General features: G+C 37.5%; 56 protein-coding genes and 4 tRNA genes (2 of these 60 running past the window's edge). 46 read left to right on the forward strand and 14 right to left on the reverse strand.

Annotation, left to right across the window (positions count from 1 at the left end):
* From ACM46_RS03550 to ACM46_RS03570, 5 genes are all read left to right on the forward strand, one after another.
* A protein-coding gene (locus tag ACM46_RS03550) for a bifunctional UDP-N-acetylmuramoyl-tripeptide:D-alanyl-D-alanine ligase/alanine racemase (RefSeq protein ID WP_048505214.1) crosses the window boundary here: on the forward strand, positions 1-660 show its end. It extends 1,788 nt beyond the left edge of the window; only the last 660 of its 2,448 coding nucleotides appear in the window; the start codon falls outside the window, past its left edge; it ends in the stop codon at positions 658-660.
* Positions 661-662: 2 nt separating this feature from the next.
* A complete protein-coding gene (locus tag ACM46_RS03555; protein ID WP_048505215.1) occupies positions 663-2,819 on the forward strand; it encodes a patatin-like phospholipase family protein in 2,157 nt (718 codons plus the stop codon).
* 4 nt (positions 2,820-2,823) lie between these two features.
* Entirely contained in the window at positions 2,824-3,243 is a 420-nt protein-coding gene (ybeY, locus tag ACM46_RS03560) for an rRNA maturation RNase YbeY (RefSeq protein WP_048505216.1), read from the forward strand.
* 149 nt (positions 3,244-3,392) lie between these two features.
* Positions 3,393-5,255: a tRNA uridine-5-carboxymethylaminomethyl(34) synthesis enzyme MnmG gene (mnmG, locus tag ACM46_RS03565; RefSeq protein WP_048505217.1), complete on the forward strand. Its 1,863-nt coding sequence runs from the start codon at positions 3,393-3,395 to the stop codon at positions 5,253-5,255.
* Between the two features lie 115 nt (positions 5,256-5,370).
* Positions 5,371-6,192 (forward strand): class I SAM-dependent methyltransferase, encoded by an 822-nt coding sequence (locus tag ACM46_RS03570; protein WP_048505218.1) that lies wholly within the window; start codon positions 5,371-5,373, stop codon positions 6,190-6,192.
* Between the two features lie 562 nt (positions 6,193-6,754).
* Here ACM46_RS03570 and ACM46_RS03575 read toward each other — a convergent pair.
* A complete protein-coding gene (locus ACM46_RS03575) occupies positions 6,755-7,945 on the reverse strand; it encodes a phosphoglycerate kinase (protein WP_048505219.1) in 1,191 nt (396 codons plus the stop codon).
* A gap of 554 nt (positions 7,946-8,499) precedes the next feature.
* Between ACM46_RS03575 and rpiB the strand changes: the two genes are divergently transcribed.
* The 9 genes from rpiB (at position 8,500) to tsaB (ending at position 16,098) form a co-directional block, all read left to right on the forward strand.
* The gene (rpiB, locus tag ACM46_RS03585) at positions 8,500-8,934 is read left to right on the forward strand and encodes a ribose 5-phosphate isomerase B (RefSeq protein ID WP_048505221.1); all 435 of its coding nucleotides are present in this window, start codon (positions 8,500-8,502) and stop codon (positions 8,932-8,934) included.
* A gap of 459 nt (positions 8,935-9,393) precedes the next feature.
* On the forward strand, positions 9,394-11,547 hold the full coding sequence (gene rnr, locus ACM46_RS03590; protein ID WP_048505222.1) for a ribonuclease R: 2,154 nt from the start codon (positions 9,394-9,396) through the stop codon (positions 11,545-11,547).
* A 65-nt stretch (positions 11,548-11,612) separates the two neighbouring features.
* Positions 11,613-12,299 (forward strand): LysE family translocator, encoded by a 687-nt coding sequence (locus ACM46_RS03595; protein WP_048505223.1) that lies wholly within the window; start codon positions 11,613-11,615, stop codon positions 12,297-12,299.
* Entirely contained in the window at positions 12,296-13,225 is a 930-nt protein-coding gene (locus ACM46_RS03600; RefSeq protein ID WP_048505224.1) for a S66 peptidase family protein, read from the forward strand. Before ACM46_RS03595 ends, ACM46_RS03600 begins: the two co-directional genes overlap by 4 nt.
* A gap of 14 nt (positions 13,226-13,239) precedes the next feature.
* Positions 13,240-13,665 (forward strand): hypothetical protein, encoded by a 426-nt coding sequence (locus tag ACM46_RS03605; RefSeq protein WP_048505225.1) that lies wholly within the window; start codon positions 13,240-13,242, stop codon positions 13,663-13,665.
* A complete protein-coding gene (locus ACM46_RS03610) occupies positions 13,665-14,036 on the forward strand; it encodes a YraN family protein (RefSeq protein ID WP_048505226.1) in 372 nt (123 codons plus the stop codon). The genes ACM46_RS03605 and ACM46_RS03610 overlap by 1 nt, the downstream gene beginning before the upstream one ends.
* A 135-nt stretch (positions 14,037-14,171) precedes the next feature.
* Entirely contained in the window at positions 14,172-14,921 is a 750-nt protein-coding gene (locus ACM46_RS03615) for an SDR family NAD(P)-dependent oxidoreductase (protein WP_048505227.1), read from the forward strand.
* A 1-nt stretch (position 14,922) separates the two neighbouring features.
* Positions 14,923-15,363 carry a nuclear transport factor 2 family protein gene (locus tag ACM46_RS03620; protein WP_048505228.1) on the forward strand — a complete coding sequence of 147 codons (441 nt, stop codon included), beginning with the start codon at positions 14,923-14,925 and terminating at the stop codon, positions 15,361-15,363.
* A 54-nt stretch (positions 15,364-15,417) separates the two neighbouring features.
* Positions 15,418-16,098 (forward strand): tRNA (adenosine(37)-N6)-threonylcarbamoyltransferase complex dimerization subunit type 1 TsaB, encoded by a 681-nt coding sequence (tsaB, locus tag ACM46_RS03625; RefSeq protein ID WP_048505229.1) that lies wholly within the window; start codon positions 15,418-15,420, stop codon positions 16,096-16,098.
* 14 nt (positions 16,099-16,112) lie between these two features.
* Here the strand turns inward: tsaB and porW are convergent, their stop codons facing one another.
* The 4 genes from porW to ACM46_RS03645 all read right to left on the reverse strand — a co-directional run bounded on the left by porW (position 16,113) and on the right by ACM46_RS03645 (position 20,587).
* Complete coding sequence (gene porW, locus ACM46_RS03630) at positions 16,113-18,680, reverse strand: type IX secretion system periplasmic lipoprotein PorW/SprE (RefSeq protein ID WP_083997328.1); 2,568 nt, start codon at positions 18,678-18,680, stop codon at positions 16,113-16,115.
* A gap of 85 nt (positions 18,681-18,765) precedes the next feature.
* Complete coding sequence (locus ACM46_RS03635) at positions 18,766-19,320, reverse strand: Maf family protein (protein ID WP_048505230.1); 555 nt, start codon at positions 19,318-19,320, stop codon at positions 18,766-18,768.
* A 9-nt stretch (positions 19,321-19,329) separates the two neighbouring features.
* Positions 19,330-19,848: a KdsC family phosphatase gene (locus ACM46_RS03640; protein ID WP_048505231.1), complete on the reverse strand. Its 519-nt coding sequence runs from the start codon at positions 19,846-19,848 to the stop codon at positions 19,330-19,332.
* Positions 19,838-20,587 carry a Rossmann-like and DUF2520 domain-containing protein gene (locus ACM46_RS03645; protein WP_048505232.1) on the reverse strand — a complete coding sequence of 250 codons (750 nt, stop codon included), beginning with the start codon at positions 20,585-20,587 and terminating at the stop codon, positions 19,838-19,840. The genes ACM46_RS03640 and ACM46_RS03645 overlap by 11 nt, the downstream gene beginning before the upstream one ends.
* A 514-nt stretch (positions 20,588-21,101) precedes the next feature.
* Between ACM46_RS03645 and ACM46_RS03650 the strand changes: the two genes are divergently transcribed.
* From ACM46_RS03650 to lepA, 5 genes are all read left to right on the forward strand, one after another.
* A complete protein-coding gene (locus ACM46_RS03650; RefSeq protein WP_048505233.1) occupies positions 21,102-21,653 on the forward strand; it encodes an RNA polymerase sigma factor in 552 nt (183 codons plus the stop codon).
* 17 nt (positions 21,654-21,670) lie between these two features.
* Complete coding sequence (locus ACM46_RS03655) at positions 21,671-22,204, forward strand: hypothetical protein (RefSeq protein WP_048505234.1); 534 nt, start codon at positions 21,671-21,673, stop codon at positions 22,202-22,204.
* A 7-nt stretch (positions 22,205-22,211) separates the two neighbouring features.
* Entirely contained in the window at positions 22,212-22,733 is a 522-nt protein-coding gene (locus ACM46_RS03660) for a hypothetical protein (RefSeq protein WP_048505235.1), read from the forward strand.
* 101 nt (positions 22,734-22,834) lie between these two features.
* On the forward strand, positions 22,835-23,857 hold the full coding sequence (locus ACM46_RS03665) for a hypothetical protein (protein ID WP_048505236.1): 1,023 nt from the start codon (positions 22,835-22,837) through the stop codon (positions 23,855-23,857).
* Positions 23,858-23,927: 70 nt separating this feature from the next.
* The gene (gene lepA / locus ACM46_RS03670) at positions 23,928-25,724 is read left to right on the forward strand and encodes a translation elongation factor 4 (RefSeq protein ID WP_048505237.1); all 1,797 of its coding nucleotides are present in this window, start codon (positions 23,928-23,930) and stop codon (positions 25,722-25,724) included.
* A gap of 40 nt (positions 25,725-25,764) precedes the next feature.
* Here lepA and ACM46_RS03675 read toward each other — a convergent pair whose 3' ends face one another.
* The 3 genes from ACM46_RS03675 to ACM46_RS03685 all read right to left on the reverse strand — a co-directional run bounded on the left by ACM46_RS03675 (position 25,765) and on the right by ACM46_RS03685 (position 28,678).
* Positions 25,765-25,974, reverse strand: coding sequence for a hypothetical protein (locus ACM46_RS03675; protein ID WP_048505238.1), 210 nt, complete (start codon positions 25,972-25,974; stop codon positions 25,765-25,767).
* A gap of 76 nt (positions 25,975-26,050) precedes the next feature.
* Positions 26,051-27,910 carry a transthyretin-like family protein gene (locus ACM46_RS03680; RefSeq protein WP_048505239.1) on the reverse strand — a complete coding sequence of 620 codons (1,860 nt, stop codon included), beginning with the start codon at positions 27,908-27,910 and terminating at the stop codon, positions 26,051-26,053.
* A gap of 135 nt (positions 27,911-28,045) precedes the next feature.
* Positions 28,046-28,678 (reverse strand): DUF1579 domain-containing protein, encoded by a 633-nt coding sequence (locus ACM46_RS03685; RefSeq protein ID WP_048505240.1) that lies wholly within the window; start codon positions 28,676-28,678, stop codon positions 28,046-28,048.
* A gap of 121 nt (positions 28,679-28,799) precedes the next feature.
* On the opposite strand from ACM46_RS03685, the gene ACM46_RS03690 reads away from it, so the two are divergent.
* From ACM46_RS03690 to ACM46_RS03760, 16 genes are all read left to right on the forward strand, one after another.
* Positions 28,800-29,477: an NUDIX hydrolase gene (locus tag ACM46_RS03690; protein WP_048505241.1), complete on the forward strand. Its 678-nt coding sequence runs from the start codon at positions 28,800-28,802 to the stop codon at positions 29,475-29,477.
* Positions 29,478-29,923: 446 nt separating this feature from the next.
* Entirely contained in the window at positions 29,924-30,466 is a 543-nt protein-coding gene (locus tag ACM46_RS03695) for an NADAR family protein (protein WP_048505242.1), read from the forward strand.
* A gap of 148 nt (positions 30,467-30,614) precedes the next feature.
* Complete coding sequence (locus tag ACM46_RS03700; protein WP_241485960.1) at positions 30,615-31,043, forward strand: 2OG-Fe(II) oxygenase; 429 nt, start codon at positions 30,615-30,617, stop codon at positions 31,041-31,043.
* Between the two features lie 73 nt (positions 31,044-31,116).
* On the forward strand, positions 31,117-31,452 hold the full coding sequence (locus ACM46_RS03705; RefSeq protein ID WP_048505244.1) for a hypothetical protein: 336 nt from the start codon (positions 31,117-31,119) through the stop codon (positions 31,450-31,452).
* Positions 31,453-31,454: 2 nt separating this feature from the next.
* Entirely contained in the window at positions 31,455-31,850 is a 396-nt protein-coding gene (locus ACM46_RS23605; protein WP_241485961.1) for a hypothetical protein, read from the forward strand.
* Positions 31,851-31,976: 126 nt separating this feature from the next.
* Entirely contained in the window at positions 31,977-32,309 is a 333-nt protein-coding gene (locus ACM46_RS23610) for a hypothetical protein (protein ID WP_241485962.1), read from the forward strand.
* Between the two features lie 3 nt (positions 32,310-32,312).
* Positions 32,313-33,383: an adenylosuccinate synthetase gene (locus ACM46_RS03715; protein WP_048505245.1), complete on the forward strand. Its 1,071-nt coding sequence runs from the start codon at positions 32,313-32,315 to the stop codon at positions 33,381-33,383.
* Positions 33,384-33,435: 52 nt separating this feature from the next.
* Positions 33,436-34,578 carry a TIGR02452 family protein gene (locus ACM46_RS03720; protein WP_241485963.1) on the forward strand — a complete coding sequence of 381 codons (1,143 nt, stop codon included), beginning with the start codon at positions 33,436-33,438 and terminating at the stop codon, positions 34,576-34,578.
* Positions 34,579-34,597: 19 nt separating this feature from the next.
* Entirely contained in the window at positions 34,598-35,590 is a 993-nt protein-coding gene (locus tag ACM46_RS03725) for a DUF2971 domain-containing protein (protein ID WP_173426464.1), read from the forward strand.
* 44 nt (positions 35,591-35,634) lie between these two features.
* Complete coding sequence (locus tag ACM46_RS03730) at positions 35,635-36,321, forward strand: SIR2 family NAD-dependent protein deacylase (protein WP_048505247.1); 687 nt, start codon at positions 35,635-35,637, stop codon at positions 36,319-36,321.
* On the forward strand, positions 36,321-37,286 hold the full coding sequence (locus tag ACM46_RS03735; protein WP_048505248.1) for an ADP-ribosylglycohydrolase family protein: 966 nt from the start codon (positions 36,321-36,323) through the stop codon (positions 37,284-37,286). The genes ACM46_RS03730 and ACM46_RS03735 overlap by 1 nt, the downstream gene beginning before the upstream one ends.
* A gap of 8 nt (positions 37,287-37,294) precedes the next feature.
* Positions 37,295-37,837, forward strand: coding sequence for an RNA 2'-phosphotransferase (locus ACM46_RS03740; RefSeq protein WP_048505595.1), 543 nt, complete (start codon positions 37,295-37,297; stop codon positions 37,835-37,837).
* Position 37,838: 1 nt separating this feature from the next.
* Positions 37,839-38,585, forward strand: a complete 747-nt coding sequence (locus ACM46_RS03745; RefSeq protein ID WP_048505249.1) for a metallophosphoesterase family protein — start codon at positions 37,839-37,841, stop codon at positions 38,583-38,585.
* 184 nt (positions 38,586-38,769) lie between these two features.
* A complete protein-coding gene (locus tag ACM46_RS03750) occupies positions 38,770-40,494 on the forward strand; it encodes a M14 family metallopeptidase (protein ID WP_048505250.1) in 1,725 nt (574 codons plus the stop codon).
* Positions 40,495-40,635: 141 nt separating this feature from the next.
* Positions 40,636-40,917 (forward strand): hypothetical protein, encoded by a 282-nt coding sequence (locus tag ACM46_RS03755; protein WP_048505251.1) that lies wholly within the window; start codon positions 40,636-40,638, stop codon positions 40,915-40,917.
* A 19-nt stretch (positions 40,918-40,936) separates the two neighbouring features.
* The gene (locus ACM46_RS03760) at positions 40,937-41,317 is read left to right on the forward strand and encodes a hypothetical protein (protein WP_048505252.1); all 381 of its coding nucleotides are present in this window, start codon (positions 40,937-40,939) and stop codon (positions 41,315-41,317) included.
* A 33-nt stretch (positions 41,318-41,350) separates the two neighbouring features.
* Here the strand turns inward: ACM46_RS03760 and ACM46_RS03765 are convergent, their stop codons facing one another.
* Entirely contained in the window at positions 41,351-42,232 is an 882-nt protein-coding gene (locus ACM46_RS03765; protein ID WP_048505253.1) for a cupin-like domain-containing protein, read from the reverse strand.
* Between the two features lie 496 nt (positions 42,233-42,728).
* Here ACM46_RS03765 and ACM46_RS03770 point away from each other — a divergent pair, with 496 nt between their 5' ends.
* Complete coding sequence (locus ACM46_RS03770) at positions 42,729-45,407, forward strand: Plug and carboxypeptidase regulatory-like domain-containing protein (protein WP_048505254.1); 2,679 nt, start codon at positions 42,729-42,731, stop codon at positions 45,405-45,407.
* A gap of 72 nt (positions 45,408-45,479) precedes the next feature.
* On the opposite strand, the gene ACM46_RS03775 is transcribed toward ACM46_RS03770, so the two are convergent.
* Positions 45,480-45,977: a DinB family protein gene (locus ACM46_RS03775; RefSeq protein ID WP_048505255.1), complete on the reverse strand. Its 498-nt coding sequence runs from the start codon at positions 45,975-45,977 to the stop codon at positions 45,480-45,482.
* 248 nt (positions 45,978-46,225) lie between these two features.
* Between ACM46_RS03775 and ACM46_RS03780 the strand changes: the two genes are divergently transcribed.
* From ACM46_RS03780 to ACM46_RS03805, 6 genes are all read left to right on the forward strand, one after another.
* Positions 46,226-47,137 (forward strand): GLPGLI family protein, encoded by a 912-nt coding sequence (locus ACM46_RS03780; protein WP_083997329.1) that lies wholly within the window; start codon positions 46,226-46,228, stop codon positions 47,135-47,137.
* Between the two features lie 134 nt (positions 47,138-47,271).
* Complete coding sequence (locus ACM46_RS03785; RefSeq protein ID WP_083997330.1) at positions 47,272-47,526, forward strand: FeoA family protein; 255 nt, start codon at positions 47,272-47,274, stop codon at positions 47,524-47,526.
* Positions 47,526-49,559 (forward strand): ferrous iron transport protein B, encoded by a 2,034-nt coding sequence (gene feoB / locus ACM46_RS03790; protein WP_048505256.1) that lies wholly within the window; start codon positions 47,526-47,528, stop codon positions 49,557-49,559. Before ACM46_RS03785 ends, feoB begins: the two co-directional genes overlap by 1 nt.
* Before the next feature lie 220 nt (positions 49,560-49,779).
* Positions 49,780-50,808 carry a DUF4421 family protein gene (locus ACM46_RS03795; protein ID WP_048505257.1) on the forward strand — a complete coding sequence of 343 codons (1,029 nt, stop codon included), beginning with the start codon at positions 49,780-49,782 and terminating at the stop codon, positions 50,806-50,808.
* A gap of 59 nt (positions 50,809-50,867) precedes the next feature.
* Complete coding sequence (gene glmM / locus ACM46_RS03800; RefSeq protein ID WP_048505258.1) at positions 50,868-52,250, forward strand: phosphoglucosamine mutase; 1,383 nt, start codon at positions 50,868-50,870, stop codon at positions 52,248-52,250.
* A 307-nt stretch (positions 52,251-52,557) separates the two neighbouring features.
* Entirely contained in the window at positions 52,558-53,940 is a 1,383-nt protein-coding gene (locus tag ACM46_RS03805) for a tetratricopeptide repeat protein (protein ID WP_048505259.1), read from the forward strand.
* A 441-nt stretch (positions 53,941-54,381) separates the two neighbouring features.
* Here ACM46_RS03805 and ACM46_RS03810 read toward each other — a convergent pair whose 3' ends face one another.
* Genes ACM46_RS03810 through ACM46_RS03820 form a run of 3 tightly spaced genes read right to left on the reverse strand, consistent with a single transcriptional unit; the run spans position 54,382 to position 56,349 of the window.
* Entirely contained in the window at positions 54,382-55,272 is an 891-nt protein-coding gene (locus ACM46_RS03810) for a DMT family transporter (RefSeq protein WP_048505260.1), read from the reverse strand.
* Positions 55,259-55,912: a leucyl/phenylalanyl-tRNA--protein transferase gene (aat, locus tag ACM46_RS03815; RefSeq protein WP_048505261.1), complete on the reverse strand. Its 654-nt coding sequence runs from the start codon at positions 55,910-55,912 to the stop codon at positions 55,259-55,261. The genes ACM46_RS03810 and aat overlap by 14 nt, the downstream gene beginning before the upstream one ends.
* Positions 55,913-55,971: 59 nt before the next feature.
* Positions 55,972-56,349, reverse strand: coding sequence for a DUF3127 domain-containing protein (locus ACM46_RS03820; RefSeq protein WP_048505598.1), 378 nt, complete (start codon positions 56,347-56,349; stop codon positions 55,972-55,974).
* A 170-nt stretch (positions 56,350-56,519) separates the two neighbouring features.
* Here ACM46_RS03820 and ACM46_RS03825 point away from each other — a divergent pair.
* The 4 genes from ACM46_RS03825 (at position 56,520) to ACM46_RS03840 (ending at position 57,031) form a co-directional block, all read left to right on the forward strand.
* Positions 56,520-56,601: transfer RNA gene (locus ACM46_RS03825), tRNA-Leu, on the forward strand.
* Positions 56,602-56,605: 4 nt separating this feature from the next.
* Positions 56,606-56,681, forward strand: a tRNA-Gly gene (locus ACM46_RS03830).
* Between the two features lie 5 nt (positions 56,682-56,686).
* Positions 56,687-56,770: transfer RNA gene (locus ACM46_RS03835), tRNA-Leu, on the forward strand.
* A gap of 179 nt (positions 56,771-56,949) precedes the next feature.
* Positions 56,950-57,031, forward strand: a tRNA-Leu gene (locus ACM46_RS03840).
* Between the two features lie 109 nt (positions 57,032-57,140).
* Here the strand turns inward: ACM46_RS03840 and ACM46_RS03845 are convergent.
* Positions 57,141-57,671, reverse strand: the 3' portion of a protein-coding gene (locus ACM46_RS03845; RefSeq protein ID WP_048505262.1) for a hypothetical protein. It continues 1,050 nt past the right edge of the window; the window shows 531 of its 1,581 coding nt (coding positions 1,051-1,581); its start codon lies beyond the right edge, outside the window; the stop codon is at positions 57,141-57,143.

Here is a 57,671-nt window from a genome sequence, read left to right on the forward strand (position 1 = left end):
TTAAGCTCAAAAAATGTAAAAGTTCAGAGCTTGTTCAGTCATTTGTCTTCTTCTGATGTACCTGAAGAAAGAGAATTTACTTTGAAACAGCTGGAAACTTTTGAAAAGAATTCCGGTTATCTGATTGAAAAACTGGGCTACGCTCCTATCCGACATATTCTCAATTCTTCCGGAATAACGAGTTATACGGAACATCAGTACGATATGGTAAGAATCGGGATCGGAATGCTAGGAGAATCACCAAGCAGTGAAATACAAAAACAACTGCAGTCTGTTGTAAGTTTTAAAACTGTAATCTCACAGATTTCAACCGTTGAAAATGGAGAATCTGTAGGTTACAGCAGAAGATACAAGCCGGATCATGCTGCCAAAATCGCTACAATTCCTGTGGGCTATGCCGACGGAATTCCGAGACTGATCGGAAACCAGGTAGGAAATGTGGGGGTAAATAAAATACTGGCCCCGATTGTAGGGAATGTCTGTATGGATATGATGATGATCAATGTAGACCAGATCCCGAATGTTAAAGAAGGTGATACCGTTACCGTCTTTAATGCAAAACCAAGTTTAAAAGAATTCGCAGATTACTGCAAAACGATTACCTATGAAGTGTTAACCTCCATTTCGCCCCGGGTGAAACGGATTTATATAAAAGACTAGCTATGAGAAAACTCCTGATTCTTCTCTTCGTATTCCAACTCCTTATGATCCATTCTCAAGTGAAAAAGGATCTGGTGATCCCCAAAAATCCCAAAATAGGTCTTTCCCTTGCAGGTGGCGGAGCTAAAGGATTTTCACACGTCGGAGTACTGAAAGTATTAGATTCATTGGGAGTAAAGGTAGATTATATATCGGGAACCAGTATGGGAGCCATTGTAGGCGGACTGTATGCTTCAGGCTATTCCGGAAAAGAAATAGAGAAAATTGTAATGGATACAGATTTCTATTCTCTGATTATGGATCCCAAATCCAGACAGGAATCGTCTTTCTTCAACAAATCTGTTGATAAATATCTTTTGTCCATTCCTTTAAAAAACGGAAAAATATCCCTTCCCTCTTCTATAAGTTCTGGCCAGAGAAATGTTTATCTGCTTAAAGAACTTTTTAAAAATGTTTCCAATATTGATGATTTCTCGAAATTACCCATTCCTTTTATGTGTGTAGCCACCAATCTGGAAAGCGGAAATATGGAGATTTTCGAAAAGGGAGATCTGGTACAGTCTATTATGGCCAGCTCGGCTTTCCCATCTCTTATGGATCCTGTAAAAATTGGAGACAGCATTTACATAGACGGGGCAATGACGGTCAATTATCCTTCAAAACCATTAAAGGACAAAGGAATCGATATCGTCATTGGAGTGGACCTTAACCAGGATTTATCAAAAAGAGAGGATTTAAACAACATTATTTCAATTCTTAATCAGGTTATAGACTTTGGAATCAAAAGAGATACCCGGAAACAATACAAATACACGGACATCAATATCAAGCCGAACCTTAAAGGAATGACTGCCACCAGCTATGACGACAAGAAGAAAATTCTGGACAGCGGATATGTGGAAGGCATGAAATATACTGCAATATTGGATAAGCTTCCGAAACGGTCCTTTGACCGCCTCAGAGAGCGTGTAAATCCTATATATTCCAATGTGTATAAGATCGATAGTATTTCATTGGAAGGAGGCAGAATTTACGGTAAAAACTACGTTCTGGGGAAAATGGGGCTTCGTCTCCCCTCTATGCAGACTTATGGAAGCATCAACAAAAAAATAGACAAACTGGTTGCTACCAATAATTACCGGTTCATCAATTATGATATCATTCCGGAAAATAATGCCAGCTATCTTAAACTGTATGTCACAGAAGACGAAGCCCGCCATTTCTTAAAAGTAGGGCTCCATTATGACGAAGTTTTCAAAACAGGGCTTCTGCTGAATTACTCAGGAAAGCGTCTCCTATTTAAAAACTCAAATCTTTCACTCGATGTAGTGGTAGGAGATAAACCAAGATACTATCTGAATTATTTTATAGACAACGGTTATATTCCAGGATTTGGTATCTACTCTTCAGGGATGAGCTTTGATCTTAAAAATGTAGATAATAATATCGTTGACAAATGGGAATGGTTCAGAAACGAGGCCTATATACAGTCCGTTTGGAGAGATAAATTTGCAATTGGAGGTGGAATAAGCCACGATTACTTTGGAGCCGAAATAAACGGTGTACACGAGAGATACATGCGTTTTCTGAACCCTTATGTATTCCTGAAGAGCGATACGCAGGATGACAAAGATTTCCCTTCCAGAGGGATTTATATCAATGCCGAAGGTAAGGTCATTGATCTTTTGAAATCTGAGGTTGAAAAAAGGATCATTCAGGTGAAAGCAGATATAAGACTTAATGTTCCGCTTTCGAAACAGTTCACCTACCGACTTAATCTTTACGGCGGTATTACCATCGGGGATGAGCTTCCTGAATTTTACCAGTACAGGCTGGGTGGAATTTTTGAACAGAATTTGATTAATTTCAAAAGCTTCGGTGGATTCTATTTTGCGCAGTTAAATACAAACAATGTGGTACTGGTTTCTAATGATATCCAGTTTAAATTCAACAAAAACTATTTTATCAGCGGAAATTTTAGTTTTGCTAATCTTTCTGATGATATAAAATTTGAGGATGCAGTTAAAGTAAATTTTAGTTCTTTAGGACTTACTGCAGGCTACAAATCTCCTTTCGGGCAGATTAAAGTAAATTTTAGCCACTCACTTAAAAACAATCAAAAAGGCATATTCAGTGTTATTTTAGGACACTGGTTTTAATACGATGATACAATTCTTTTACGAAAACTTACAGGAATCTGTCAATACAGATTATCAAAAATGGCTGGAAGATATTATTCTTTCGGAAGAAAAAAAACTGGGTGAAATCAACTATATATTCTGTGATGACGAATATCTTTTAAAAATCAATCAGGACTATCTTCAGCATGATTATTATACCGACATCATCACTTTCGATTATGTAAAAGGCAAAACAATAAGCGGGGAGATTTTTGTATCTTTGCAGCGAATTTCAGACAACGCTTCTACTCTATCCAAAGATTATGAAGAAGAATTAAAAAGGGTCTTGGCCCATGGCATTCTTCACCTCTCAGGATACAAGGATAAGACGGAAGAAGAAGAGAAAGAGATGCGAAGAATGGAAGATCTTTATCTGGCTAAGTTCAGGAATTTAAATTCTTAACAAATTGAAGAATCACTTAAAGGATAATCCGTAAAGTGTTCAAACATAGTCACAATAAAAGCTCACCTAGAGTGCATTCTCTAAAAATGTTTCACGTGAAACATTCATAGAAAACAGTAATATTAAAGGCTTTAAAAAGCAATATAAAAATGATTTCAGATACATATGACGTAATCGTAGTAGGTGCCGGACATGCAGGTTGTGAAGCTGCAGCTGCGGCCGCGAATTTAGGTTCGAAGACCCTGCTTGTTACAATGAATATGCAGACCATCGGACAGATGAGCTGCAACCCTGCAATGGGAGGAATCGCAAAAGGACAGATCGTAAGAGAGATTGATGCTATGGGAGGATACTCCGGAATTGTAGCAGATAAATCTGCCATCCAGTTCAAAATGCTGAACCTTTCCAAGGGCCCAGCGATGTGGTCTCCAAGAACGCAAAATGACAGAATGCTTTTTGCGGAAGAATGGAGATTGGCATTAGAAAATACACCCAATCTTGACTTCTTTCAGGATATGGTGAAACAGCTTATTGTTGAAAATAATAAAGTAACCGGAGTGGTTACTTCTTTAGGAATTGAAATAAAAGGCAAATCTGTTGTTCTTACCAACGGTACATTTCTTAACGGATTAATTCATGTTGGAGACAAACAATTGGGAGGTGGAAGAATGGGTGAACCCAGAGCTTTCGGAATTACAGAACAATTGGTTTCTTTAGGTTTCGAAGCAGGAAGAATGAAAACAGGAACTCCTCCCCGCGTAGACGGAAGAAGTCTTGATTATTCTAAAATGGAAGAACAGAAAGGAGATGAAAATCCTCAAAAGTTCAGCTATATGGATACGCCTAAACTGACAAAGCAATTAAGCTGTCATATTGTTTACACCAACGAAACAGTACATGATATTTTAAGAGAAGGTTTTGACAGAAGCCCAATGTTTAATGGAACTATTCAGAGTTTGGGACCAAGATACTGCCCGAGTATAGAAGATAAAATCAACCGTTTTGCAGAAAGAACAAGACACCAGCTTTTCGTAGAACCGGAAGGATGGAAAACGGTTGAAATCTACGTAAACGGATTCAGTTCTTCGCTTCCGGAAGATGTACAGATTAAAGCTATGAAGCAGATTCCGGGCTTTGAAAATGTAAAAGTTTTCCGTCCCGGCTATGCCATTGAATACGATTACTTCCCTCCTACCCAGCTAAAACATACTTTAGAAACAAAATTAATTGACAATTTATATTTTGCAGGTCAAATTAACGGGACTACAGGATATGAAGAAGCTGCCGGACAGGGATTAATTGCAGGAATCAATGCCCACAATAAAGTACACGACAAAGAAGATTTTATCCTGAACAGAGACGAAGCGTATATCGGAGTACTTATTGACGACTTGATTACAAAGGGAACTGAAGAACCTTACAGAATGTTCACTTCCCGTGCAGAATACAGACTTTTGCTAAGACAGGATAACGCAGACATCAGACTTACTGAAAAAGCTTACCATTTAGGCCTTGCTAAAGAAGACAGATTAAGAAAAGTTGAAACGAAAGTAACTAAGAGTCAGGAACTTGAAGAGTTTTTAAGAGAAACTTCTTTAAAACCTGGAATCATTAATCCTATTCTGGAAACTATTGAGAGTAATCCTGTAGATCAGGCTTACAGAGCAGCACAATTCCTTACCAGACCAAATATCACGCTTGATAAGCTGGATACAATCGATACTATCAGAGAATTTTCTTCTCAATATGATGATGAAGTGAGAGAACAGGCTGAGATCAATATCAAGTACAAAGGATATATAGAAAAGGAAAAGGAAAACGTAGCTAAACTCAACCGTCTGGAAAATATAAAAATCCCGGAAGATTTTGATTATACAAGCCTTTCAAGCCTTTCTTCAGAAGCAAAACAGAAAATGTCTAATGTAAAACCAAAAACCATCGCCCAGGCTGGTAGAATCAGTGGGGTATCACCTGCTGATATTAACGTTTTACTGGTGTATTTAGGACGTTAAATCAAAAATGTTTCACGTGAAACATTTGTCAATTAAAAGCAAAAATTAAGGCATTTATGTACGTTGAATTTAACTCATAAATGTCTTAATTTTAAAATATCAAGATAACAATTCAATGAGAATAAAAGATCATTTTCTTTCACAGGAAATATTTGAAATAAAAGAAACAGATACAAAAGGGGTTTTCAAAACCTCCCCTATCCCATCCAATATTTCGAAATATTATGAAAGCGAAGATTATATTTCCCACCACCAGGATTCCGGAAGCTTTAAAGAAAAACTGTATAAATTTCTACAGTCTTTCAATCTGCAATACAAAAAAAATATTCTTGCAGACAGAATAAAAAAAGGATCTAAAGTTCTGGATTACGGTTGCGGAGCCGGAGAATTTGTAAAGTATATAGAAGAAGATTTTCAGACTTTCGGATTCGAACCCGATGCGGATGCAAGAAAAGCTGCAACCACTAAAATTACTAAAGCGGATATCATTGACAATATCGAAATTATTCCTGATAATAGCTTAGATGCAATTACTTTATGGCATGTATTCGAGCATGTAGAAAACCAGGATGAAATGCTGAAGATATTTCATGAGAAATTAAAAGACAAAGGACTTCTAATTATTGCTGTTCCCAACCCTACTTCCTATGATGCAAAACATTACAAAGAATATTGGGCAGCTTATGATGTACCGCGACATATTTATCATTTTTCCAAAAATGGTATGGAAAATTTAATTTCTAAGAAACCGGATTGGAAAATGAGAAAAATCAAACCTTTGGTGTTGGACTCCTTTTACATTTCCATGTTGAGCGAAAAATACAAGAAATCGCCTCTTTTTTGGCTAAAAGCGGTCATCTACGGAACGATTTCTAACGTAAAGGCACTTTTTTCAAACGAATTTTCAAGTTTGATATACATTATCGAAAAAAGATAGAAAATCGATTTTTGAGCCATTTCTGAAGGCCAATTTTCATCAATTTTGACCAAAAAAACAAAAACCCTGAGAATTTCCGGGTTTTATTTTTTCATCCTGATTCAAATTCAAAAACTAAATTTGAAAAAAATTTAAACTCCCCTACCCCACTTTTAAAAATCTGTAAAATAAAAAGTATAGACCTTATTAATTTTTAGACAGTTGAAAATAAAAAATCAACTCCATCAAAAAAATTGCATTTAACAAAAACTTTTGAAACTCAGAAAATTTAATTTCACGTTTTCTACAAAAAAGGAGATCAAGTAAAAAAGTAATCACGTGAAAAAAGAGAAATTATAAAAAATTCTGAAATCTGATTTTTCTAAAGATGAAAAATCAAAATTCATAAAATTATCAGATATCCACATCTTTTTAACAAATTATAAAATCAGGCAGTAATTTTTGAACTTTTGAAATTCCGGAACAAAATTTTAAAATTCTGAGGAAATTAAAATGAAAAAATTTTTTATAAAAAAAGACCGCCATTACTGACGGTCTCCATTATGTAAAAAAAATTTAAATTCTATTTATTGATTGCAGCAACACCCGGAAGTTCCAAACCTTCCAGACTTTCAAGCATTGCTCCACCACCGGTAGAAACATAGCTTACTTTGTCACCGTATCCGAACTGTTTTACAAAAGCAACACTATCTCCTCCTCCAACAAGAGAAAACGCTCCTAATTTTGTAGCCTCGGCAATACTGTCTCCAAGAGCAACCGTTCCTCCCGCAAAGTTGGACATTTCGAAAACTCCGATCGGACCGTTCCAAAGAATTGTTCTTGAATTCAGCAATACATCATTGAACTGATCTCTTGATTTGTGACCAGCATCAAGTCCCATCCATCCTTCAGGAATTGCATAGATGTCTGCTTCTTTTCTCTCCGTATCATTGTTGAAAGCTTCGGCAATAATAGCATCCGAAGGAAGATATACCTTTACCTGGTTTTCTTTTGCCTTTCCTAAAATCTCAAGAGCCAAAGGAAGCTTATCCTCTTCTACTAACGAGTTACCGATTTTCCCGCCTAAAGCTTTAATAAAAGTAAACGCCATACCTCCACCAATGATCAAATTATCGATGGCAGGAAGGATATTTTCTATAATGGTAATTTTAGTTGAAACTTTAGAACCACCAAGTATCGCTGTTACAGGTCTTTCCCCTTTTCTTAAAACTTTATCAATAGCCTGAAGTTCCTTAGCCATTAATAAACCGAAAAATTTAGTTGAATTAAAATATTGTGCGATTACAGCTGTAGAAGCATGTGCTCTGTGTGCAGTCCCGAATGCATCGTTTACGAAAGCATCTCCCAACTTGGAAAGCTTTTCAGCGAATCCCTCATCACCTTTTTCTTCTTCACTGTGAAAACGCAGATTCTCCAACAATAAGATCTCTCCCGGTTGAAGCTCAGAAGCAGCCTTTTCAGCCTTATCTCCGATACATTCGTCCACAAACTTCACTTCCTGTCCAAGAACGCTAGAAACTTCGTCTACGATATGTTTAAGAGAGAATTCATCTTTAACCTCCCCTTTCGGTCTTCCAAGGTGCGTCATAAGGATCACAGAACCTCCGTCGTTAAGAATTTTTTCAACCGTTGGTTTTACAGCCGTGATTCTTGTATTGTCTGTCACTTTCAGCTGATCGTCCTGCGGAACATTAAAGTCCACTCTTACCAGAGCCTTCTTGTCTTTAAAATTGAAATCATTGATTGTTTTCATAAGTATCATTGAATTTTCGTTTCACAAATGTAAGCTTTTAAACTTTTTCAACAGATCTCCCAAAACAAAACTTTTGGAAAACTTTCCCCCAACCCAATCACCCATTAATCAACAATTTTTTTCTCTTTAAAAAAAAGAATAATGTAGTTGTTGTTGAGTATTGTTAGTTTCGGGGATAAGTTTTACGAAAATAATTGGTAACAATTAATTTTTATTCAATTCATATTTAATTCACATTGTAATATCTTGTAAATGTGCCTTTTCACAGACTTATTAACAGATGTGAGTAACTTTCCCACAAACCCAGTATTAGTAATTTTTTTATGGAAAAACTTCGGATTAAGTGGAGAAAACATTTTGAAAGTTGTGGTTAAAATTTTCAATTCTATTTTCCATTACGAAATAAATTCATCTTTAAAAATAGAAAGTTCGAAAAAGTTTTCCACAGTTATTCACAGACCTTTTCACAATTTACTCCCGATTAACTAACAGGATTTGTTATTATTCTTACCTTTGTCATGAAATAAAATCTAAAAAGACTTAATACAGGTATTATGAAAAGAAAAATAGCGATTGCTGCAGACCATGCAGGCTATGAATACAAGGAGATTGTTAAAAACTATCTTTCAGAACGATTTGAAGTTCAGGATTTTGGCACGTTTTCCACAGACAGTGTGGATTATCCGGACTTTGTACACCCTGCTGCAACTTCTGTGGAAAACGGGGAAAACGAACTGGGAATTTTGATCTGCGGAAGCGGAAACGGAGTACAGATCACAGCAAACAAACACCAGAAAATAAGATGTGCTCTTTGCTGGATGCCGGAGATTGCAGTGCTTGCGAGACAGCACAACAATGCCAATATGATCTCAATGCCCGCGAGATTTATCTCTAAAGAAGTGGCGATAGAAATTGCAGAGAAATTTCTTTCCACAGACTTTGAAGGTGGCAGACACCAGAACAGAGTTGATAAAATTGCTGTTTGCTAAAAATATAAAGGCCTGTAAATCAAATTACAGGCCTTATTTATTTTTTATTTTATACCTTTGCAATGCATAATAGAAATTACCAGTCTATTATTTCCATACAGAACCTTATCTATTTAAAAGATATTAATCGAAGGTTTTTCTCCCCTCTTCTCCATATTTGTAGTAATTTTATACAAACTAAATTTTCCATTGTAAAAAAATTGGAAGGAAAATTGATGCTGTTGGGTTAATAAAGAAACATAAAGTAGAAAGGTCAAAGTTCTGCGGTTTATAATAAATGCAGACTTAAAAAGATGTAATAATATATTCTCTGAAATGGATAGTTGAGATCCAACCGAGATCTTACAAGCAAATAGAACTCCTGTTGAATACAAGATATTCTTAAAAATAAAAATTCAGGAGTTGTAGAAATTTCAGATTCGGATTATTACAATTATATAACAATTAAACACTATTAAAATGCCAAGAAAAGGTAAATATATAAGCCATAAAAACGAACAGAAACTCATAGAGATCGGAAGACTGATCCTGCGTTTCATGAATGCTAATTCGTCCAAGATTTATAATTATAAGCAGATTGCAGACGGAATAGATTATAAAAATCCCCGCCAGAGAGAGCAGGTGATTCAGGCTCTTCATAAACTTCAGGGTTCTGAAAAGATCAAGGAAGTGGAAAAAGGGAAATACATTGTAAACCTTAAAATTGCCGGAACATTAACCGGAAAAATAGATTTTAATCAATCCGGAAATGCTTACGTAAGTGTGGAAGGTATGGAAGATGATATCTTTATCCATTCCAAAAACGTGAAAGACGCTCTTCAGGGTGATAAAGTACTGATTGTAACTTATCATTTCAAAGGGAAGAAACTGGAAGGTTCCGTACTCGAAGTTCTGGAAAGAACAAGAACCGAGTTTGTAGGAACATTCCAGCTGGTTGCTCACAAAGATTTTGGATTTGTTGTTTGTGATAAAAAAACAATCAACACAGATATTTTCATCCCTAAAACAAAATTCGGAGGAGCCGAAAACGGAGACAAAGTAGTTGTGAAAATGACAGAATGGAAGCCCGGAGATAAGAATCCTGAAGGAGAAATCATCCAGGTATTGGGTGCTCCAGGTGAGCATGAAACAGAGATCCACTCTATCCTTGCCGAATATGGTCTTCCGTACGAATTCCCTCAGGAAGTGGAAATGGATGCCGATAAAATTGACAGAAGAATCACCGATGAAGAGGCTGCAAAACGCTGGGACATGCGTGATATCTGTACCTTCACCATCGACCCTAAAGATGCAAAAGATTTTGATGATGCCCTTTCGATAAGAAAATTAGAAAACGGAAACTGGGAAATCGGTGTACACATTGCAGACGTATCTCATTATGTAATTCCTGGAACCATTCTGGATGATGAAGCGTACAGCAGAGCGACTTCGGTATATCTTGTAGACCGCGTAGTTCCGATGCTTCCGGAAGTTTTAAGTAACGATGTGTGCTCCCTTCGTCCTAATGAAGATAAATATACATTTTCAGCCGTTTTCCAGCTGAATGACAATGCCGAGATTCAGAAACAATGGTTTGGAAGAACGGTCATTCATTCCGACAGAAGATTTACTTATGAAGAAGCTCAGGAACGTATAGAAACGGGTCAGGGAGATCTTGCAGAAGAAATCAATACTCTGGATAAACTCGCTAAAATTATGCGAGATCAGCGTGTGAAAAACGGGGCGATTACATTTGACAGAAGTGAAGTAAGATTCAATCTGGATGAAAATAATTCGCCGATCGGAGTTTACTTTAAAATAAGCAAGGATTCCAATCACCTGATAGAAGAATTCATGCTTTTAGCCAATAAAAAAGTATCTGAATTTGTTTCACTGAACCAGAAAGGAGGCGTAACAAACAATACCTTTATTTACAGAGTTCATGACGATCCGAACCCTACAAAACTGGAAGCATTAAGAGACTTTGTTTCTACTTTCGGATATAAAATGAACCTTGACAATACCAAAAAGGTAGCAGAATCTTTGAATAAACTTCTCGCCGATGTGAAAGGAAAAGGAGAAGAAAATATGATTGAAACGCTTGCGATGAGAAGTATGAGCAAAGCCGTTTATTCTACAGAACCTATAGGTCACTACGGTCTTGGTTTCGAATACTACAGCCACTTTACCTCTCCTATCCGACGTTATCCGGATCTTTTGGCGCACCGACTTTTGCAACATTATCTTGATGGGGGTAAATCTCCAAGCAAGCAAGAGCTGGAAGAAAAAGCCAAACATTGCAGTTCTATGGAAAGACTGGCTGCGGATGCAGAAAGGGATTCCATTAAGTTTATGCAGGTGAAGTTTATGGAAAAACATCTTGGGGAAACCTTTACGGGAGTGATCTCAGGGGTTGCAGAATTTGGTTTCTGGGTAGAAATTCCGGACAACGGAGCTGAAGGTCTGATTAAATTAAGAGATCTTGTAGACGATTCTTATTCTTATGATGCTAAATCTCATGCGGTATACGGAAACAGAACCGGAAAGAAATATCAGTTAGGAGATGAAGTACGAATTAAAGTGGTAAAAGCAAACCTTATTCAAAAGCAGTTGGACTTCAAGATTGTTGATTAATTAAATCATAAAGTCTAACTTTGTATTAATGGGATGAAATTTTTTTTCATTTAAAATACTATTGAATGTTTGAACTCGTACTTTCTGCTATCATCTTAGGATTCATGCTAAGCCTGGTTTTTATAGGACCTATTTTTTTCCTTTTAATTGAAACCAGCTTTTCCAGAGGACCCAGACATGCCCTGGCATTGGATCTTGGAGTTATTACAGCAGATATATTATGTATCGTTGCTGCCTATTATGCAAGTGCGGATATTGTGACTTTAATAGATAAACATCCCGGATTTTACAGGATTACTTCTATACTTATTTTTGTATACGGAATCGTGATGATGGTCACCAAGACCAAAATGCACATGCCTGGTGAAGAAAGAATCATTGGCCAAAACTATTTTAAAACGTTTTTCAATGGTTTTTTCTTTAATCTTTTAAATGTAGGAGTTATTCTTTTCTGGCTGGTGACGGTAATTTCTGTAAGAAACCAATACCCTGATACCAGCAGCTTTATCCTCTATGTGGGTATTGTCATTGGCACCTATCTCTGTATAGACCTGGCCAAAATATTTTTAGCAAAACAATTTCACGATAAACTTACCCAGAAACTCGCCAATCAGATCAGAAGAATCGTAGGCGGGATTCTTATCATTTTCAGCTTCTTTATTTTCCTTCAGAGCTTTAAGAAATTCAATCAGTTCGACAGGCAGCTGGAAGAAGCTGAGAAAAAAGAAATCAAGTATCAAAAAACAAAATGAAAAAAATAATCTTTCCGAAAGCCCTTAAAAAAGGGGCCAAAATAGCTGTTATTTCCCCCGCAGGAGCCGTAGATGTTCCACAGCTGGAAAAGGGAATAGAAATGATTAAGAACAGAGGATTTGAACCCGTTTTGGGCGAGCACCTCTACACTAAATTTTCAAACGGATACAATTACGCCGGAACAGAACAGGAAAGAATTAAAGATATCAACTGGGCCTTGAATGATAAAGAGATTTCTGCTGTCTGGGCTTCAAGAGGAGGCTACGGATGCCAGCATCTCATTCAGCATTTAAAGCTGAAAAACTTTACAGAAAATCCTAAATGGTATATCGGGTATTCAGATAATACCGTTATTCAAAGCTATTTATTAAAGAAAGGGTTTGCTTCGATTCACGGGCAGACTATCAAAACATCCAGTTTTGGAGTAACGGATGAAAGCTATGATCGGATCTTTGATATTTTAAAAGGAAAAGCTCCTAAATATGCTTTACAATCTAATCAATTTAATAAGCCTGGGAATATTGAAGGTGAATTGGTAGGAGGTAATTTAGCCTTGATTTACGCCCTTTTGGGAACTCAATATTCTTTTGATTTTAAAGATAAAATTCTATTTATTGAAGACATCGGAGAAAATTTCTATGCCCTGGACCGCATGATCATGAGTTTGGAACTGGCCGGAGTTTTCAATAAGATTTCAGGATTGATTATCGGTGGAATGACCAATATGGGCGATGAAAAAGAGAATAAACAATACGAAGATAGTTTCGATGGATTTGCTTACCAATTAATCTCCGACAGAATTTCAAAATATAAATTCCCGGCAGTTTTCGGATTTCCAAACGGACATATTAAGGATAACAGACCTTTAATTATTGGTGGAAAAGTGATGATGAAGGTTGGAGATAAGGTTAAGATTGAGTTTTAAAAGGATGATTTCAAATGAAGCTTATTGAGAATTTTGAGCCCATAAAAATCACTCCGGATCTTGTAAAAAGTTCACTTTATATCCTATTTTTAATTACTGTATTATCCTATTTTATTTTCTTTGATAAGAATTTAAAAATTGAATACAAGGAAATCTGCCCCTGTAATACTGAATACACTCTTTCTCAATATGATGAAAGAGAAAAGATTTGGGAAGGAAAGAAATATGCTGCTGACCCTGCCCTTAAAACATTTAAACTCAAGAATAGAATGGGTTTTACAATTGATAAGCTTGAAAATATTGATTTTTATAGATTGAATGATACCCTTTTCAGACCTTCACAAAAAAAAGAGTCTGATTTCTTTTCAAAACGTTTTTACTGGGACTGCAAAAACAAAGAAGTTTGGATATCAACTCACCATAAATTATCTTTTAAATAATGGCAACTCACAATGATTTCGGTAAAATAGCAGAAGACCTTGCAGCTGAATACCTGCAGAAGAATGGCTATAAAGTGCTCATCAGGAATTTCAGGTTTCAGAAAGCTGAGATTGATATCATTGCAGAGAAAGAAGACCTGATTGTCATTGTGGAAGTAAACGCCCGTTCTACGGATGCCTTTATGCTGCCTCAGGAAGCGGTCACCAAATCGAAAATCAAATCAATTGTTTCCGCAGCCAACCATTATCTTGAAGAATTTAACCGGAACAACGAAGTAAGATTTGATATCATTTCTGTCCTTCCTGATGAAAAAAAGAAACTGACGATTGAACATATAACCGATGCTTTTGAAGCATTTGATGCCAACTGATTATTATAATGTACCAATTTGATAATGTAGCAGTGTAACAATGTTGAAATACAGGATCATGTTTATTGTTACATTGGTAGACTGTTACATTGCTACATTGATAAACTGATACATTGTTACATTAAAAAAGAAATTATGAAAACAATACTCATCACCGGAGCCACTTCCGGAATAGGAAAATCCACAGCAGAGCTCCTTGCCGGACAGGGAAACAGAATCATTATTTGTGGAAGGAGAAAAGAAGTTTTGGAATCTCTGAAAGCTGAATTATCGGTTAATACCGAAATATTTAGTTTAGAGTTTGATGTCAGAAATCTTGAGGAAGTTGAAAAAGCAATCAATTCCCTTCCCGAAGAATGGAAGAATATTGATGTGTTAATCAATAATGCAGGAAACGCACACGGTTTGGATCCTCTTTCTGCCGGAAAGACAGATGATTGGGATTCTATGATTGATGGGAATGTAAAAGGACTTTTATATGTTTCCAAAATGATCATCCCTTCTATGAAAGCCCGTAATTCAGGACATATTGTAAACATTAGTTCAGTGGCGGCAAGACAGACCTATGCTAACGGAGTTGTATATTGTGCAACTAAAAAAGCAGTTGATGTGATTTCAGACGGAATGCGCCTTGAACTCACAGAATTTGGGATTAAAGTTACCAATATTCAGCCCGGTGCCGTAGAAACAGATTTCTCTATGGTAAGGTTCAAAGGAGACAGCGAAAGAGCAGCCACCGTATATGCCGGCTATGATGCTTTGAAAGCCGAAGATATTGCGGATGCCATCGCCTATTGCGTCAATGCTCCCAAGCATGTGATGGTTTCGGATATGACCATCTATCCGAGTGCACAGAGCGAGCCGAGAACGATTTACAGAAAATAAGGTGAAAAGAATATCACTTTTTATCCTGCTTTTTTTATTTGTCTTTTGGAAGGGACAAAAAACCGATGCATTTCAAAAAGATGAAAAACTGTTTGAAAATATTCAGCTATTGGACAGATATCTACAGAATAATGATGGAAAGATCATTGATGTTTTGTGTCCTGATGTATCTTTTGGACATTCCAACGGATGGGTACAGAACTTTGAAGACTTCAAAAAAGATTTTTCATCGAAAAAAGTGATCTATAAAGAGATCCAGCAAATTGAACTTTCTGAATTCAAAAGGGATAAAAATACAGCAAGTATCAGACGGAAAATAAAAGTTTCAGGGACGTATAAAAATCAGGATTTTGAAATGAAACTGGCTTTGCTGGAGATCTGGATAAAAAAGAATGCCGTGTGGAAATTGTGGAGCCGGCAGAGTGTCGAAATAAAGCCATAAATTTGCATCAACCTGGAGCAATTTTGCTTTTACCAATCAGTTTAAAACAAAAAAATGAAAATACTATACCTCGAAACCTCTTCCAAAAACTGTTCAGTAGCTGTTTCAGACGATGAAAAGTTATTATGTGTCTGTGAAGAAGTTTCTGATAACTATAAACAATCCGAAAGCCTTCATACCTATGTAGAATGGGCGCTGGAAGGAGCAGGTCTTACGATGAAAGATATTGAAGCCGTTTCACTGGGTAAAGGACCAGGTTCCTATACCGGATTAAGAATCGGGGCTGCATCAGCCAAAGGTTTCTGTTACGGTCTGAAAATTCCTCTAATTGCTGTGAATTCGATGGAAAGTATGATAGAGCCCTTTTTAGACAAGAACTATGATTTTATAGTCCCTTTGATCGACGCAAGGAGAATGGAGGTTTATACGGCTGTTTATGACGGTAAAACGGGCAAGGAGTTATCTTCAACCGAAGCTAAGATTCTGGACGAAACTTCTTTTGAAGAATTTAAAGATAAAAAAGTAATTTTTGTCGGAGACGGAGCGAAGAAAGCTAAAGAAATTATTCATCTTCCCGATGCAGAGTTCAGGGACGATATCTATCCTTCTGCACAGTATCTTATCAAAAAGACCTTAGAAAAGATTGATCAAAAAGAGTTTGAAGATATCGCCTACTTTGAGCCTTTCTATCTCAAAGATTTCCACGGAGTAAAGAAAAAGAAAAGCGAAGAATAAATCTTCGCTTTTTTTTATTTTGGCATGGCAGGAATATCGTTCGGAACTTTTTCTTTCGGTTGTTCCTTTTGTTTCTTAGGTTTCTCTTTCTTGTCCGATTTTTCGGAAAGTCCGGGAATAGATTGCTGCAGAACCATCTGATTATCCTGATTTTGAGGAGCAGCATTGTTTTGATTCTGCTGAGGCTGTGCAGGAACTCCTCCTGGCTGTTGAGGAACAGCATTCCCCTTGTTATCGGTAGCCTGGAAAGAAAGCTCACTTTTCAGATAGTTCAGCATCTCTTTGGCTCTTATTCCTTCAGGAGTTTTGGAATAATTCAGTGCAATCTGCTCAAGTTGCAGGATCATTACTTCTTTTCCACTTGTTTTTCCTGTATTGAATGCGTTTAACAGATGGAATTTAGGAATTAGTGCATCTTTCGGATATTTCTGTATCGTTTGGTCTATGACGTCACGGCTTTCTCCGAATTTCTCCGACTCATAAAGTGCATAAGCCTTTTTGTATTCATTCTCCACTTCTTCTGAAGATTTTACAAAAGAAACATTCTTAGGATTTCTTGCAAATTCTGCGTAAGAGGTATAAGGATAATCCGTCAATAGAATCTGTTTTGCTCTTTCAGCAGCCTGAGGATTCTTCAGATAATTCATGGCGAAGATCTCGTAAAGTGCCTGAAGCATTACCTTTTCCTCCGGTTTTACATCCACAAGGTCGTACAGTGTTTTTGTAGCTAAAGGAGTATTGGTAAAATAATTCTGATACATCACTCCCAGACCTAATGAAGCAGTGTCCCTGTCTTTTTTCAGTTGCCCAAGCTTTTCCTGATCTGTAGGAATTTGTTCAATATAATAAGTCGGTTCAAAACGTCTCGGATTAGGAGCAGAGGTCTGTCCCAATGCTTCGTTTTTCATATCTTCAATAGACGCCATTTTTTTGGAATAACGCCAGTTATCAGCAAGTGCACGGTCGCCCCATACCTGCTTAAACGAAGATGTTCCTTTACTCATCGTTCCGGTATTGCTGAAATAAAAACCTTTGGTAGTGACCCCGAAATCTTCAAAAGAATTGGCATTATTGGCAAATATAGAATTGGCGCTGTAGTCTCCGGTATCAAAACCTTTGCTTCTTTCTGCACGTATTCTCTCCTGCTCTTCTTTTTCTTCTTTGGCTTTCAGCTTGGCTATGTACTTGGAGAAAAAGTCTGTTTTTTGCGCATCGCTCATTTTAGCTAAAGAAAGGATACTATCGTTTTTTTTGATCAGATAATAGTTTTTGGAAATCTTTTTAATGTATTCCGACTGATCTTTTAAAAGGATCTTTGAAGGCTCATAGGTCATCACCGCAAGAGCTGAATCATAATAGGTTCCTGCACCAATATAGTCATTTTTATCAAGGTAGCTCTTCCCTATTTCATAATACGTAAGTCCTCTTATCTGAGGGTCAGAAACCTTTTCGAATAAAGATTTTTTGAAGAACTGTTGAGCTTCGTCTTTCTTTCCTGCTTTATTGGCCATTAAACCTAAAGCATAGTAGAATTCATTTTTTCTGGAACCGTAAGTCCCTTTTTTACTGATGCCTTCCAGATAGTTTTTAGCGCCGTTGTAGTCCCCTTTTCCGTTGAAAGTCTTAGCGATTGCAATTTGGGATTTTACTTCAAATTCAAAATCATTGGCATATTTATAAGCCTGGGTATAGCTTTCACGGGCCTTTTCATTCTGACCGAGATTTTCAGAAACCTGTCCTCTCAGATAAGCTATTCTGCTTTTCAGTTTTCTGTCTGAATTCAGCTCGAAAGCCCTGTCCAGTTCAGTAGCTGCTTCCTGTAATTTTCCCGCATCAAGAAGGGCTTCAGAGTAATAAATACTCAATAGTTTGGAGTAGCTTTTATTGATGTCTTCCCCTTTCAGTTTGGCAAAAGCCTCATTAGCCTTATGATAATCTTTAATCTTCGCATAAGCCACACCCTGATAGATTCTTGCCAGAGGAAGCCTTTTATCGTCCTTCATATGGGTGAAAACATAATTCAGGGCATCCAGGGCCTGTACCGCTTTATTCTGATAGATTCTGGACTGTACCAGGATCATGTAGGCATCAAAGATTTTTTTATTCTTTTCTTCACCGCTTCTGATCACGGAGTATTTTGTAATGGCTTTCTGAGCTTTTGCTTCTGCAATTTCTAAAGTAGTGGCTCCTTTGTTCTGGGCATCATCAGGTCTGTCAGGAACACCTCCCTGAGCTCCGGGCATATCCGGTGGCATTCCGGGAGCGCCTCTTCCGGAAGACGGTCTGTTCACTTCCGCCATTTTCATGGAATTCTCAGCAAATGCAGCAGACTGTCCCAGATCACTTCCCAGAGGTTGATCTTCAAAGGTCAGAATAGGAATATAAGGAGCATAAAAATTATCCTTATGTCCTTTGTCTCTGCTCGTAAATTCACTGTTTAATGCGTCTTTAGCATTAAAAAGGGTATTATAGTAGGTGTTAAATCCTTTCAAAAATCTTGAACGCTGTTCCGGCTTTTTGGTCTTGGTAGCACAGGAAGCAACGAGACATATGATTAAAAGGAATAAAATATTCTTTTTCATTATTCAATATAACTATCTTATCTGCTTTTTATTATCAGAAGTTGATGATTTTGTAAAAATAATAAAATTTTATAATGAATAATATTTATATTTCATTTAGAATTTTGTAAACCAAATGGGTAGGAAGCCCCATGATGGTATAAAAGCTTCCGTTCATTTTCCGGATTTTTGCCATTCCCAGCCATTCCTGGATACCATAGCTCCCCGCTTTATCGAAAGGTTTGTAATTCTGAACGTAATAATCTATCTCACGGTCTGAGATTTCATCGAATTCTACATCGGCAACATCTGTTTCGGTCAACATTTTATCAACGGATTTGATGGTAATTCCCGTATAGACCTGATGTATTTTCCCGGAAAGCATACGCAGCATTTGCCCGGCTTCCTTTTCGTCTTTCGGTTTTCCGAGGATCTGTCCTTCTGCAGCAACTACCGTATCCGCTGTTAATAAGACTTCATCCCCTGTCAGATTTCTGAATGCAGAAGCTTTTAATTCTGATAAATACGCTGCGGACTCTCCTATTTTGATGTCCTCCGGAAGAATTTCTTCACAGTCTATTTTCACGACCTCAAAATCGAAGCCTAAGCTTGAAAGCAGTTCTTTTCTTCTGGGTGACTGGGATGCTAAAAGTAATTTCATAAACTGATTTTATACAGATTGGGTATTATCGTCATGCCAGTTCCCCTGAACCTTCATTACCTGCTCTATGACATCGCGTACAGCACCGCTTCCTCCCCTTTTGGCAGAAATATAATCGGATACTCCTTTCACTTCCGGAACTGCATTTTCAGGGCATGCGGCAATGGCAGATTCCTCCATAATGTGGATATCCGGAAGATCGTCTCCCATCGTGAGAATCTCTTCGTTTTTAAGGTTGTATTTCTTTTTAAAATCTTCAAAATCAGCTAATTTGTCGTGCGATTTCGGATAATAATCATTAATCCCCAAATAATTGATTCTGTGCTTGACCATTTCATCGTTTCCACCGGTAATAACACCAATCAGATAATTGTTTTTTAAGGCCTTAACCACTGCATAGCCATCCAGAACATTCATTACCCTGCACATATTTCCTCCCGGCATCAGATAAACGCTTCCATCGGTAAAAACTCCGTCTACATCAAATACAAATGCTTTAATATCTTTTAATTTCTCTTTATAACTCATACATTTTCTGAATAGAATGATTCATTGTTTTATAAATTTCAAGACTTTCGTCTTTTAATAACTGCTCATGTAATTCCAGTACCCGGACATCATTTCTTACTGCAGGTCCGGTTTGGGCTGCCTTAGGATCTACTTCATGAATTTTCTGAACCGTTTCATCAATAAGAGGCAGAAAATAATCAAACGGAATTTCCTGCGAATCGGAAACCTCTTTGGCTCTTGCGAAGAGATGATTGACAAAATTGCAGGCAAAAACAGCCGTAAGATGAATGTATTTTCTCTTTTCGTGGTTACTTTCCATTACATTTTCTGAAATTTTTGAAGCCAGATCGAAAAGAAGCTGTTGGTCTTCATTATTTTCAGTTTCAATAAAAAACGGAATTTTCTTATAATCCAGTTCTTTTGATTTTGAAAAGGTTTGTAAAGGATAAAAACTTGATTTTCTGTAAGGTCCGGTCAGAGTTTCTTTAGGTAAGGATCCTGAAGTATGGGCAACCAGACAGTTTTCTTTAGTGATCATTTTAGAAACACTTTCTACTGAATTGTCGTTTACACAGATAATGTACAGATCTGCATCCTCAAGATGTTCCGTAGAATAAGGTACACCCGTTTCTTCCGAAATCTTCTTCAGTTCAACTCCGTTTCTTCCAAAAATCTGAGTTAACGGAATGCCATTGAGACGGAAAGCTTTTGCCATATGGTAGGCCACGTTTCCGGAGCCTATAATTACAGTTTGCATCTAACAAAGATAAGATTTTAAAGGAAGATGAATGCAGAGCTCTGTAAGTTTATCATCAATCTCTGCTGCCTAATGTTCAGAACTTTTCGGATTGCGGGTCTTGTGGTTCAAATCAGGAACGGCCTTTTACATCAGTATACTACCGGATCAATTTCAAAGCTTGGAGAGTAGATAAGTTTTTTTTCACGCAAAGAAATTAATTCGATTAAGCGAATGTTGTATAAAGATTGTTTTATCAGTGATACAACCACAGTCTTTGCCTTCCTCAAAACGAAACATTAGTAAGATGAAGATTTGCACGGTAAAAATTTTATCTCTTACCCAAATTCCTTTTACCCTTGAAACTTATCCCTCATAATACGCTCAAACCCGTAACCCGCATCCCGTAACTTTCACGACCTCAATCTTAATTTTCTTAACCCGAACTCAGATTATTTTAAATATTTGGACTGAAAATTGAATAAGTAATTTAACTTTCGGCTATTTTTGTAATCCAAAACAGTGTAAGCATCTTATGAAGATTAAGGACGCGGAAATTATTTCGTTGATGCAGAATCCACGGACCCAGGAAAAAGGAGTCCGTGCCTTGATGGATGCTTATCAAAGCAGATTGTACTGGCACATCAGAAGAATTATTGTAGACGGAGACATTGCTCAGGACACGCTGCAGGAGACTTTTATTAAAGCCTATCAGAATTTTCACCAGTTCAAAAATGACAGCCAGCTGTATACCTGGCTTTACAGGATTGCTACCAACGAAGCATTACAGCAGGTAAACAAGATGAAGAAAATGCAGAAAACGGATGAAGATCCTGAGTATTATATGCAGAATCTGGTGGCGGACAATACAGAAGGAGATGCAGAAGAAATACAGCTGCTGCTCCAGAATGCCATACAAAGCCTGCCCGAAAAGCAGAAACTGGTATTTATGATGCGGTATTATGATGATTTACCCTACGAAGAGATATCAAAAATTGTAGATATGTCCGTAGGAACTTTAAAAACCAATTATCATTATGCCAAACAAAAAATAGAAGAATTTATTAAAGAAAATTACGAAAGATAATTTTTTACAAAACAAAGATGAAAGAGTTCGACATAGAAAAACTAGAACGCAAGAATATTTACAAAGTTCCGGATGATTTGTTCCAAAATATCCAGAACAACGTAATGAACGAAGTGAAAGCGAATAAAAAAGCCCCGGTTTTTAAACTCAACTGGATGTATGCTGCTGCGGCATCACTGGCTTTGATATTCGGAGCAACATATGTTTTTAATTCTGACAACGATCCGGCCAAAGATGTGTTGAATCCAAAAGCATACGCCGCCAATAAAACGGAGGCAAAAACAGAAAGCGAACGTGCCTATGAAACATTGGAGGCGGATTTAACTTCTGTTGAAAATAACAATCAAATAACTAGTAACCAGGGAAGTAAAACAGTGTCTTACATCCCTGAAAACAAGGAGGAAAATGTTACAGCACCACAGCCTGTAAAAAAAGCCACCAAAAAAGAGGAAATTAAAATGAATGAATATCTGGACTCATTCTCCAATTCTGAAATTTCAGAGCTGGCAAGCAATTCAACCCAGGACATTTATTTAGATTTATATAATTAAAAGAAAGATGAAGAAAATATTATTTGCACTTCTTATTATTTACGGTTTTGGTCTGAATGCACAAAATGCCCAGACTTCAGAATACGACTGGAAAAAAATGGATCCTAAGCAAAGAAAAGAGGTAATAAACAATCTTTCTCCGGAAGAAAGAAAAGAGCTTCTCAAGAAGTTCAGAAATAATATGGTGATGGAAAATCTTGATATTGATGCCAGTGATAAAACAGAGTTTACACAGCTCTACAACGAATACCTTGAGAATCAGAAACAGATAAAAAGCCAGTTTGACCCTAATTTCAATCCGGAAACATTGTCGGATGAAGAAGCCAAAGCAAAACTGCAGCAAAGTTTTGAGGTAGGGCAGAGGCTGCTGGATAACCGAAAGAAATATGCTGATAAAATGCAGCTTATAATTCCTTGTCAGAAAGTATTAAAACTATTCCAGAGCGAAGGGATGATGAGAGATAAAATGAATGAAAGAAAACCTCATGGCGGAAATAATAATACGACAAGACCCAAACAGAACCCATAATAGTTTATTTTTTTAATGTTGGACGGCTCTTACAGACATTTGTTTGTGAGAGCCGTTTGGTTTTAAAAGAATCCTTAGTTTTGCGGGAAATACAATTTAGGGTGAGAATACTGTTTTTTTTAATATGTTCAGTTTTATTATCCGCTCAGAAAGTAGAACTTATTGAGCTGGATCAAAATATCAAAGATAAAAGAGAACTCACAAGATCACTTACTTTTACGGACAACCGACCTGATAAGTATATAGGTTTACTTGATTATAAGGGAGAGACTACGGAAATAAAATTTTCAGATGGAAATTTAAGGGACCTCTTCGAAAATTGGTTCTCAGAAGACAATAAAGTAAAGGGAAATAACGACATTACTTTAATTTTGGAAGAGCTAAAGATCTATCAGGAACAAGATCCGGGACAAAAAGAAGCGTTTGGAAAAGCCAAGATTAAAATATCGAGTTTCCTGAAGAGAAATGATAAATATTATTTTATCAACCGCTTTGAAAATGTCATTGTTTCCGATCTCAAAAGTTCTGATAAAGCAGCAAGATTTCTGGCCAGTCAGATATCTGCAATTTTAGCGCAGTTTATTAAAACGTCCTATTCCAATCCTGTTTCCGGGATTATGATTCCTGAAAATGAGCTTAATAATTACAGTCCTTTTCTCAATAAAAATTATAAAGCTTTTAATGAAGTAATATTGCAGGACGGGGTCTATAAAAGCTTTAAAAATTTCTATAACCAGAAGCCGGAAGCAGGCCATTCTATTGTTAAAAATAAAAAAGGGAAACTGGTAAGCGTAAAATTTAATGATTTTTCAGTACCGCTTAGTGAAGTTTTCTGCTACGTAGATTCTGGAAAAGCCTACATAGCTATACCAAGAGGGTTTGTAGAAATGTCAAAAGGGAATAAGGGTTTTTATATTATTTCATCCAGGGCACAGCTTTCAATCCAAAAAATGACTGGAGGCATGATGGTGGGTGCACTTGCAGGAGGCGTTGTAGGAGCACTTGCGGGGAGCGTAATTGATCCTGGAACATCTCATACAGCAATTATTACCGGAGTGAAAACAACAACATCTTCAAAGGTTTATTTAGATTCTTTAACAGGAGCTTATATCTTTGAAAAATAAATTCCGCACAGAAAATAAACAGGGATAATTTCTCGCTTTTTTTTATCTTTGCAAATTACAACGTTCTTAAATGAAAAACATACGAAATTTTTGCATAATTGCTCATATTGACCACGGTAAAAGTACTTTAGCAGACCGTCTTTTGGAGTATACCAATACAGTTACTCAAAGAGAGCTGCAGTCTCAGACCCTGGATGATATGGATTTGGAGAAAGAACGTGGGATTACCATTAAATCTCACGCCATCCAGATGGATTATGAGTATAAAGGAGAAAAATATATCTTAAACCTGATTGATACCCCGGGACACGTAGACTTCTCTTATGAAGTTTCCCGTTCCATTGCTGCCTGTGAAGGAGCGCTTCTTATTGTAGATGCTGCACAGAGTATTCAGGCACAGACCATCAGTAACCTGTATCTTGCATTGGAAAATGATTTAACCATTATTCCGATTCTTAATAAAATAGACCTTCCGTCTGCCAATCCTGAAGAAGTTACAGATGAGATCATGAATCTTATCGGTTGTGATTACGAAGATGTTTTAAGAGTTTCAGGAAAAACAGGTGAAGGGGTTCATGATCTTTTGGAAAAGATTGTTGAAAGAATTCCTGCTCCGGTGGGAGATCCTGATGCACCGCTTCAGGCTTTGGTTTTTGACTCTGTTTACAATCCTTTCAGAGGAATTGAAGCGTACTTCAAGGTAGTCAACGGAAGCATCACCAAAAATGAAAAGATTAAGTTCTTTGCAACCGGAAAAGAATACGGAGCAGATGAAGTAGGGACACTGAAACTGAAGCAGGTTCCGAAAAAAACCATCGGATGCGGAGATGTAGGATATCTGGTTTCCGGAATTAAAGACGCAAGAGAAGTAAAAGTTGGAGATACCATCACTTCTTTTGAAAAACCGGCTGCCGGACCTATTGACGGTTTTGAAGAAGTAAAACCAATGGTTTTCGCAGGTATTTATCCTATCGATTCTGAAGATTTTGAAGAATTGAGATTCTCTCTGGAAAAACTGAGACTGAATGACGCTTCCCTTGTTTTCGAACCGGAAAGTTCTGCCGCTTTAGGATTTGGTTTCCGTTGCGGATTCTTAGGAATGCTTCACATGGAAATCGTTCAGGAACGTTTGGACAGAGAATTTAACATGAATGTGATCACTACGGTACCGAACGTTTCTTACTTTGGATATTCCAAAAAAGATCCTGAAACTCCGATTCTGATCAATAACCCTTCTGAAATGATGGATCCTTCCATTATGGACAGAGTGGAGGAACCGTTCATCAAAGCTTCCATTATTACGAAATCCGATTTCGTAGGGGCTGTAATGACCCTATGTATTGAAAAGAGAGGAGAAATTGTTAACCAGAGCTACCTGACCTCCGAAAGAGTTGAATTAGTATTCAATATGCCACTGGCAGAAGTTGTTTTCGATTTCTATGACCGTTTGAAATCTATCTCCAAAGGATATGCGTCTTTCGATTATCATCCTATCGGATTCAGATCTTCCAAGCTTGTAAAAATGGACATCCTGATCAACGGAGATATGGTAGATGCCCTTTCTTCACTGATCCACGACAGTAATGCTTACTACATCGGTAAAAAGATGTGTGAAAAACTTCGTGAGCTGATCCCGAGACAACAGTTTGACATTGCTGTTCAGGCCGCTTTAGGAACCAAAGTAATTGCCAGAGAAACCATCAAGGCTTTAAGAAAAGATGTTACCGCAAAATGTTACGGAGGAGATATCTCCAGAAAGCGTAAACTTCTTGAAAAGCAGAAAGAAGGGAAGAAGAAAATGAAACAGATCGGAAGGGTAGAAGTCCCTCAGTCTGCATTCATGGCTGTATTAAAACTAAACGATTAATATAAAAAGACCGGTAATTTTTTTACCGGTCTTTTATTTTTCAGAAAGTTCGCTGTTTCTCAGTCAGATTCGCCTGAATCACCAGAGCTCCGAGGCCCAGGATCACTTCAGCAATGCCTAATATTCTGATAAGATTGATGCCGCATACGAGACATTCAGGTTCCGGGAAAGGCTTTTTCCCCACTACGATGATCAAGACTCCTCCAATGATAATAATGACCACGATAAAGGCTTTTAATAATGTTTTCATGATGGTATGAATTAGTTTTTTGTGCCTACTTTTTAAGGTTTTCGGCATTTACCTGTTATTGCGTTTAAACTATTCTTTAAACCTTACAGAAGGATACAAAATCATAGTATGAGCCAAGATTACTGTCCCCGGTAGTCAGCAATGCTGTAGCTGAAATAGAAACAGTATAGGCACAAGCCAGTAAATCGGCTACCGTATCTGTAGGAGGCGTAAATACAAGCTGAGTAGACCCGAATGTTTCCGGAGCCGGCATAAGAACGATAGGATCAAATCCAAAACTTTGTCCGGGTTTGTGAGGTCCTACAATAGAAAGGCTTACACTGCCGAGGTTTTCATTTCTTGCCCCGTATTTGATGTGTAGGTCCGTTGTTATTTTACTGCATCCGCTGCTGCCGGAAACAATTTCCTGAAGATCCACAGACAGGGCAATGTATTGGTTGTCAACTGTTGTATGAGCCCAGCTTCCGTATTTGTTAACATTTTGATATAAAACATTGTAAATAGCGATAGGCTTAGAAGTACCCGATACGGTGGCAGAACCTCCGGCTTGTCTTTGCAGCATGCGAATGGCAAAATACCTGTTTGGCGTATGTGGTCTTGCCGCAGAAACCGTCGCATTTCCAATGCCTGAAGTAGGCATTGCCATATCTATTGAAGTGACTCCTGTAAGCTTTTCGGTATTTAATTTCAATATTTCTGCATCTACATGAGGGGCAAAATTAGAATCCTGTGGCACCTGTATCCAGTTTCCGCTAAACGTCACTGTTTTCTCTGTCCCTGTTCCATTAATGAAGTAAGGTTCATAAGCAATCGGGTTAGAAGGATCGCCTGTAAATGACCATAAATAACCGATCACTGTTTTATCAATCATATTCGGAACAATAGGGCTCCATCCGGAAGGATTTAAGGCATCTCCGGGATTGGCTACTTCCTGATACTCAAAAAGATATTCCATAGGCTGAGCATTGATCTTTTTACTGATGGTACCTACAAGATTCACCGAAGAGAAAAAAGCATAATTCCCTAAAGTTTTCCCGGTTGCCGAATTAATACCCGCTTGAATCGGAATATGCTGGGTAAGGCCAAAATGAGTGAATGAAGGCGGAATAGAAGGCTCTACCGGAATAAGTTCCTTCGAACATAGTTTTACGCATAAACAGTAGCCTACGTTATTGCGTCGGTCCGCTTTTGTTTCCAGGGCAAACCGTTGTCCGCCATATTCCAGCTGGAAATAAACATCAGGGCCGCTTGCAAACGGAAGCGCAACGTCTGTTTCTACGTTAATGATAGGTGATAGGAATGTTTTCTTGAATTCAACAGAAGTATAATAAATTTTAAAATGTCCGTTGCTGTCTGTGGTATTTCTGCCCAATTCATCATCGGTAATAAAATCGGCATCCATTGCAATAACCGAAATTCCTTCAAGAGACTTTCCTGTTTTGCAATCTGTCAATACGCCGCAAATGGTCCATACATCAAAATAACGTCCCTTAATCAGACACCACCATTTATCAGGAATCGCATAAGAGAAATTGGCAATCCAGTTTTCCTGATTTTCAGATGTTTTCCATTGAGGAACGAATGTTGTGATATGAAACTGTCTCTCTTTTCCTTTTTTAGGAGGAAACGGAGGTCGTGGAACGGATCCACAATAAAAGTCTATTTCTAATGCAGAACGGGAATATCTCTCATCAATTTTAATGAAAAAATTCCCTTCCATATCTGTTTCTGCTTCTGCAAGAAGTCTGTCCTGTTTAGATTTGATTTCTTCTTCGGTAACTTCTCTGAAAGTTTCCTTAATCTCTGCAGAAGATACAGCTGCTGTATTAGCATCCGCTAGAGGAAGGTAAATACGTACTTTTACCTGACTAAGGTATTCTGAACAATCTCTGCCGCATAAATAGCCTGCAAGATTTCCTTTGATAGTGTGACTCATGGCTTTGGTGAATTAGATTTTTGCCTACTCTTTTAAGGTTTTCGGCTTCTTCCTTTTAATAGACCAAAGTTGATGAGATCTGTCACAAAATCTGCAAGGAAAATCACGGTTTCACGGCAGAGATTTTCCTGTTTTTTACTTCTTTCTGGTGAATTTTATTTCCATAGTCTTATATTCTTTCCCGGTTTTGGAGTCCTGGCCATACATTTCCATAATATGGTTATTATCATCCGTGAAAGTATAAATTTCCCTGAAACTGCATTCCTCTCCGGGTCTGGCCGGATCTGTCATTGTACCTTTAAATTCAATAGATTTTTTCACAGCATTCCACTCACCTTCCGCATGCATAATACCCGTTCCCATATTATCTATCCAGGTGCTTACAAATTTTTTCTTGGCATTGTCATAGCCCATAAGACTCATTCCCTCAAAAGGCATTCCCATAAAGTCTCCTTTATAAGTACTTTGCTGGTATCGTCCTCCAAAGATCATTTTGTTGGTGCATTCAGACTGGCTGGTGACAGGTTTTCCTCCGGCTTCCATCCACATCGTGGAAGTTCCGATCCAGTTTCCGTCATATCTGGTAAGCCTTTTTTGATAATCTCCCGGAGTGGCATATTCTATCCAGGCCTTCATAGCTGTAGCAGAGTCTACAGGTTTCCAGGTAGCGGAATCCGTTTTCGCTGATTCTTTTTCACTGGCGGTCTTTCCTTTTTCACAGGCTGTTAAAAGAAAAGCAATTGAAAATAATAACAATAGATTTTTCATAATTATTTAATTTTAAGATGGTTATTGTGAAATAAAGGTAATTAATTTTATCATGCGTTCAATAGTTTTCTTGATATCAATTATAAAGCGTACCTTTGTGTATTCATAACGCAAATTAATTATGCAGGCTATAAAAGTTGCGGTAGACGCAGTCATTTTCGGATACTTTGATAAACAGGATCTTCAGCTTCTTTTGATCAAAAGAAAGATTGAACCCTTTAAAGGAGGCTGGGCACTTCCCGGAGGTCTTGTTTTGGATGATGAAAATTTGGATGATGCGGTTAAAAGAGAACTTTATGAAGAAGCTGGCATAAAACCCGATTTTTTAGAACAACTCTATACTTTTGGTAACGTAGGCCGGGATCCCCGGAACAGAGTGGTTTCTGTGGCTTATTTGGGCCTGGTGAACCCTTCTTATCATGAACTCTTTGCCGATTCTGATGCAGAAGATGCACAGTGGTTCAGTGTGAATAAACTTCCTGCATTGGCTTTTGATCATAAAAGCATCATTGATATTGCGTTAAAAAGACTTCGTACTAAAATTCAGTACCAGCCCATCGGCTTTAATCTTCTGAATGAAGAATTTCCTTTTTCAGACCTTGAGAATCTTTACAGAACTATTGTGGGACGTGAAATTGACCGCAGAAATTTCCGTAAAAAAATCATGAGCTACGGTTTGCTCAATGAAACCGATAACGTGAAGAAAGAAGGCAGCGGAAGACCCGGAAAACTATTTACATTCAACCAGGAAAAATATGAGGAGCTGGAAAAAGAAGGCTTTTATTTCGAAATTAAATAGCTCCTTTGCCAGATATTCTCGTATCTGAATCCAAAGTTTAAATCTCTATTTTTCATTAATAAATTAAGCGAACCTGAGCTCGGGTTGTAAGCTGGATATTTCTTAACCAGAATAGAAATATTGAAAATACGCTGTTATCCATGTCAAGGTTTTAAACCTTGACATGGATTCCGGAACTTAGCAAGATAGTTTCAGAAACCTCTCTTCTAATTTCCCGATATCATTAAAAGAAAACACCTCATTTTATATTTAACTAAAACTTTAGTTTAATTCGTATTTGTGCTATTTGTGAAAATATTGGTGACATTCATGTTTCAAATATTCTTCAAAGTATTTAAATTTTATCATTGTAAATCAATAAGTTAAATATTTAGCGTAAAAATAACACAAATAAATTTTGGATGAAAAGCAATATTGTTCTACATTTGTGTAAGAATAACGCAATCATGAATTACACATTACAAAATATTATTGAAAGATTTCAGAATAAAGATCACCTTGAATTTCTATTCTTCTGGGGACATACCGTAAAAGATGAGATCAGCAAATCTTGCTTTAGCCAATGGTTTCCCATTCAGTTTGAAGAAAATGGAACCCTTTATAAAACAGCTGAACATTACATGATGGCGGGTAAGGCAAAACTGTTTAATGATCAGGAAATTTTACAGGAAGTTTTAAAATCTGAAACGCCTAATCAAGCTAAAAGCTTAGGCAGAAAAGTAAAAAGCTTTGATCCGAAACTTTGGGACGAACATAAATTTGAGATTGTAAAAAAAGCCAATTTCCTGAAGTTTTCCCAGAATCCAGAATATAGAGCATTCCTTTTGTCAACAGGTGATAAAATATTAATTGAGGCCAGTCCTTACGACAAAATCTGGGGAATTGGAATGTTGGAAACAGATACAAGAGCTCATGATCCGTCACTCTGGGACGGTGAAAATCTCTTGGGATTTGCTTTGATGGAAGTAAGAGACGAATTAAGAGGGTAAAAACACAACCAAAACACAAAATAAAATCATCGAAAAAACAGAACTTCACCCACAGATATTCCTGATTGAAGATTTTTTAAGCGCAGCTGCCTGCGATGAATATATTGAAATAGCAGAAGGAAAAGAATTTGAAGAAGCCAAAATCACAATGCACGGACGCCAGCTGATGAGCAAAGGAATCCGGAATAATGACAGACTGATGGTTTTTGATAATGCCCTTGCCGATGAGCTTTTCAGTAAAGCGAAAGAATTTCTTCCGGAAAAACATGAAAACCACAGGCTTCTGAACTTTAATGAAATGTTCAGAGTGTACAAATATGCTCCCGGACAGCGGTTCAAAATGCATAGAGACGGAAGCTATATCCGCAATGAAAATGAAAAGAGTTTCTACACCTTTCTGATTTATCTGAATGACGATTTTGAAGGAGGAGAAACAGAATTTGAAGGCTTATTCACAGTAGCCCCGAAGAAAGGATCTGCTTTGGTTTTTTATCATCCTTTGAGACATGAAGGGAAAGTACTGGTCAGCGGATTTAAATATGTTTTGAGAACGGATGTGATGTATTCCAACCCATAAAAAAACCTGTAGAGGATAAGCATTGTTATGCCCTTTTTAATTAGCGTAAAAATAACACAAAATTATAAAAAAGATGGAAGACGAACTAAAACCGAGATTCATCAAGTCATTGCAGAGAAACAATGACCAGATCAGAGAAGACCGCGCACGCACCATTGGTGCAGATTCAGAACTGATTTACAGGCGCAGGGTTGAAGATATTGAACTGAAAATAAAAAGACTGGAAAGAGAGCAGGAAGGGCTCATCGATATCAGTCCTTTAGACAGAAACAGCCTCACATTTGCGGATTTTCAACCGGAAGCGTTTGTGCAGAAAGATATAGAATATTCATTAACCATCCGAAATTTAAATATTCAGTTGGAAGTCGCAGTCAAGAGATTCGAGTATTTATTCGGTAAAACATTTTAATTATGGGAAGTACAAGATACGACATGGATGCTCGTTTCGACAGAGCAAGAAAAGCAGGTTACGGACACAAATCCGCAGGTGAAATTTTCACCCAGAATGCAGAAAGAAGAGCTCATGAATCTATGAATCCGAAAGGAATTTCTTTCAGAGAGTCAAGAGATTCTTCCGTACACCCGAATTCTGTTCCTATTATCTTAGGACTGGATGTGACTGGCAGCATGGGACATATCCCGCACGAACTTATTAAAGAAGGACTCCCTAAATTAATGGGAGGAATTATCCAGGGAGGCGTTCCGGATCCGGCTCTTTTATTTTTGGGAATCGGAGATCATGAATGTGACGGTTATCCTCTGCAGGTCGGTCAGTTTGAATCAGGAGACGAAGAGTTGGATATGTAGCTTACCCGTACTTATATAGAATCCGGCGGCGGTGGAAATGCCGGAGAAAGTTATCTTCTGGCGTGGTATTTTGCCGCTTTTCATACCAGAACGGATGCTTTCGAGAAAAGAAACCAGAAAGGAATTTTGTTTACGGTAGGGGATGAACCCTGTCTGAGAAATCTTCCCGCATCCGCAATCAGGGAAATTATGGGATCAGGACAGCAAACGTATACCCATTTTGATTTGCTGGATGAGGTGAAAAAGAGATATGAAGTCTATCACATCAACGTTTTGCATTCAGATCAGGCTTTGAGAGCCAATATGGGCTGGGTAGAACTTTTAGGAGAAAACTGTTTATCCATAAAGGACCACAGAGAAATTCCGAATGTTATTAAAAATGTGATCTGCAATAGATTTAAAAATGAAACTTTCAAATCAGCAGAGGGAGGGGGATTGGATCATATTCAAATGTTTTAAGTCATGAAAAAGGCACAAATAGTCATAGGTCTGGGTTTTGGTGATGAAGGAAAGGGAATCACTACGGATTTTCTTGCACAGCAAAACCCGGACTCTGTGGTGATCAGATTTTCAGGCGGCCAGCAGGCTGCCCATACGGTAATGATGGAAGGTAAAAAGCACATTCATTCCAGTTTTGCGAGTGGATCACTGCGAGGGTTACCGTCTTATTTTTCGGAACACTGTACCATTCATCCTGTATTTTTAATCAATGAAAAGAAGGAATTAATGGCGAAAAACGGAAATACCGAACTTCATATTCACCCTCTGGCTAAAGTCACCACTCCGTTTGATGTCTGGCAAAACAGAACCAATCGGAAGAATCTGGAGCACGGAACCTGTGGAAAAGGAGTAGGAGCCACAATGAAAAGACATGAAAGCCCGTACAAACTATTTGCAGCCGATTTAATAGCTCCAAGAGGAATGCTGATCGAAAAACTGAAAGGAATTTCTTATTACTATGGTTTTACGGATGAAGACCAATTGAAGGAAATGTTGAGCGATTTTTTGGATGCAGTGGATCAGATCGATTGGAAAATAGACAATTATGAATATCTGAATTCATTTGAAAACCTCATTTTTGAAGGCAGCCAGGGAATTCTTCTAGATATGGATCACGGCGTATTTCCAAATGTGACCTACGCCAATACCACCTCAAAAAATGCCTATGAAATCTGTAAGCAGCTGAACATTGAGGATATTGAAATGTATTATGTGACCAGAAATTACTCAACCCGTCATGGAAGCGGCTGGATGAGCAGTGAAAAGGAATTGATGCTGAAAAATAATGAAGAGGAAACCTGTATTTTTAATGAATACCAGAAAGAACTCCGTTTTGGAGAGCTGGATTATGATCTGCTGAATTATGCCCTTGTTTTAGATGGAGCTTATGGAGAAGCCTCCCGAAAAAATCTGGTTATTACCTGCCTTGATCAGTGGGATGAACAATTTAAAATAGAAAATGTAAAAATAAAATTTGATAAAGTCTACGGATCCTATTCTCCGTTTTCAAAAGACTTTAAGCTGATTTTTTAAACCAATAATGGCTTATATTTAGAGATGGAATAAGGCCGGAAAAATAAATAAGATGAAAACAAAAACATTATACCGACCGGTAGGAGAAAAAGAAATGATTCTGATTCTGGAAAACGGATATAAAAAGTTTCCTCCAAGACTTGATTGGCAGCCCATTTTTTATCCGGTTTTGAACGAAAATTATGCTTCAGAAATTGCAGAGAAATGGAACACGAGAGATGAAGCAGGTAATTATCTTGGATTCGTCACAAAATTTGAGGTTCAAGATGACGTAGTGAATTTGTATCCTGCCCAGAATGTAGGCGCAAGAGATCATAACGAATTGTGGGTTCCATCGGAAGAACTGGAAAGCTTGATGTTAAATATTAAAAAATTAACCATGACAAATAAAGGAATGGCAAAAGATACCTTAGAGATCTTAGCCAAAAAATATTATATAAACGAAGAAAACGAAAAAATAACAATAGAAAAAGAACTGGAAATCTGTAAGAAAGAAACGGTTTTGTATTCATCTGAAAAGCTGAATGAAATGTTGGAAAATAAACTTCCGGAAACCAATTTTGAGACTCAGTTTGAAGTATGGAATTTCAGTTCGTTAAAAGCAATTTTAAAGCTGGCTGAAGAAGAGAATCAGGACAAAATCATGTGTCTGAATTTCGCATCAGCCAAAAATCCGGGAGGAGGATTTATTAATGGTGCCGAGGCTCAGGAAGAAAGTCTGGCAAGAACTTCAGCCCTTTACGAAACCCAGCTTCAGGCTTGGGATTATTATAAAACTCATAGAGATATGGAATCCTGTTTCTATACGGACATGATGATTTACAGCCCGAAGGTTCCTGTTTTCAGAAAAGATAAAGGAGAACTATTATTGAAACCTGTTTTTTGTAATTTCATTACTTCTCCGGCCGTAAATGCAGGAGTTGTCAAGCGGCAGGAACCAGATAGAGCAGGTGAAATATATGATGCGATGGATGTTCGGATGGATAAAATGTTCGCCCTTGCTCTGAATAAAGATAATGAAACATTAATTTTAGGAGCTTGGGGATGCGGAGTCTTTAGAAATGACCCCAAAGAAATTGTAGAATTGTTTAAAAAACATCTGCAAGGAAAGTATAAGAATCAATTTAAAAGAGTGGTTTTTGCAGTCTTGACTAAAAATGAAGAGATGCTGAAACTGTTTGAAACAATTAAATAAAAATAAATTTCAAGAGATTATGAAAGTGTATAAATATAGATCTATTGAAAAGGATGTCTTTGAAAGAGATTTTAAAATGATTGAAGACAATTCTTTCTATTCATCCAATTATAGTATGTTAAATGATCCATTTGACATTTATTTTAATGAAGAGATAACCCAATTAATTGAGATTTTAAGGGTGTCATTTCCTATAAAAGAATTGGATAATTTTGAAACTCAGTTTAAAGAAATTTTAAATTTCAAGGAAGAAATTGGAGTTTATTGCTTAAGCACTGATTTTTTGAATGAGCAATTATGGGCTTATTATGCAGGTTCTTATTCAGGATATTGTATAGAGTATGATTTAGATAAATTAATTGATAAGGGGCAAAATTTTGATTTTCAATATAAATTTGAAATTGATTATAAGGATAACATTCCAACTTTAGGGATTGATGATCTTACAAACTTACAAGATGGGTTTATTAAAAAGATGTTTGCCACTAAAAAATCAACTTGGAAGCATGAAGAAGAAATAAGATTGATTTTTGATAAGTATGGAATGAAAAAATTTCATTCATCTGCAATTACTGGGATTTATTTTGGAATTAAAACTCCAGAAACAATTAAAGAATCTTTTTATGGACTCTTCAAAGATATGGACGTAAAATTTTATGAAGTATTTCCATCTAATTTTAAATTGGATTTCAAACTCATTAATGAAACTAAAAGAAAATTAAATTATGATTTAACTAAGTTTGATTTTGAAATACTTAGATATCGAGAAAACCGATTTGAAGAGATTTTTGACGTTTATTTAAAAATGGAAAGTAAAGAAAATGATAAGCTTTTCGAATTTATTCAAGCATTCAGAGAAAAATATTCTATTAAAGAAAACACCCTATACATTTATAATAATAAAGAGATTAAAGATCTTTTAGATGTTTTTCCAAAAAATGATGAACAACATATTAAACTTGCTGATTCTTTAATTACATATTTAAGTAATAATGAACTAGAAATTATTTAGAATCCTTACAAGGATTCTAAATATCATAAAATATTAGAAAACAAATGAAAAAACTAATCATACTAAGCGGCGCCGGAATCAGTGCCGAAAGCGGAATAAAAACATTCAGAGACGGAGATGGTCTCTGGGAAAATCATAATATAACAGACGTTGCCAGCCCTGAAGGATGGCGAAAAGACAGAGGATTGGTGCTGGAATTTTACAACCAGAGAAGAAGACAGCTTCACGAAGTGGAACCTAATGAAGCCCATCATTTGGTAGCAGAACTGGAAAAACATTTTGATGTTCAGATTATTACTCAAAATATAGACGATCTGCATGAAAGAGCCGGATCGACCAATATTCTTCATATTCACGGAGAACTGTTCAAGTCTTGCTCATGCAACAATAAAAACCTGGTTTATGAAGAAAAAGGAGACATTAAAATCGGAGATAAAGCAGAAGACGGAGCACAGCTAAGACCATTTATCGTATGGTTTGGAGAAGATGTTCCGCTTTACCAAAAAGCGCAGGAGAAGGTAAAAGAAGCAGATATTCTCGTGGTGATCGGAACATCTTTGCAGGTATATCCTGCGGCAGGGCTTATTCATGAGATCAAAGATGATTGCTTACTTGTGGTGATCAATCCCAACGAAACAGGATTCGGATACGGGCAAAGAGCCGTGGTGATGAAAGAATCGGCAACCAGGGGAATGAAGCTGCTGTTTGATAAATTAGTCAATCTTGCTTGATGGAAAATAAGGTCAAAGCTGGAATTTTTGGAGTGTGCATCGGTGATGCGCTGGGAGTTCCGGTAGAATTCAGAAGCAGAGAGCAGTTAAAACGTTCACCAGTTACTAAAATGAGAGGCTTGGGAACTCACCATCAGCCCGCAGGAACATGGAGTGACGACGGTTCTCTAACTTTATGTCTCGCAGATAGTCTTTGCAACGGATATAATTTGGAAGATATGGCTCTGAAGTTCCTTCAATGGTATAATGCGGAGATTTGGACACCTCATGGAAGGGTTTTTGACATTGGCATTGCAACTTCGCAAGCCATTTATAGAATTGGCAAAGGTGTATCTCCTGCTTTATGTGGTGGAAGTTCTGAGTTTGATAATGGAAACGGGTCTTTAATGAGAATCATTCCGTTGCTATTTTATATTAAAGATCTTCCTATTGAGAAAAGATTTGACATAACAAAAGAGGTTTCCTCTGTCACACATGGACATATCCGCTCTGCTTTGGCCTGCTTTATTTATTTGGAACTGGCTTTAGAAATTCTGAAAGGAAAGGAAAAATGGAAAGCGTACAGAATAATGCAGGAAAAAGTTAGACATTTTTTGGATCATAATCCAGTCTGCTCTCAAAATGAAATGGATAAATTCCATCGAATTCTAGAATTAAAAGTAGGAGAATATGATATGGCACCATTGTATACTTTACAGGAAGATGAAATAAGTTCCTCCGGCTACGTCCTCCACAGTTTAGAAGCCTCTCTCTGGTGCTTTCTCAACTCTGAAACCTATGCTGAAGCAGTGTTGAAAGCCGTGAATTTAGGAGAAGATACAGACACCACAGGAGCCATTACAGGAGGAATTGCTGGGATTTATTACGGATTTGAAAATATTCCGGAAGAATGGATCTCGGAGTTGGTAAGGAACAAGGATATTGAGGCTTTATGCGAAAAGCTTCAGAAAAAATTAATGAAATAAAAAAAATCATGAACGAAATACAAAACAAAAGAATAAGCAAATTTCTAAGCCTTATTCTGAGACATCAACCCGATATCATCCAGCTCAACCTGGATGAAAACGGATGGGCAGAAGTGAATGAACTGATTACAAAATCTGAAAAAGGAAGAATGTACTTCAGTTTTGAAGAGCTGGAAGAAGTGGTGGAAACCAATAATAAAAAACGATTCGCTTTCAATGAAGATAAAACCAGGATCAGAGCCAGCCAGGGGCATTCCATTGATATAGATCTGGCCCTGAAAGCTGCACAGCCTCCTGATTTCCTGTATCACGGAACAGCAGAGTCCAATAGGTCTTCGATTCTGCAAAACGGAATTGAAAAAAGAACCCGGCAGCACGTTCATCTGAGCGCAGACAAAGAAACGGCTACAAAAGTGGGGATGCGTCACGGAAAACCGGTTATTCTAACCATCAGAACAAAGGAGATGCATGAAGACGGAATCCATTTCTATCTTTCGGCCAACCAGGTTTGGCTGACAGATTTTGTGGATGCCAAATATATTTCAAAATAAGATGGGCAGAACATTAGTAATAGGAGATATTCACGGAGGCTTAAAAGGCTTACAACAGATTTTTGAAAGAGCAGCAGTCACAGAAGATGATCAGCTTATTTTCCTCGGAGATTATGTAGACGGATGGAGCGAATCTTCTCAGGTCATCAGTTTTCTGATGCAGGTTTCCGAAAAGCAGCAATGTATTTTCATCAAGGGAAACCATGATACCTGGTGCGAAGACTGGCTGTCTTTGAGGCAAGGTCCGGATATATGGCTCTCCAATGGCGGAAAAAGTACGGTGGAAAGTTATAAGGACTATTCACCGGAAGATCTGGATCTTCACCTTGAATTTTTTCAAAGGATGAAAAGCTACCACGTAGATGATGAAAACCGCCTGTTTATTCATGCGGGGTATTCGTCTATGCACGGCCCTGAAAAAGAAGTGTATTCCAGCAATTACCGATGGGACAGAACCCTTTGGGAAACGGCAGTAGCAATGGATAAAAAATTAAAGAAAGATTCAAAGCTTTATCCCAAAAGACTGCTTTTGTACAGTGAAATATTTATCGGACATACTCCAACACTGGATATAGGAATTGAACATCCAGCCAACAAAGCGAATGTCTGGAATATGGATACAGGCGCAGCTTTTACAGGTTGTTTGTCTGTAATGGATATCAACACGAAAGAATTCTGGCAAAGCGATCCGCTTCCTGCATTATATCCTTATGAAAAAGGAAGAAACAGCGATATTTTTAGAAAGTAACTCCAATGAAAACAAACCCAGAACCCAAGCACCTTATAGGTTTCCAAAACCTATAAGGTTTTTTATACTTACCCAAACCCGGAATTTGTTTTAACCACATATCAAAACAACTCTCAATAAATCCAAAATTTCCCTTTCCCACCCAAATCAGATTAAGTAATTTTGAAGCTCAAAAACTGCTTCAATGAAACTGAAATACCTCCTGATTTTTCTGAGCACCTCATTGCTTTTGGCTCAAAATTCATTTCAGACCCTTTTTGAAAAAGGAAATAAGAACCAAACGGTTACTTATGAAGAAATGAATGCCTATTACCGGGATCTGGCTAAAAATTTCAACACGATTCAATACCTGGAAAAAGGCGAAGACGATAACGGAAAACCTATTTATGTTGTTATTTATAACCCTTTTCCTGAAAAAGATCTTGAAAAACTGAGAAAAGATAAAGCCGTTCTTTTTGTCAACAATGGAATTCACCCGGGAGAACCGGATGGAATAGATGCCACCATGATGCTGATGCGGGATCTTGCTGCGGGAAAAATTAAAGCACCTCAAAACTTTATCATTGCCGCTATTTCTGCTTACAACGTTAGCGGAATGCTGAACAGAGGTTCTTTTTCCAGAGCCAATCAGAATGGGCCGGAACAGTATGGATTCAGAGGAAATGCCAGAAACTATGATCTGAACAGGGATTTTATTAAAGCAGATTCAAAAAATGCCAGAAGCTTCCAGGAAATTTATCAGTGGCTGCAACCGGATGTTTTTATAGACAATCATGTGAGCAACGGAGCTGATTATCAGTATACTTTTACCTATATTTCTACCTTTAAAGAACGTCTTGGAAACACATTGGGAGCTTACTTTTACAATGATTATCAGGCCAAAAACCTTGAAGCGATGAAGAAACTGGGCTACGAGAGTACACCTTATGTCAATATACACGGAGATGTTCCTGAGGTAGGATTTGCAGCATTTGAAGATTCACCGAGATATTCCACAGGATATACTTCTTTATTTAACTCTTTGGGAACCGTTCCTGAAACGCATATGTTGAAACCTTATGACAAAAGGGTAGATGCCACTTACAAATATATGCTGGTGAACCTTCAGAATCTGGATAAAGAGTATAAAAAGGTAAAACAGCTTCGTCTCGACAATTTGAAACAGTACAAAGCCGGATTACAGTACGGAATCCGTTGGAAAATAGATTCTGCTCAATTTTCTACCATGGATTTCAAAGGATATGAAGGAAGCTATAAACCAAGCGATATTTCAGGGAAACCAAGATTGTATTACGACAGGAAAAAACCGTTTACCAAAAAGATAAAACTCTTTACAACGGCGGTGCCTACAGGCTATATCACCATTCCTAAATACTATGTAATTCCGCAGTCTCAATATCGTGTCATTGAAGAGCTGAAAAGAAATAAGATCCGGATGACTGCTCTTAAAAAAGACAGCACAGCCTCGGTTGAATCTTATAAAATCAAAGACTTTAAAACAGTAAAAAACCCTTATGAAGGGCATTATCTGCACTATGATACAAGCGTGGAAACAGTAAATAAAAGCCGGGTTTTCTATGTGGGAGACTATTTGGTTTCAACAAATCAGCCTGGTGTAAAATACATCATGGAAACACTTGAACCTGAGGCTTTAGACTCCTTTTTTAACTGGAATTTCTTTGATGGAATTCTGGCTCAGAAAGAATATTATTCCGCCTATATTTTTGAAGATACCGCTTCGGAATTACTGAAAACAGATCCGAAATTAAAACAGGCTTTTGAAGCCAAAAAATCATCAGATAAAAAGTTTGCAGACGATGGTACAGCTCAGCTGGACTGGATTTACAGAAATTCGCCCTACTTCGAAGAGAAAACCTTCAGACAATACCCGGTTTACAGAATATTATAAATAGTTAATATTGGCGTTAAATTAATGATAATCAGCATTTAATTTATAGGTTTTTCACCTACGCATTCAGGTGTTTTTCCTGTATGTTTTTGATCACAGTCTCCCGAAATTTGCTTTATAAAACCAATAAAAACGATAGTTATGGCCACTAAAAAGCATTTTTTCGTTTCGCTGGAAGGTGTGGATCTTACAGCCGAACAGTTGAAAAATATTGACAAAGGAATTCAGAATGTCGTTCTTTCTGAATTGTCAAAAATTGATAATACCCAGGCTTTCGGAGCCCACAGAGACTTCAAAGGATTGGTAAGACCCCTGAAAATTAAAGACTGGTTTCCGTGGGGAATCGTGATTTTCAAGCCGGGAATAGATATTCAGAGCCAGGTAAAAGAGATCCAGTCTCAGATAAAAAGTTATGGAGGCTAGTTCTAGGACTTCAAAAAAAATGTGTCCCAGTTATGTTGGAAAAGTTGGGGCACAGCTTTTTGGAGTCGTCAACAATGATGGGAAAGTACAGTTTATTACTCCGCTTACCGTCACAGAGGATTTTCTTGAGCTCAACAAAGATAAAAACAGTCTGGAACAGAGATTCCGTTTCACCGGGAAATGTGTTGAAAAAGGCTGTGCTCAGTGGGATAATTCAGAATCCAAATGTTCATTATCCCGAAAAGTTCAGAATTTAGAGCTGCATAAGGAAGCCGAGCTCTTCTACTGCCCGATCCGGACTCAGTGCAGATGGTTTTCCCAGGATGGAAAAGAAGCTTGCTTTTCCTGCAATGAGGTCACCAGAAATATGGAAGAGCTTCTCGTACAGATTAAACAATAAAAAAAGACGCTTCTCATTGAAACGTCTTTTGTTTTATCTTGGTAAGCCTCTTTTTAGAGCGATTTCGGCTCTTTTAACGGCTACTTTTTCTTTCCAGTCCATGTATTTTTTCTTGAAATTGGACTTCATAATATCATCAAATTTACGCTGCACGGTAAGGTTCCATAAAGAATGAGCCTTCACTGCCCAGGATTTGTCCCATGCTCTCAGGGAGATCGAGAAACTTCCGTCCAGGTATTTCATCCAGTGCCACCATCCGGTAGGCATAAAAAGTGTATCTCCATGCTCCAGGAAACATTCAATACCTTCTATACCGTCAAGAGCAGGAAATTTTTCAAAATCAGGATTGTCTATATCATAATCTTCCAGCGCATAGGTGGCATAAGGGAGCTGATACAGTCTTTCTTTCCATTTGTACTCAAATAGCTTTACATGCTTTCTTCCGTTGAAATGGGTATGGAAAATATGCGCCATATCAATATCAAAGTGAAGGAAAGTTACAGAGCCTTTTCCTCCGAAAAACATAGAGGGGTATTTATCTAAAAATCCGCCCATAAGTTCTTTTGGCGAAATATAATCGTTCAGTAATTTATTGGCATGTTTTATAGGGTCGAAAAAGAAAATTCTCAGATCGGTAGGTTCTCTTTGGATGAGGTCTATATAATCTGCAAATTTCATTTTAGCAGTAGGCGTATTGATGGGAGCAGCAGGATCGGCTTTCGCAGAATCATAAAGAGGAACTTCTACATCACCTACCACTTCCTTTACATAATCCATAGTCCACTTCTGGTAAGCAGGCCATTTTCTTGCCATATTTTTGATGACAACGGGCCTTCTGGGCTTTAGATATTTTTCCATGAACTCTTCCTGAGTAATATCATCTACAACATCTATAGGCTTTAAAATAATTCCCATTCTATAAATTTTATGTTACAAAATTATTAAATAAATATATATGAATCAGTGTTTAAGTTTTTTTTAATCTATGATTCAAATCACTTTTAACTATTTAGAATAAATAAGAATTTAAAAATTGATCCTTTCCTGAGAAGTACCAGGATTTTCCTTCTTATAAGACAATGTTTTCTTCAAAAATGTTACAGCCGGATAAAATGAAATGATAAAATCCGGATTAAAATTATCAATAAGATTTTAAAGAATTAGCATACCAAACGAATTTTAATAATAAAATTGACAGACTGCTGTTCAGAACAAAATAATCTTGATTTTTAATCTAATAAGCTTCTTTAAAAGTCTGAGTTTTTAAAACTTTTTACCGAAAGGTTGAATATATCAAAAATATAACTATGTTTGTAGTGATAATTAATTTAACCTTTATCAATAAAATACATCTTTATAAAAAGTGTAACAAAAAACACAAGCTAAGAACTAATTAGGCAAATAATAAATTATGAAAGGAAAGATTTCTCTACTTCTGATGCTTTTTTTCACCGTGCTCACATTTGCACAGAAAACAGTATCAGGGAAAATTACCGATGAAGACGGATCTGCTATCCCGAGCGCCAGCGTTACCATAGAAGAGCCGGGTAAAGATGCGATTCTGGCATACGGTATTACCAATTCCAAAGGGGAATATAAAGTAACATTTACTTCTTCGGAAGCCAATGTAGATCTGAAAGTAAAAGCATTCAACCAAAAACCCCTTATCAAACAGATCAGCAACAGCGATCAGACGCTTACCTTCAAAATGCAGTCTGAAGCTACAGAAATAAAAGAAGTACAGCTGAAAACCAAAATGATCACCGCTAGAGGAGATACCATTGCTTATGATCTTAAAGCTTTCGAAAATAAAGGCGACAGAACACTGGCCGATGTAATGAGAAAAATTCCGGGGATTGAAGTGAATAAAGACGGAACCATCCTTTATCAGGGAAATGCCATCAATAAATTCTATGTCAATGGAAAAGATCTAATGGAAGGAGGATACGGAACCATCAACAACTCGCTTCCAAAAGATGCGGTGCAGAAAGTGGAAGTGCTTGAAAACCACCAGCCCGTAAAAATTCTTCAGGACAAAGTTCCTTCTGATCAGGCAGCCATCAATATCAAACTGAAAAAAGCCGTTACCATGACCGGAAGAGGAGAAGTAGGATCCGGTTTCGGAGATCCATGGCTGTGGAATGTAAAACTTACCCCAATGTTTTTCGGGCAGAAAAGCCAGTGGGTAGTGAATTACAAGACCAATAATATGGGGGAACAGGTAGAAAATGAAGGAAATATCCTGGCTTTCGGAAACAGATTCGAAGGACGAAGAATTAATGCTTCCCAGAATGACTGGCTGAATGTAGAAAATGCCAGTACGCCCAACCTCCCGGTAAAAAGATATTTAATGAACAACGTTCACTATCTGTCTGCCAACTATCTCACCAATATTGATAAAAAGAAAGAGTGGGAGCTTAAAGCCAATGCCAATTATACCAATAATGCAGTGGAAAGAGAATCTTACAGCCAGACCGATTATTTCGGAGGAAGTTCCAACTTTACCAATATTTTTAATAATTTTTATACAGATAAAGCCAAAGGAGAATTGATATTTACAAAGAATGCAAAAAAAGGATTCTTTAAAAATACCACAAGCTTCTCCCAGTACTGGAATGCAGACAGAGGAATTGTTGACAGAACAGATGCGAAAGACGGTACACAGAGACATGCAGATGAAGCGGTAGAATCTCCTACAACATCATTCCAAAACTCATTGAGTACCATCATCCCGTGGAAAGAAAAAATGGTGAATGTTTTATCTTTCGTGAGTTATCAGACAGACAAACAAAATCTGGAAGTTTCCCCATCCTCTTATCTGGAGATCCCGGGATTTACACCAACACCTGGCAGTGATTTCGTTCGTCAGAATTTAAGACTTAAAACTTTAGAAGCCAACCATTCTGCCAATATCAGTTTTTCAGCGAAAGGATGGACATTTACTCCGGAAGTTGGATTTAATTTCAAAACAACAGACCTGGTTTCAGATTTATCGAATATGACAACTACGGGAGTACTTCCCACACAGTATAGCAACGATCTGAGATACACAACCGCAACCCCTTACGGAAGTGTAGGGCTAAACTATAAGAGCGAATCCTGGATGTTGTATGCAAACTTTCCTGTAAACTCCAATAATATTAAAGCGGACGATCCGTTAAGAAGCGTTTCAAAAACAGTCAATAAAGTTACTTTTGAACCGAATGTTTTTGCACAGTATACTTTTGCTTCTTTCTGGAAAGCTTCGGTAAGTGCTAATATCAATAATAATTTCGGAGAAATAAATACAGCTTATTCCGGATTTCTGATGACTTCACCAAGCGGTATTAATGCAATGGACATCAATAATCCTATTCCTCAGAACAACAATAAATCTGCAGGAACGAGAATAGAGTACAGAAACCCTCTGAATAATTTATTCTTCAATGTGAGTTACAGATTTTCTGATGCCAAAAGAAACCTGATCTCCAACCCAACCATCAACGGGCCGGGATACAGCATCATGCAGTATATAGAAAAAGATAACCACATTCTAAACAATGCATACAGTGCCGAAGTAGGAAAATACTTCCCGAAATTCAAGACCAATGCTTCATTGAGCTACAGCAACAGTACAGCAAAATCTGATGCTTTCTTAAATAATGAAGCTTTTACGAACAACAACAACAGCCAGTCTTACGGCATTAAATTCAACAATACCTATTTCAGCTGGATGAGTGTGGATTATAATGCAAGTATTTCCAGAACAAAACAAACCAGTACAGGAAAGATCAACTCAAGCGCTATCAGAACAGGGTTTACACACAATCTTGGTGTTTTCTTCTATCCTGTTGAAGACCATACGATTGGATTCAATTGGGATCAGGTTAATACCAATGCAGCCGACCAGAAATACCACAACGGGTTCTATGATGTGTCCTATCAGTTTACCTGGGCTAAAAAGAAAATAGATTTCGAAATTAAATGGATGAATATTGCCAATAAAAAAGTATTTGAAACCTATGATATCAATACCACGAATATTACGCTTACAAGATATCAGCTGCGTCCAAGCCAGGTGATGTTTACCGTAAAATTCAACTTTAAGTAATTCTACACAACAATAAATATAAAAACCAATCTCGGCGAGATTGGTTTTTTGTTTGAGAGCTATTTTGTGTTTCTAAAATCCCTGGTTGTCTGCCGATGGGCCGTAACTTCCGGGAAGAGGAATGTCATTCAGTCTGTAATAAACGCCCAGCTGAGCCCTGTGGTGCGTAATCTGATTCAGAGAATGGCGGATAGATCCATACTTCGTCCATTTAGCCACTTCATGGCCATTATTTTTCAAAGCCCAGTATTCATTGAGATCTTCTTCTTTAGCATTTTGAAGAGATTCCTGTGCTGATTTGAAATTCTCATCCAGAGTCTGCAGAAGATCCTCCTTTGTAGATAAATGCTTAGGTTGATAATCACCTTTGGCAAAATCAAGATCAGACGTTTTCAGCATCGTGTCCGGCCATCCGAAAATCTCCGAAATATGGGTGGCAAGCGGCATCATTTTCATGCTTTTCTCATGCGGAGCATAGTCGTTTTTTCCTTCAGGATAAGCTTCGAAAAACTTCCTGGTCGTCTGGTATTCGGCTTCGAACTCGTCTCTGAATTGTGATAAAGTATCCATAAGTTTTTGTTTTTTAAGTACATAAAGTTAAAGCTTTTGTAATGGAAAATATTCTAAAGGAATTATAATTTTATAAACGAAATAAACCAAAGAAATAGAGGAGTCATAAAAAACGGAACTCAAAAAATGGAAAATCAGAGAAATTATATAGTATTGATATTCAGCAATTTATAATAAGGTGAATAATATTTTTAAAAAAACTGTAACATATTTTATCAGTTGCTAACTAATTAGTAAACATTATTACAATGAAAAATTTATTCTCTGTATTCTTTATCGCACTTTTTGCCTTTGCATCTGCGCAGGACTCTAAAGACGCAAAAGAAACCGCCAACCGTTTTTTCTACGAACTTACTTTTAAACCGAAGAAAGATTCGGCTAAACTGGATAAAGTGGTTGCCATCTTAGATATTACAAGTAAAAAATCAATTTACCAGGACTATACAATTCCGGCTCAGGATTCTATAATCAAAATAGCCGTTGAAGAGATGGAAAAGACAAAAACCTGGAAAGATATATCCAAACTCATTAAAATGCCTAAGTTTTCATATAAAATTATTAAAACTTATCCTGATATGAAGGAGCAGTATCTTGATAGAGTGAGTATGAACCTGTTCGGCTTTGACGATGATGTTAAATTTAGCTGGAATATTTTACCGGAAAAAGAAAAAGTAGGAGAATATAATACTCAAAAAGCAACCACTGAATTTGGAGGAAGAAAATGGACTGCCTGGTTCAGTACAGATATTCCTTTTCAGGATGGACCGTACAAATTTTATGGCCTTCCAGGGTTAATTGTTAAAGTTGAAGATTCAGAGAAAAACTATTCCTGGAAGCTTAGCGGAAACAAGAAGATTGCGGATTATGAGGAAATGTCTTACTCGGATAAAATTAATGCTAAATATGGAGTCCCTCATACGGTAACGCCAACAACAAAGGAAAAATTTGAAAAGGCCTATGCAAGCTTTAAGCAGGATCCATTGGCAGAAACGCGCCAGAGAGTTACACCGGAAATGATGAGTATGAAAATGCCGGGCTCAGATATCACCATTGGAGAAATGATGAAGAAGCAGGAAAAAATAGCGAAAGACTTTTTTAACTCGAATGATAATCCAATAGAAATTAAGGCAGCTGCTACAACAGAGAAGAAGAAAAAATAAGCATTCATATCAACTAAATTATATCTTGAATCAACCCGGATACAGCAATGTATTTGGGTTGATTTCTTTCATGCCTGTTGTTATTTAGATTAAATTTAAATAGCGTATATTTGCCTTTACAAAAAATATGGGTTTTGAAACAGAAGGACTTACATACATTAAGCGCATTCCCTAAAAACAAAATGGGGAAGATTTTGGGTTATGATAACGATCACCTGAAAATGCCTAACAAAATCATAGAAATGGGACTGCTTCCGGAAACAATTTTCAGAATATTGTATCAGGCTCCTTTCAATGGTCCTATGTATGTAGAATTTGGAGAAGAAAAAAGCCGTATCGCTCTACGCGAAGAAGAAGGGAATTATATCATTGTTGAAGAATTGAATTAATGCAGGTAAATAAGAAAAAACAGGTCCTTTTAGTAGGGAATCCCAATGTAGGAAAGTCTACGGTTTTCAATGCATTGTGCAACAAAAAACAGAAAACCGGAAATTATGCAGGGGTTACCGTTGCAAGCCATTCCGGAAAATACATCTATAAAGACGAAGAAGTTGAGGTAGTTGACTTACCGGGCTCATACAGCGTCTATCCAAGCTCGGAAGATGAAGCCATTTTTTCCAAATTTCTTATTGACGAGCAAAAAAATTATGAAGGAGTAATTTATATTCTTGAGGCTTTGAGCCTGAAAAGAGGATTACTCTTATTTCAGCAGATACAGGATCTCGGAATTCCGATGATTCTGGTCGTTAACCAGATTGACCAGGCCGAAAGAAGGGGAATCAGCATTGATATTCAGAAGTTTTCTGAAGCGCTCGGCATTAAAATCATTCAGACCAATGCCAAAGAGCAGATCGGAATAGAGGAAATCAAAGAAGCCGTTCTTAAAAATGGTTTTACAAAAACAGAGACGGTATCCTTTGAAACACCGAATGAACATAAAGATTTCATTAAAAAAATAGCGGCTCACAAGGGCCTTGATAACGAATATAAAGCATGGATGAGCCTTTCTTCCGGAACAGATCTCGGAAGAATAGATTCCATAAAAGACCTGCTGAATGAAACGGATTCGAAAAGCCTGGTGCCTAAAAGACTTCAGGTTCAGGAAACGGTAAGAAGATATCAGAATGTAGACCGGATATTAGCGGATGTAATCTCTAAAAAAGCCCAGTTCAAAGAACTTCTGACAGAAAAATTAGATAAAGTACTGGTCCATAAATTCTGGGGCTACGTGATTTTCCTCATGATCCTGTTGGTCATTTTCCAAAGTGTTTTCTTTCTGGCCGAATATCCAATGAACTGGATTGATGATACTTTCTCCTGGCTGGCAGCCTTCACCGGAGAACATTTGCCGGAAGGACCAATCAATTCACTGATTTCAAATGGAATTGTGCCGGGAATCGGAGGAATTGTTGTTTTTGCCCCGCAGATTGGGATTTTACTGTATTTCTTATACTTACTGGAAGATTCAGGATATATGGCGAGAGTGGTTTTCCTGATGGACAGACTGCTTCGTCCGTTCGGACTGAACGGAAAAAGTATCGTTCCTCTGGTATCAGGAACTGCATGTGCTATTCCGGCCGTAATCTCTACGAGAAATATTGAAAATGTAAAGGAAAGACTTCTCACGATATTGGTAACACCTTTCATGACGTGTTCCGCAAGACTTCCGGTTTACAGTATCATTATCGGACTGATTATTTCAGATGGATCATTCCTCGGAATTCAATACAAAGCGCTGGTGCTGATGGGAATGTATCTTTTAGGATTTCTTGTTGCTTTACTTTCAGCAGCAATTCTGAAAAGATTTATCAAAAGCGAAGGCAAAACTTATCTGGTGATGGATCTTCCTACCTATAAAAAGCCACTTTTCGGGTATGATTTTAAAATGGTCCTGGGGAAAGTCTGGGATTTCATTACCGGTGCTGGGAAAATTATTTTTATTGTAAGTATTATCATTTGGTTTCTAAGCTACTTCGGCCCAAAACAGAATCCGGATCAATTTGTGGCAACCAATGTAGAATTGGATCATTCCTATCTGGCTAAAATGGGGAAAGGAATAGAACCTCTTATTGAACCTTTAGGCTACGACTGGAAAATGGGCGTGGGAATTCTGACAAGCTTTGTGGCAAGAGAAGTTTTCGTAGGAACCATGTCTACCCTTTACAGCCTGGAAGATGATGCTCCTGAAGTGAAAGTGATTGATAAAATGAGAAGAGACGTGAAACCGGATGGCGGAAAAGTGTTCAGCTTTGCTACAGGAATTTCCGTACTTTTATTCTATGCATTTGCAATGCAGTGTGTTTCTACACTTGCAGTAGTCTACAGAGAAACCAAAAGCTGGAAATGGACCGGCTTTCAGGTAGTCATGATGACAGGTTTGGCATATTTTGTGTCGTTGATAGCATATCAGATTTTAAAATAATGGATACTTCATTAATTTTTCAATACGTTATTATTGTATTGGTTGTAGCATTTGCGTGTTACTCTTTATTCAAAGTGCTGAAGAAGAATTTTGCACCGAAAAAATTCAGCTCCAAAAGATCAGCCTGCGATAAAGATTGCGGCTGTTCATGATCCTGTTTTTAAGCTTATAATTGAAAAAATTGTAGTAATTTCATTTTTTGAAACTAAAACCTTTTCATTTGAGCCCGAAATCAGCAGTAGCCCTCCTCGTTTCTTTTATAGCGTTTGGGGTAAAGGCCCAGGTCGATTCTTCCAAAATCAAATCCTACTCAGATCAGGTGATGGTCCGGGTAAATTTTGATACCAATATTGAAAAATATGTTTTTACGGAAGGTCCTGAAGATAGTGCAGAAGAAACAATCCTTTCCATTAACAACAAGACCAGAGCTTCTTTTTCTATTGATTACAGAATCATAAGTGCTACCGTATCATTTACGCCCAGTTTTCTTCCGGGTAATAATGATAACGAGCTGAAAGGCAGCAGTTCTTATACTGATTTCAGATTCCGTTTTTTTCCTAAAAGATTCATTCAGACCGTTTATTACAAAAACGTAAAAGGGTTTTATATAGAAAACATGAAAGACCTCTTTCCGGAATGGAGAGAAGGAAAAGATCCGTATTTCCAGTTTCCGGATCTTAGGGTTCAGAGTTTCGGGGGATCTACAGCGTATGTTCTGAAAAAAGATTTCTCTCTGAAAAGCATCTATACACAAGGGGAATGGCAGAAAGAGAGCCGTGGAAGCTGGGTTCCTTTTGTAGATTATGATTTTTCCGTATTCAGAGACATCCTGGAAGGGCAGAAAAGTAAGGAAAAGCAGTACAGTTTCGGAGCCAATATGGGCTATTTTTACAATTGGGTACTCGGAGCCCGGAAAAGGGTGAATATTGCTCCCAATGTCTCTCTGGGATTTGGCGGAATGTTCTCCAGCAGCTGGGATATCCGTGGCGACGGAACAAAGTTCAACAAAGAAAATATGCAGTACCTTACCTTTAGGTTCGCTACGGGGCTTCATATAGGGTACAATACAGACCGGTTTCTGTTCGGAGGAAAATTCAATATGAATGCCTATGCCTATAATGAGAAAGAAAACCGGAGCGTACAAAACAACAATATGTTCGGACTGCTTTACATAGGCTACCGTTTTCCTCCTCCAATTGTTGTAAAAAGGAATTATGACAAGGTTCAGAAAAAGATCCCCATCTTATAACTTATTAGGTCTTTTAAGTATATTTGCCCAGAATAAAACCAACTTAAATAAAAAACAGAATGTCGTTAATAAAATCTATTTCAGGGATCAGAGGGACAATCGGTGGAAAAGTAAATGATAACTTAACACCGCTGGATGTAGTAAAATTTGCATCCGCATTCGGAACCTGGCTTCAGAATACACAGAATAAAAAAAATTTAACCCTTGTTATAGGTAGAGATGCCAGAATTTCAGGAGAAATGGTTTCTTCGCTGGTAACAGCTACTTTGCAGGGATTGGGAATCAATGTCGTGGATTTAGGACTTTCTACAACACCAACGGTAGAAATCATGGTGCCTGAACTGAAGGCAGACGGAGGAATTATCCTTACTGCATCACACAATCCAAAACAATGGAACGCCCTTAAACTGCTCAACGGAAAAGGAGAATTCATCAGCGGTGATGACGGAGCAAAAGTACTTGCACTGGCTGAAAGTGAAGATTTCAACTACGCTGAAGTAGACGATCTTGGAAAATATGAAACAAGAGATGACGCTTTTGATATTCATATCCAGCAGATTTTAGATCTTCCGATGGTAGATGTTGAAGCCATTAAAGCAAAGAATTTCAAGGTAGTTCTCGATGCCGTAAACTCTACAGGAGGAATTGCAATTCCGATGCTGTTGGAGAAATTGGGTTGCGAAACTATTAAATTATACTGTGAACCGAACGGACAGTTTCCACATAACCCGGAGCCTTTAAAAGAGCATTTGGGAGATATCTGTGAGCTGGTAAAAAAAGAAAATGCAGATTTGGGAATCGTAGTAGATCCGGATGTAGACAGACTGGCCCTGATTGATGAAAAAGGAGAAATGTTTGGAGAAGAATATACACTGGTAGCCGTTGCAGATTATCTATTGAAGCATAAAAAAGGAGCCGCTGTATCCAACCTTTCTTCAAGCCGTGCCTTGAGAGATGTGGCCAGAAGCCATGATTCAGAATATTTTGCAAGTGCGGTAGGAGAAGTAAACGTAGTTAACTTAATGAAAGAGAAAAATGCCGTGATCGGAGGAGAAGGAAACGGAGGAATTATCTACCCTGATCTTCACTACGGAAGAGATTCTCTGGTAGGAGCAGCCTTGTTTTTAACTCATCTGGCTAAAGAAGGAAAAACAGTTTCCGAATTAAGAGCAGGATATCCAGGCTACTTTATGGGGAAAAAGAAAATAGAGCTGACGCCGGAGATTAATGTAGACGATATTTTAGCCAAAATGGAAAAAGAATATCAGAATGAAGAAGTTTCTACGGTAGACGGGGTTAAAATAGACTTTGAAAACAATTGGGTTCACCTTAGAAAATCCAATACAGAACCTATTATCAGGATTTATACTGAGGCATACACTCAGGAAGAAGCTGATCAGCTGGGAGATGACATCATCGCTAAAATTAAAAGCTTAATTTAAATAAAACAGGAACGGAACAGCAATGCTCCGTTCTTTTTTTGTTCAGATTCCTGAAATCCTCAAAATTATAAAGGAAAACAGAATGTTTAAACTATTTAATAACAATTCCTGTTTTTTATCCACAATCCTTTTATGGGTTTTCTTTTTTTACTATCTTTAAAATAGAAATTTATGAAAAATTAATTCAAAAAAAAGTTGCAACTTTGCATAAACATTTGAATGTCAGTTTCAGAAGTTATTATTAATTAATAAAGTTTGCCGAGGTTTGTAAGTATATTCAGACATCAGGCTGACAAAGACGACACTATTGGAAGAGTATTTTGGAAATGAACTTGTAAAAAAGTTCGAGGAAATGATGGAAAATAATGATGAATTCTATTTCGACACTGAAGAATTAGAAGATATTATTGTTTATTATTTGGAGCTGGGAGATTTTAATTACGCAGACAATGCTGTTAATTATGGTCTGAAGCTTCATCCTAATTCATTGGATATCAAGATCAAAAGACTTGAAATTCTTCTGGAATGGGAAGATTATAATACCGCAAAAGAACTTATTGACGAACTGAAAGGTTCATCCATGGAAAACACAGACTTCATGGTCTGCTATGCGAAGTATTATTCGAACCTGGGAAACCCCAGAAAAGCCATTGACATTTGCAAAAAAGCCTTAGAACTGAAAGAAGAAGAAAACTTCCTTCACAACTTTATTGCGGATGAATATGTAAACTTGGGAGATCCCTTTAACGCTCTTAAACATTACAGAAAAGCTCTGAAAGAAGACCCTACAGACGAATATTCACTGGAAAACTGTATGATCTGTTTCAGCGACCTGAATAAGAGCGAGGAGGCTATTGCCTTTCTTAATGAATATTTAGATGAATTTGCCTACTCCGAGACCGCATGGTTTGAATACGGGCAGTTTTATTTCAACAGAAAGAATTTTGAAGAAGCCATCAAAGGGTATGATTATCTTTTGGCCATCAATTCAAGTTCTGTAGGAGTATATGCCAACAAAGCAGCGTGCTATGAGGCGTTGGGACAATATCAGAAAGCAGTGGAAGTATATGAGGAAATGCTGGAGCTGGAATATACCAAAGCATTTACTTTTTACAAAATAGGACTATGCTACAAAGCGCAGAAACAGTCGATAATGGCTTTAAATGCGTTTCAGAAATCATTGAGAGAAGACCCGCAGTTTTATCTTGCCATGATGGAGCAGTCTTATCTGTACGAAGAAATGGGAGGAATGAAAGAAGCGCTTCATTTTGCAAAAGAAGCCACCCAGCTGAATGACAGTAATCTTGACTATCAGAAAAGACTGGCATTTCTGTTCATTGATTCCGGAAGATTTGAAGAAAGCCTTACCTGTCTGAAAAAGCTGGTAGACGCAGAACCTTCAAGATTTTATAACTGGTATGCCTATTCCGAAGTTTTGATGCTTCTGGGAGAATATGAAGAAGCTGTAACGATTCTGGACAGAGCTATAAAGGTACATGACAGAGCGGAACTCTATTATCAGCTTAGTAACTGTTATTTCAACCTGAAAAGGCCGGAAAACGGAACAGAATCTCTTCAGAAAGCACTAAGCAAAGATTCATCACTGGCTACGGATATGCAGAAAAAATATCCTTTCATTAAAGATGAGGTTAAGAAAGTCAAAGCTAAAGTGAAAAAGAAGAATTCTTAAAAAAGCGGGAAGAGGGAAGCCGGAAGAAAGAAGTTTCTGAAAGTCTTTAGATCAATGATCTTCCTCATGAGCGGTTTAAGATTCTTAAAAGTTTATCATCAAACAATTCAAATAAATAAATCCTGCAGCAATGCAGGATTTTTATTTTTAGTCAAGGTTGAAAGTAATATAGTATCATTCATCAAATTAGTATGTACATGAGCTAAGAGAAAATGCTTTTTTATCGCAAAGTTTTAATACTATTGCGTTGAACTTTAGGAGGCAAAGAAGGAATCAATGAAATTGATTAGACTAAGCGGACTGTATATCCAGCGGCTTCATCAACGACGTAGTCGAAGCCTTTGCCATTCTCAAAATGATACACTTCGTCAATGAAGCTTTGCGTCAACAAAGATCCAGAGTAAAATTTTTTGCGGTTCCTCATTGCATAAAGAGCCGAATTTACTTTTTAACAACGCCGGATTTAGACCTTAAAAAGACAAGCCCGCCAATAATAACTCCTGCTCCCACAAACTGTAAAAAACTCAGTTTTTCACCATCCAGAAAGCCCCAGATAATAGCAACAATAGGCATCAGCAATGTTACCGTAGAAGCAAAAAGTGGAGTAGATACTTTCAACAATCGATAATTCAGGGTCATAGCCAATCCGGTTCCGAAAATAGACAGCAGACTTACAAACATCAGCCCCATCATATTATCCTCGTTAAAACTGAAAGTTGAAAAAAATCCGGTGAAGGCTAAAGCAATAAGAGAAGGGAAAAATAGAACAAACGAGAAAACAAAAGCCGATAAAATCGTAGAAGAAACACTCATGAGCTTAGATTTTACCGTTGTGGTGCTTAATGCATAACACAAAGTAGCCAATAGTAAAAGCAATATTGGAACTAGCTTAAACTTTCCTCCTTCACCATCTCCTCCGAATGCCAGTAAACAGACCCCGGCAAAGCTGATCATCGTTCCCACAATCTGCCTTTTGGTGGTTTCAAATTTCCATACCAAAGCCCCAACTATGATAACGAAGATGGGCATCATAGAATTGATGATTCCTGCAATACTGCTGCTTACCTCAGTTTCAGCAATCGGAAACAGAAACATAGGAATGAAATTTCCTGTAAAAGCAGCCAGAATTAGCCATTTCAGGTGTTTTTTCGGAAACAGTTTATATTTTGAAATCGCAATTGGCATTAAAATAATTCCTGCAATCAGGACTCTCAATGCACCTACCTGATAAGGGTTGAAATGTTCGAGGGATTTTTTAATTAAAATAAAAGACGATCCCCAGATAATGGTTAATACAATCAGGAGGATCCATTTTTCTTTATCTGCGTTCATTATTTTTGTGTAAGGTTTTTAAAAATTCTTTTTTAGGAATCATTTTGGCACCCAGGCTTTCCAGGTGTTCGGTATGTGATTGGCAGTCAATGAGATCAAGCAGATCTTTGTTGTTTTCTACAAAATGAATGAATCCTGCCTTAGAAGCATTGCTTACCTTCGCAAACATACTTTCGCCACAGAAAACATTTCCGATCTGCAGCCCATAAAATCCGCCCACCAATTCTCCGTTTTGCCATACTTCAATACTTTTTGCCAGTCCGTATTCGTGAAGCTTGATAAAAGATTCCATCAGTTCATCGGAAAGCCAGGTCCCTGTCTGCTCTTTTCTGCTTACCTGCTGGCAGTTTCGGATCACTTCTCTGAAGCTTTTGTTCTCAGAAAATGTAAAAATGCCTTTGTTCAGGATTTTCCGCATGGATTTTGAAACTTTTATTTCATCAGGGTAAAGTACAAATCTCGGATCCGGGCACCACCAGAGTATTTCTTCTCCGGGATTATACCAGGGAAAAATTCCCAGCTGATAGGCAAACCAGATGCGTTCTACCGACAGATCGCCGCCAAAAGCAATCAGTCCTTCATGACCTTCGTAAACCTCAGGATCGGGGAATGAAATTTCGTTTTCGTCTAATCGAACCATTTTTTAGAAAAAAATCCCACTTGATAAAGCAGGATTTATATAGGATCTTATTCTTTTAATTAAAAAGGTAAATCATCATCATCGTCTCCCGCAAAAGGGTTCTCATTGGAAACCGGAGCAGCAGATTGGGAAGGAGAAGCCTGGGTTGGCTCAGATCCGTTATCCATTACTTTTTCAATTTTCCATCCGGTGATAGAATTGAAGTACTTCGTTTCACCTTGTGGAGAAACCCATTCTCTTCCTCTGATATTGATTCCCACCTTTACAGTTTCACCTTCTCTCACGTTATCTAATAAACTGATCTTATCAGACAAAAATTCTATGTTTATCGGCTGTGGATACTGTTCTTGGGTTAAAATAACCATTTCTCTCTTTTGAAAGCCGCTTGCAAATGTCTGAGCATCAAAAAGTTTCTTTACCGTTCCTTGTAATTCCATATTGTAATTATTAACGTTGTAAAAGTAAGAAAATGAAATGTAATAATAGGGGGAGCAGAAAAAAAATGTGTGAATTTTAATTTTTTTCCCCGAAAAGTTTGGAGGTAAAGGAAAATGTCCTATATTTGCACTCACAAAAACGAAGCAAGATCTTTAAAATAAACAAACCAGCGGATGTGGTGTAATTGGTAGCCACGCCAGACTTAGGATCTGGTGCCGTGAGGCGTGGGGGTTCGAGTCCCTTCATCCGCACTATGCGAAAATAGCTCAGCTGGTAGAGCACAACCTTGCCAAGGTTGGGGTCGCGGGTTCGAATCCCGTTTTTCGCTCCACACCAGCCCTGGTGGTGGAACTGGTAGACACGCAGGACTTAAAATCCTGTGCCTCTTTTGGCGTGCGGGTTCAAGTCCCGCCCGGGGTACTAAAACTCTCTGTAGATTTTTTTTCGACAGAGAGTTTTTTAGTTTTTAAAAGGTTTGTAAGACGAAGGTTTCTTTATTCACTTTTTGTGAGTATTTATTTTTTAGTTCTTTTGTAAGGCAAAATGTCTTATATTTGTAGACGCAGAGCACGATAAGCTCTTAAAAAATTAAAATAACTGCGGATGTGGTGTAATTGGTAGCCACGCCAGACTTAGGATCTGGTGCCGCGAGGCGTGGGGGTTCGAGTCCCTTCATCCGCACACGCGAAAAAAACTCTCTGTAATTCATTTACAGAGAGTTTTTTGTTTTTATACTGAACCTAGTTTTCTCCCTTTTTACAGGAAAAGAGCAGAAGTACTGAATAAACTGTTAAAAACGGTTTAAAAAACTGCTCAGATCATTTTCTTTATCAAGATTAAGCCTTGATTTTATTTTAGCTTTATATACTCTTATACTTCCTACACTGAGATTTTCGAGCAGAGAAATCTCTTTTGCCGCTAAATTAAGTTTAAAATATACACAAAGCTTCAGCTCCTGAGCCGTTAAAAAAGGAAATTCTGTGGATAATTTTTCCATGAAAAGCTGGTTTTCAATAGAGCTTTCATTGATAAGATCATTCCCTTTCCTGTCGATAGTAATCAGATTATTGATCTTGAATTGTAGGTCTTTCAGAATTTCTTCAGGCTGGATGTTTTTGGACCTTTTTATTTTTTTTAAATTCTCCAGAAAGGCTCGTTCGGTCTCTGTTTTTAAATTGAGATTCAGATGCAGGTTTCGTATTTTTTCTTTTTGAAGATTGATATTCTGCTCCAGAATCTTTTTATGACTATCTGAAATTTCTTTTTCCTTTCTGATGAGTTCTTCCTTCTTCTGCTTATCCCTGAACAGGACAACAATGAT

It is taken from the genome of Chryseobacterium angstadtii (genome assembly GCF_001045465.1).
GTDB classification, from domain to species: domain Bacteria; phylum Bacteroidota; class Bacteroidia; order Flavobacteriales; family Weeksellaceae; genus Chryseobacterium; species Chryseobacterium angstadtii.

Excerpts from the sequence above, each read along its gene's own strand:
- ACM46_RS03690 (WP_048505241.1), top strand. The coding sequence starts at position 28,800 with ATGCAGGCTATAAAAGTTGCGGTAGACGCAGTCATTTTCGGATACTTT.
- ACM46_RS03770 (WP_048505254.1), top strand. The coding sequence starts at position 42,729 with ATGAAAGGAAAGATTTCTCTACTTCTGATGCTTTTTTTCACCGTGCTC.
- ACM46_RS03715 (WP_048505245.1), top strand. The coding sequence starts at position 32,313 with ATGAAAAAGGCACAAATAGTCATAGGTCTGGGTTTTGGTGATGAAGGA.
- ACM46_RS03600 (WP_048505224.1), top strand. The coding sequence starts at position 12,296 with ATGAAAAAAATAATCTTTCCGAAAGCCCTTAAAAAAGGGGCCAAAATA.
- ACM46_RS03695 (WP_048505242.1), top strand. The coding sequence starts at position 29,924 with ATGAATTACACATTACAAAATATTATTGAAAGATTTCAGAATAAAGAT.
- ACM46_RS03640 (WP_048505231.1), bottom strand. The coding sequence starts at position 19,848 with ATGAGTTATAAAGAGAAATTAAAAGATATTAAAGCATTTGTATTTGAT.
- ACM46_RS03645 (WP_048505232.1), bottom strand. The coding sequence starts at position 20,587 with ATGCAAACTGTAATTATAGGCTCCGGAAACGTGGCCTACCATATGGCA.
- ACM46_RS03765 (WP_048505253.1), bottom strand. The coding sequence starts at position 42,232 with ATGGGAATTATTTTAAAGCCTATAGATGTTGTAGATGATATTACTCAG.
- ACM46_RS03575 (WP_048505219.1), bottom strand. The coding sequence starts at position 7,945 with ATGAAAACAATCAATGATTTCAATTTTAAAGACAAGAAGGCTCTGGTA.
- ACM46_RS03735 (WP_048505248.1), top strand. The coding sequence starts at position 36,321 with ATGGAAAATAAGGTCAAAGCTGGAATTTTTGGAGTGTGCATCGGTGAT.
- ACM46_RS03650 (WP_048505233.1), top strand. The coding sequence starts at position 21,102 with ATGAAGATTAAGGACGCGGAAATTATTTCGTTGATGCAGAATCCACGG.
- ybeY (WP_048505216.1), top strand. The coding sequence starts at position 2,824 with ATGATACAATTCTTTTACGAAAACTTACAGGAATCTGTCAATACAGAT.
- lepA (WP_048505237.1), top strand. The coding sequence starts at position 23,928 with ATGAAAAACATACGAAATTTTTGCATAATTGCTCATATTGACCACGGT.
- ACM46_RS03685 (WP_048505240.1), bottom strand. The coding sequence starts at position 28,678 with ATGAAAAATCTATTGTTATTATTTTCAATTGCTTTTCTTTTAACAGCC.
- ACM46_RS03745 (WP_048505249.1), top strand. The coding sequence starts at position 37,839 with ATGGGCAGAACATTAGTAATAGGAGATATTCACGGAGGCTTAAAAGGC.
- mnmG (WP_048505217.1), top strand. The coding sequence starts at position 3,393 with ATGATTTCAGATACATATGACGTAATCGTAGTAGGTGCCGGACATGCA.
- ACM46_RS03810 (WP_048505260.1), bottom strand. The coding sequence starts at position 55,272 with ATGAACGCAGATAAAGAAAAATGGATCCTCCTGATTGTATTAACCATT.
- ACM46_RS03615 (WP_048505227.1), top strand. The coding sequence starts at position 14,172 with ATGAAAACAATACTCATCACCGGAGCCACTTCCGGAATAGGAAAATCC.
- aat (WP_048505261.1), bottom strand. The coding sequence starts at position 55,912 with ATGGTTCGATTAGACGAAAACGAAATTTCATTCCCCGATCCTGAGGTT.
- ACM46_RS03660 (WP_048505235.1), top strand. The coding sequence starts at position 22,212 with ATGAAGAAAATATTATTTGCACTTCTTATTATTTACGGTTTTGGTCTG.
- ACM46_RS03570 (WP_048505218.1), top strand. The coding sequence starts at position 5,371 with ATGAGAATAAAAGATCATTTTCTTTCACAGGAAATATTTGAAATAAAA.
- glmM (WP_048505258.1), top strand. The coding sequence starts at position 50,868 with ATGTCGTTAATAAAATCTATTTCAGGGATCAGAGGGACAATCGGTGGA.
- ACM46_RS03705 (WP_048505244.1), top strand. The coding sequence starts at position 31,117 with ATGGAAGACGAACTAAAACCGAGATTCATCAAGTCATTGCAGAGAAAC.
- rnr (WP_048505222.1), top strand. The coding sequence starts at position 9,394 with ATGCCAAGAAAAGGTAAATATATAAGCCATAAAAACGAACAGAAACTC.
- porW (WP_083997328.1), bottom strand. The coding sequence starts at position 18,680 with ATGAAAAAGAATATTTTATTCCTTTTAATCATATGTCTCGTTGCTTCC.
- ACM46_RS03680 (WP_048505239.1), bottom strand. The coding sequence starts at position 27,910 with ATGAGTCACACTATCAAAGGAAATCTTGCAGGCTATTTATGCGGCAGA.
- ACM46_RS03655 (WP_048505234.1), top strand. The coding sequence starts at position 21,671 with ATGAAAGAGTTCGACATAGAAAAACTAGAACGCAAGAATATTTACAAA.
- ACM46_RS23605 (WP_241485961.1), top strand. The coding sequence starts at position 31,455 with ATGGGAAGTACAAGATACGACATGGATGCTCGTTTCGACAGAGCAAGA.
- ACM46_RS03720 (WP_241485963.1), top strand. The coding sequence starts at position 33,436 with ATGAAAACAAAAACATTATACCGACCGGTAGGAGAAAAAGAAATGATT.
- ACM46_RS03740 (WP_048505595.1), top strand. The coding sequence starts at position 37,295 with ATGAACGAAATACAAAACAAAAGAATAAGCAAATTTCTAAGCCTTATT.
- ACM46_RS03730 (WP_048505247.1), top strand. The coding sequence starts at position 35,635 with ATGAAAAAACTAATCATACTAAGCGGCGCCGGAATCAGTGCCGAAAGC.
- ACM46_RS03605 (WP_048505225.1), top strand. The coding sequence starts at position 13,240 with ATGAAGCTTATTGAGAATTTTGAGCCCATAAAAATCACTCCGGATCTT.
- ACM46_RS03775 (WP_048505255.1), bottom strand. The coding sequence starts at position 45,977 with ATGGATACTTTATCACAATTCAGAGACGAGTTCGAAGCCGAATACCAG.
- feoB (WP_048505256.1), top strand. The coding sequence starts at position 47,526 with ATGCAGGTAAATAAGAAAAAACAGGTCCTTTTAGTAGGGAATCCCAAT.
- ACM46_RS03760 (WP_048505252.1), top strand. The coding sequence starts at position 40,937 with ATGTGTCCCAGTTATGTTGGAAAAGTTGGGGCACAGCTTTTTGGAGTC.
- ACM46_RS03675 (WP_048505238.1), bottom strand. The coding sequence starts at position 25,974 with ATGAAAACATTATTAAAAGCCTTTATCGTGGTCATTATTATCATTGGA.
- ACM46_RS03635 (WP_048505230.1), bottom strand. The coding sequence starts at position 19,320 with ATGAAATTACTTTTAGCATCCCAGTCACCCAGAAGAAAAGAACTGCTT.
- ACM46_RS03555 (WP_048505215.1), top strand. The coding sequence starts at position 663 with ATGAGAAAACTCCTGATTCTTCTCTTCGTATTCCAACTCCTTATGATC.
- ACM46_RS03750 (WP_048505250.1), top strand. The coding sequence starts at position 38,770 with ATGAAACTGAAATACCTCCTGATTTTTCTGAGCACCTCATTGCTTTTG.
- ACM46_RS03755 (WP_048505251.1), top strand. The coding sequence starts at position 40,636 with ATGGCCACTAAAAAGCATTTTTTCGTTTCGCTGGAAGGTGTGGATCTT.
- ACM46_RS03700 (WP_241485960.1), top strand. The coding sequence starts at position 30,615 with ATGCACGGACGCCAGCTGATGAGCAAAGGAATCCGGAATAATGACAGA.
- ACM46_RS03725 (WP_173426464.1), top strand. The coding sequence starts at position 34,598 with ATGAAAGTGTATAAATATAGATCTATTGAAAAGGATGTCTTTGAAAGA.
- rpiB (WP_048505221.1), top strand. The coding sequence starts at position 8,500 with ATGAAAAGAAAAATAGCGATTGCTGCAGACCATGCAGGCTATGAATAC.
- ACM46_RS03780 (WP_083997329.1), top strand. The coding sequence starts at position 46,226 with ATGAAAAATTTATTCTCTGTATTCTTTATCGCACTTTTTGCCTTTGCA.
- tsaB (WP_048505229.1), top strand. The coding sequence starts at position 15,418 with ATGAAAATACTATACCTCGAAACCTCTTCCAAAAACTGTTCAGTAGCT.
- ACM46_RS03595 (WP_048505223.1), top strand. The coding sequence starts at position 11,613 with ATGTTTGAACTCGTACTTTCTGCTATCATCTTAGGATTCATGCTAAGC.
- ACM46_RS03610 (WP_048505226.1), top strand. The coding sequence starts at position 13,665 with ATGGCAACTCACAATGATTTCGGTAAAATAGCAGAAGACCTTGCAGCT.
- ACM46_RS03820 (WP_048505598.1), bottom strand. The coding sequence starts at position 56,349 with ATGGAATTACAAGGAACGGTAAAGAAACTTTTTGATGCTCAGACATTT.